The 49,822-nt window shown below is 39.7% G+C and carries 48 protein-coding genes, 1 pseudogene and 1 riboswitch; of the genes and pseudogenes, 36 read left to right on the top strand and 13 right to left on the bottom strand.

Going from position 1 to position 49,822, the window contains the following annotated elements; genetic code table 11:
• Positions 1–150: 150 nt before the first annotated feature.
• The 5 genes from LDK52_RS15690 to LDK52_RS15710 all read right to left on the bottom strand — a co-directional run bounded on the left by LDK52_RS15690 (position 151) and on the right by LDK52_RS15710 (position 4,142).
• Positions 151–1,491 (bottom strand): YjiH family protein, encoded by a 1,341-nt coding sequence (locus tag LDK52_RS15690; protein WP_277586886.1) that lies wholly within the window; start codon positions 1,489–1,491, stop codon positions 151–153.
• 107 nt (positions 1,492–1,598) lie between these two features.
• Positions 1,599–2,285, bottom strand: coding sequence for a bacillithiol biosynthesis deacetylase BshB2 (bshB2, locus tag LDK52_RS15695; RefSeq protein WP_277586887.1), 687 nt, complete (start codon positions 2,283–2,285; stop codon positions 1,599–1,601).
• Positions 2,286–2,298: 13 nt separating this feature from the next.
• Positions 2,299–2,649: a YojF family protein gene (locus LDK52_RS15700; RefSeq protein WP_277586888.1), complete on the bottom strand. Its 351-nt coding sequence runs from the start codon at positions 2,647–2,649 to the stop codon at positions 2,299–2,301.
• 332 nt (positions 2,650–2,981) lie between these two features.
• On the bottom strand, positions 2,982–3,815 hold the full coding sequence (thiD, locus tag LDK52_RS15705; protein ID WP_277586889.1) for a bifunctional hydroxymethylpyrimidine kinase/phosphomethylpyrimidine kinase: 834 nt from the start codon (positions 3,813–3,815) through the stop codon (positions 2,982–2,984).
• Positions 3,816–3,884: 69 nt separating this feature from the next.
• Positions 3,885–4,142: a hypothetical protein gene (locus LDK52_RS15710; RefSeq protein WP_277586890.1), complete on the bottom strand. Its 258-nt coding sequence runs from the start codon at positions 4,140–4,142 to the stop codon at positions 3,885–3,887.
• Positions 4,143–4,246: 104 nt separating this feature from the next.
• Between LDK52_RS15710 and LDK52_RS15715 the strand changes: the two genes are divergently transcribed.
• The 4 genes from LDK52_RS15715 to LDK52_RS15735 all read left to right on the top strand — a co-directional run bounded on the left by LDK52_RS15715 (position 4,247) and on the right by LDK52_RS15735 (position 6,522).
• Positions 4,247–4,996 carry a DUF4230 domain-containing protein gene (locus LDK52_RS15715; RefSeq protein ID WP_277586891.1) on the top strand — a complete coding sequence of 250 codons (750 nt, stop codon included), beginning with the start codon at positions 4,247–4,249 and terminating at the stop codon, positions 4,994–4,996.
• Positions 4,997–5,003: 7 nt separating this feature from the next.
• A complete protein-coding gene (locus LDK52_RS15720) occupies positions 5,004–5,657 on the top strand; it encodes a uracil-DNA glycosylase (protein WP_277586892.1) in 654 nt (217 codons plus the stop codon).
• Between the two features lie 213 nt (positions 5,658–5,870).
• On the top strand, positions 5,871–6,122 hold the full coding sequence (locus tag LDK52_RS15730) for a YwdI family protein (protein ID WP_277586894.1): 252 nt from the start codon (positions 5,871–5,873) through the stop codon (positions 6,120–6,122).
• Positions 6,123–6,141: 19 nt separating this feature from the next.
• Entirely contained in the window at positions 6,142–6,522 is a 381-nt protein-coding gene (locus tag LDK52_RS15735; RefSeq protein WP_277586895.1) for a DUF423 domain-containing protein, read from the top strand.
• A gap of 186 nt (positions 6,523–6,708) precedes the next feature.
• Here LDK52_RS15735 and gerQ read toward each other — a convergent pair whose 3' ends face one another.
• The 3 genes and pseudogenes from gerQ to hemQ all read right to left on the bottom strand — a co-directional run bounded on the left by gerQ (position 6,709) and on the right by hemQ (position 8,502).
• On the bottom strand, positions 6,709–6,990 hold the full coding sequence (gerQ, locus tag LDK52_RS15740; protein ID WP_277586932.1) for a spore coat protein GerQ: 282 nt from the start codon (positions 6,988–6,990) through the stop codon (positions 6,709–6,711).
• A 78-nt stretch (positions 6,991–7,068) separates the two neighbouring features.
• Positions 7,069–7,474 (bottom strand): annotated as a pseudogene (locus tag LDK52_RS15745) (cell wall hydrolase).
• A gap of 278 nt (positions 7,475–7,752) precedes the next feature.
• The gene (gene hemQ, locus LDK52_RS15750; protein WP_277586896.1) at positions 7,753–8,502 is read right to left on the bottom strand and encodes a hydrogen peroxide-dependent heme synthase; all 750 of its coding nucleotides are present in this window, start codon (positions 8,500–8,502) and stop codon (positions 7,753–7,755) included.
• 152 nt (positions 8,503–8,654) lie between these two features.
• Here hemQ and pta point away from each other — a divergent pair, with 152 nt between their 5' ends.
• Together pta and lipL are read left to right on the top strand one after the other, a co-directional pair.
• Complete coding sequence (gene pta / locus LDK52_RS15755; RefSeq protein WP_277586897.1) at positions 8,655–9,599, top strand: phosphate acetyltransferase; 945 nt, start codon at positions 8,655–8,657, stop codon at positions 9,597–9,599.
• Positions 9,600–9,610: 11 nt separating this feature from the next.
• Complete coding sequence (gene lipL, locus LDK52_RS15760) at positions 9,611–10,447, top strand: octanoyl-[GcvH]:protein N-octanoyltransferase (RefSeq protein ID WP_277586898.1); 837 nt, start codon at positions 9,611–9,613, stop codon at positions 10,445–10,447.
• Positions 10,448–10,572: 125 nt separating this feature from the next.
• Here lipL and LDK52_RS15765 read toward each other — a convergent pair whose 3' ends face one another.
• On the bottom strand, positions 10,573–11,196 hold the full coding sequence (locus tag LDK52_RS15765) for an RsfA family transcriptional regulator (protein ID WP_277586899.1): 624 nt from the start codon (positions 11,194–11,196) through the stop codon (positions 10,573–10,575).
• Between the two features lie 219 nt (positions 11,197–11,415).
• Here LDK52_RS15765 and LDK52_RS15770 point away from each other — a divergent pair, with 219 nt between their 5' ends.
• From LDK52_RS15770 to LDK52_RS15780, 3 genes are all read left to right on the top strand, one after another.
• Positions 11,416–11,643 carry a YuzB family protein gene (locus LDK52_RS15770; RefSeq protein WP_277586900.1) on the top strand — a complete coding sequence of 76 codons (228 nt, stop codon included), beginning with the start codon at positions 11,416–11,418 and terminating at the stop codon, positions 11,641–11,643.
• 105 nt (positions 11,644–11,748) lie between these two features.
• Positions 11,749–13,044, top strand: coding sequence for an HD domain-containing protein (locus LDK52_RS15775; protein ID WP_277586901.1), 1,296 nt, complete (start codon positions 11,749–11,751; stop codon positions 13,042–13,044).
• 13 nt (positions 13,045–13,057) lie between these two features.
• Complete coding sequence (locus tag LDK52_RS15780; protein ID WP_277586902.1) at positions 13,058–13,573, top strand: YwgA family protein; 516 nt, start codon at positions 13,058–13,060, stop codon at positions 13,571–13,573.
• 197 nt (positions 13,574–13,770) lie between these two features.
• Here the strand turns inward: LDK52_RS15780 and LDK52_RS15785 are convergent, their stop codons facing one another.
• The gene (locus LDK52_RS15785; protein WP_277586903.1) at positions 13,771–13,956 is read right to left on the bottom strand and encodes a 2-hydroxymuconate tautomerase; all 186 of its coding nucleotides are present in this window, start codon (positions 13,954–13,956) and stop codon (positions 13,771–13,773) included.
• Between the two features lie 66 nt (positions 13,957–14,022).
• Between LDK52_RS15785 and LDK52_RS15790 the strand changes: the two genes are divergently transcribed.
• Complete coding sequence (locus tag LDK52_RS15790; protein ID WP_277586904.1) at positions 14,023–14,538, top strand: YwhD family protein; 516 nt, start codon at positions 14,023–14,025, stop codon at positions 14,536–14,538.
• Between the two features lie 1,119 nt (positions 14,539–15,657).
• On the opposite strand, the gene LDK52_RS15795 is transcribed toward LDK52_RS15790, so the two are convergent.
• Positions 15,658–17,724 (bottom strand): transglycosylase domain-containing protein, encoded by a 2,067-nt coding sequence (locus LDK52_RS15795; RefSeq protein ID WP_277586905.1) that lies wholly within the window; start codon positions 17,722–17,724, stop codon positions 15,658–15,660.
• Positions 17,725–17,891: 167 nt separating this feature from the next.
• Between LDK52_RS15795 and speE the strand changes: the two genes are divergently transcribed.
• Both speE and speB read left to right on the top strand, forming a co-directional pair.
• On the top strand, positions 17,892–18,725 hold the full coding sequence (gene speE, locus LDK52_RS15800) for a spermidine synthase (protein ID WP_277586906.1): 834 nt from the start codon (positions 17,892–17,894) through the stop codon (positions 18,723–18,725).
• A 4-nt stretch (positions 18,726–18,729) separates the two neighbouring features.
• Positions 18,730–19,602 (top strand): agmatinase, encoded by an 873-nt coding sequence (gene speB / locus LDK52_RS15805; RefSeq protein ID WP_277586907.1) that lies wholly within the window; start codon positions 18,730–18,732, stop codon positions 19,600–19,602.
• A 27-nt stretch (positions 19,603–19,629) separates the two neighbouring features.
• Here the strand turns inward: speB and LDK52_RS15810 are convergent, their stop codons facing one another.
• Complete coding sequence (locus LDK52_RS15810; protein ID WP_277586908.1) at positions 19,630–20,718, bottom strand: diguanylate cyclase; 1,089 nt, start codon at positions 20,716–20,718, stop codon at positions 19,630–19,632.
• 208 nt (positions 20,719–20,926) lie between these two features.
• Between LDK52_RS15810 and LDK52_RS15815 the strand changes: the two genes are divergently transcribed.
• The 24 genes from LDK52_RS15815 (at position 20,927) to LDK52_RS15930 (ending at position 49,437) form a co-directional block, all read left to right on the top strand.
• Positions 20,927–21,346: a YwiB family protein gene (locus LDK52_RS15815; RefSeq protein ID WP_277586909.1), complete on the top strand. Its 420-nt coding sequence runs from the start codon at positions 20,927–20,929 to the stop codon at positions 21,344–21,346.
• The gene (gene argS / locus LDK52_RS15820; RefSeq protein ID WP_277586910.1) at positions 21,347–23,014 is read left to right on the top strand and encodes an arginine--tRNA ligase; all 1,668 of its coding nucleotides are present in this window, start codon (positions 21,347–21,349) and stop codon (positions 23,012–23,014) included.
• 662 nt (positions 23,015–23,676) lie between these two features.
• Positions 23,677–23,817: riboswitch (cobalamin riboswitch) on the top strand.
• 124 nt (positions 23,818–23,941) lie between these two features.
• On the top strand, positions 23,942–24,925 hold the full coding sequence (locus LDK52_RS15825; protein ID WP_277586911.1) for an ABC transporter substrate-binding protein: 984 nt from the start codon (positions 23,942–23,944) through the stop codon (positions 24,923–24,925).
• On the top strand, positions 24,918–25,913 hold the full coding sequence (locus LDK52_RS15830; RefSeq protein WP_277586912.1) for a FecCD family ABC transporter permease: 996 nt from the start codon (positions 24,918–24,920) through the stop codon (positions 25,911–25,913). Before LDK52_RS15825 ends, LDK52_RS15830 begins: the two co-directional genes overlap by 8 nt.
• Positions 25,914–25,916: 3 nt before the next feature.
• On the top strand, positions 25,917–27,389 hold the full coding sequence (locus LDK52_RS15835) for an adenosylcobinamide amidohydrolase (protein WP_277586913.1): 1,473 nt from the start codon (positions 25,917–25,919) through the stop codon (positions 27,387–27,389).
• On the top strand, positions 27,389–28,348 hold the full coding sequence (gene cbiB / locus LDK52_RS15840; RefSeq protein ID WP_277586914.1) for an adenosylcobinamide-phosphate synthase CbiB: 960 nt from the start codon (positions 27,389–27,391) through the stop codon (positions 28,346–28,348). Before LDK52_RS15835 ends, cbiB begins: the two co-directional genes overlap by 1 nt.
• On the top strand, positions 28,335–29,411 hold the full coding sequence (locus LDK52_RS15845; RefSeq protein ID WP_277586915.1) for a pyridoxal phosphate-dependent aminotransferase: 1,077 nt from the start codon (positions 28,335–28,337) through the stop codon (positions 29,409–29,411). The genes cbiB and LDK52_RS15845 overlap by 14 nt, the downstream gene beginning before the upstream one ends.
• Positions 29,384–29,914: a bifunctional adenosylcobinamide kinase/adenosylcobinamide-phosphate guanylyltransferase gene (locus tag LDK52_RS15850; RefSeq protein WP_277586916.1), complete on the top strand. Its 531-nt coding sequence runs from the start codon at positions 29,384–29,386 to the stop codon at positions 29,912–29,914. Before LDK52_RS15845 ends, LDK52_RS15850 begins: the two co-directional genes overlap by 28 nt.
• A gap of 9 nt (positions 29,915–29,923) precedes the next feature.
• On the top strand, positions 29,924–30,754 hold the full coding sequence (locus LDK52_RS15855) for a cobyric acid synthase (protein ID WP_277586917.1): 831 nt from the start codon (positions 29,924–29,926) through the stop codon (positions 30,752–30,754).
• Entirely contained in the window at positions 30,751–31,500 is a 750-nt protein-coding gene (gene cobS, locus LDK52_RS15860) for an adenosylcobinamide-GDP ribazoletransferase (RefSeq protein WP_277586918.1), read from the top strand. The genes LDK52_RS15855 and cobS overlap by 4 nt, the downstream gene beginning before the upstream one ends.
• A complete protein-coding gene (locus LDK52_RS15865; protein WP_277586919.1) occupies positions 31,470–32,069 on the top strand; it encodes a histidine phosphatase family protein in 600 nt (199 codons plus the stop codon). The genes cobS and LDK52_RS15865 overlap by 31 nt, the downstream gene beginning before the upstream one ends.
• Positions 32,021–32,422, top strand: coding sequence for a bifunctional adenosylcobinamide kinase/adenosylcobinamide-phosphate guanylyltransferase (locus tag LDK52_RS15870; RefSeq protein ID WP_277586920.1), 402 nt, complete (start codon positions 32,021–32,023; stop codon positions 32,420–32,422). The genes LDK52_RS15865 and LDK52_RS15870 overlap by 49 nt, the downstream gene beginning before the upstream one ends.
• Entirely contained in the window at positions 32,406–32,996 is a 591-nt protein-coding gene (locus LDK52_RS15875; protein ID WP_277586921.1) for a cob(I)yrinic acid a,c-diamide adenosyltransferase, read from the top strand. The genes LDK52_RS15870 and LDK52_RS15875 overlap by 17 nt, the downstream gene beginning before the upstream one ends.
• Positions 32,997–33,000: 4 nt before the next feature.
• Positions 33,001–33,483, top strand: coding sequence for an ECF transporter S component (locus LDK52_RS15880; protein WP_277586922.1), 483 nt, complete (start codon positions 33,001–33,003; stop codon positions 33,481–33,483).
• The gene (locus LDK52_RS15885; protein WP_277586923.1) at positions 33,476–34,138 is read left to right on the top strand and encodes a hypothetical protein; all 663 of its coding nucleotides are present in this window, start codon (positions 33,476–33,478) and stop codon (positions 34,136–34,138) included. Before LDK52_RS15880 ends, LDK52_RS15885 begins: the two co-directional genes overlap by 8 nt.
• 1,852 nt (positions 34,139–35,990) lie before the next feature.
• The gene (locus tag LDK52_RS15890) at positions 35,991–38,147 is read left to right on the top strand and encodes a (Fe-S)-binding protein (protein ID WP_277586924.1); all 2,157 of its coding nucleotides are present in this window, start codon (positions 35,991–35,993) and stop codon (positions 38,145–38,147) included.
• A gap of 157 nt (positions 38,148–38,304) precedes the next feature.
• On the top strand, positions 38,305–39,513 hold the full coding sequence (locus LDK52_RS15895; protein ID WP_277586925.1) for an acetyl-CoA C-acetyltransferase: 1,209 nt from the start codon (positions 38,305–38,307) through the stop codon (positions 39,511–39,513).
• Positions 39,510–40,361 carry a 3-hydroxybutyryl-CoA dehydrogenase gene (locus LDK52_RS15900; RefSeq protein ID WP_277586926.1) on the top strand — a complete coding sequence of 284 codons (852 nt, stop codon included), beginning with the start codon at positions 39,510–39,512 and terminating at the stop codon, positions 40,359–40,361. Before LDK52_RS15895 ends, LDK52_RS15900 begins: the two co-directional genes overlap by 4 nt.
• Before the next feature lie 14 nt (positions 40,362–40,375).
• Positions 40,376–41,512, top strand: a complete 1,137-nt coding sequence (locus LDK52_RS15905; RefSeq protein ID WP_277586927.1) for an acyl-CoA dehydrogenase — start codon at positions 40,376–40,378, stop codon at positions 41,510–41,512.
• A 167-nt stretch (positions 41,513–41,679) separates the two neighbouring features.
• A complete protein-coding gene (locus LDK52_RS15910; RefSeq protein ID WP_277586928.1) occupies positions 41,680–42,819 on the top strand; it encodes an acyl-CoA dehydrogenase in 1,140 nt (379 codons plus the stop codon).
• A gap of 9 nt (positions 42,820–42,828) precedes the next feature.
• Positions 42,829–43,446, top strand: coding sequence for a TetR/AcrR family transcriptional regulator (locus tag LDK52_RS15915; protein WP_277586933.1), 618 nt, complete (start codon positions 42,829–42,831; stop codon positions 43,444–43,446).
• 41 nt (positions 43,447–43,487) lie between these two features.
• Entirely contained in the window at positions 43,488–46,745 is a 3,258-nt protein-coding gene (gene icmF / locus LDK52_RS15920) for a fused isobutyryl-CoA mutase/GTPase IcmF (protein WP_277586929.1), read from the top strand.
• Positions 46,746–47,087: 342 nt separating this feature from the next.
• Positions 47,088–47,621, top strand: a complete 534-nt coding sequence (gene rpoE / locus LDK52_RS15925; RefSeq protein WP_277586930.1) for a DNA-directed RNA polymerase subunit delta — start codon at positions 47,088–47,090, stop codon at positions 47,619–47,621.
• Between the two features lie 220 nt (positions 47,622–47,841).
• Entirely contained in the window at positions 47,842–49,437 is a 1,596-nt protein-coding gene (locus LDK52_RS15930; RefSeq protein ID WP_277586931.1) for a CTP synthase, read from the top strand.
• Between the two features lie 288 nt (positions 49,438–49,725).
• On the opposite strand, the gene LDK52_RS15935 is transcribed toward LDK52_RS15930, so the two are convergent.
• Complete coding sequence (locus LDK52_RS15935) at positions 49,726–49,812, bottom strand: IS3 family transposase (protein ID WP_407081798.1); 87 nt, start codon at positions 49,810–49,812, stop codon at positions 49,726–49,728.
• Positions 49,813–49,822 lie beyond the last annotated feature (10 nt).

The following is a 49,822-nucleotide window of genomic DNA, read 5'->3' on the forward strand; positions in this document are numbered from 1 at the left end:
AAGTGATTAAAAGAAACGCATTTGGTTATCGAAATTTCTTGAGATTTCGAGCTAAAATATTACTAACGCACAAGTATAAAAAGATTGGAACTCATGTTGGTTAAGGTGAAGGAAATTTTACTTCACCCCAACATTTGACGTAGAACCAATTTAAAACAATATATGTGCTACCACAGCAATAATTGGGAATGAAATAAGTGTACGTAATAAGAAAATAACGATTAAATCTTTTATATTAAGCGGAATTTTCGAACCTAATAACAATCCACCAACCTCAGACATATAGATTAGCTGCGTTACAGACATAGTAGCGATAAAGAAACGTGTCATCTCTGATTCAATAGATGCTCCTAAAATAGATGGTAGGAACATATCTGCGAAGCCGACAACCATTGTTTGTGCTGCTGCCGCTGCTTCTGGAATTCCAAATAACATTAATAGCGGTTCAAATGGCTTGCCCAAAATAGTGAAAACAGATGTGTATTCTGCAAGCATTAATGCAATCGTACCGAAAGCAAGCACTACAGGAGCAACCCCAATATACATATCCACTACATTTTTTAAACCATCAGAGAAAAACTTGCCAATGGAACGGTTTTTATTAGCCATATTTAATGCATTTTCTAAACCATGTGTAACTGCATTGTAATCTTCAGGGAATTTTTCTGCGTCTAAGTCAAGCGGACGCCCATCAATATGTGTATCCTCTTTTCTAGATAGAGGATAAATTCTTGGCATTATAAATGCAAGAACTACACCACAAAGTAGAACAGTTAAATAATAAGGAATAAAGTAATTACCTAAACCAACTTTCTCTATTACAACGATACAAAACGTAATCGATACAACAGAGAAGGTAGATCCAATAATTGCCGCTTCTTTTTTCGTGTAATAGCCTTCTTCATACTGTCTGCTCGTAAGCAAAACACCAATTGTTCCATCTCCAACCCAAGAAGTTAGAGCGTCAACTGCGGAACGACCAGGTAATTTAAATAGAGGACGCATGATTTTCACCATCATCGTACCAAAGAACTCCAATAGTCCAAAGTTTAATAGAAGTGGTAATAACAATCCTGCGAATAAGAAAATGGTAAACAAGAAAGAAACTAATCCAGTCGGACTTAATAACAATCCACCTGTGTTTTCACTCCAAATTGCTTCCGGACCGAGCTTCCATATGATTAAAATAGCAAATACTGCTCCGATAATACGAGTAACGGTCCAAAAAGGAGTTACTTTGAACAGATTATTGATAAACGTATCCTCTTTCGGTATGAACAGAAAGATGATAGAACCAATTGCAGCGATTAATAAAGTAATTAATGCAACCCATTGAACAACCGGTTCCAGCACAATGGATAGGAGACTTGCTAGCCATGCAATAGGTATTTGAAATCCTCCGTCAACCGGTAGAGGGATCATGAATAATATAACACCTGCTATAGAAGGGAGCAGGAATAATAGCCAAGTGGATAAGGAAAACTTCTTCATGCAAAAGACCAACTTTCTATATATGTGAATATTTATACATCAAAAGACGATGTTTATACATAATAATTCAATTGCATGAAGAAGTCTATAGCTATTATAAAGTTCTTTTATTCGAAATATTTAGAGAAATCATATGTGTAAAAACGTTCAAAGTTAACCCAGTTTTCTGCTTCAGTTTCCCCATCTGCTAAACGTTTATCCATTTCCTCTAACATCCACGCAGTTTGCGAAATATGAGCGCGCATAGATCCCATTTTTTGTTCTGCTACTTCTTTAATATTATGGATAACATCTGGTTCTCCTAGAACTTCCTTGGAATCATTAGAGAACGCTAATGCATAAATTGTTGGGCGTTGTTCTTCAGGCATACGTCTTACCGCGCGGATCATTGCACGTCCAGTCGCATCATGATCAGGATGTACAGCATAGTTCGGATAAAACGTAATGATAAGAGAAGGGTTCGTATCAGAGATCAGGTTTTGCATCAGCTCAACCATTTTTTCATCGTCCTCAAATTCTATCGTCTTATCACGCAATCCCATCATACGAAGATCCGTTAATCCCATTGCTTTAGCGGATGCAAATAATTCTTCTTTGCGGATCTGCGGCAATGTTTCGCGTGTCGCAAAAGGAGGGTTTCCTAAGTTTCTTCCCATTTCACCTAGCGTTAAGCAAGCGTATGTAACCGGAATTCCTTGTTTAATATAAGTAGCAATCGTACCTGATACGCCAAATGCTTCATCGTCAGGATGAGGGAATACAACTAGTACATGTCGTTCCATTGGTAGTGTCATTTATTTGTCCTCCTTAATAAGAAAATGGTGTTTTACTAATTTGTAATGCAACAGCTAGCTTGCCAGTTTGGTCATGGCCTGCCATAAGTAATCTACCATGTTCATCTAGCTCGAAATGAGTAATACCTTGTGCATAAACCCAACCATGAGGAAGCTTCAATCCTATGCGGTGTGGAGCTTCTCCGGCTATTTTCCCAAGTTCATAACGAATCATTACGTTCCGAATAAAAGCTCCTGCATTAAAAACGTTCTCGTTAAAGTGGGCTGCATACGCACCATTAGTCGTTTCTAAATGTATATATATATCTTCGTTTGCAAAATTATTCAAAAGCTCCTGCAAGCGTTCTACTTGAACAAGTTCCATTCGTATTGCCTCCTAACATACTGTCTGCTATTAGTATAAAGAAAAAAAGGGGATGAAGCGAATGATTGATTTAAAGGGAAGGTGCAAAGAGATTGCACTAGAACGATGAACGTTAAATTCAGATAGATTGGTTTACTTGCTGCAAGTTACTAAATACTTGCCCAACAAGACCGTTTATTAGCGTTCGATGGGGTGATACTGGCGTTCATTTTTAAATACTAGCGCTTCACAATTATTTACTTGAAAACGGAAATTTCACCCAAAAATAATTGGATGAATGAACATAAAAAAACTCGTTAGTCTGAGATGACTAAACGAGTTTTATATATGTCTTAAACGGTTGTAGTAGTAACTTTTGGTGCACCAAATTTACCTTTAGCGCCATGAAGAACTGGTCCAACGTATTGATTTAATTTCCAACCATGTGCGATGGCAGCTGAAACGAATTCTTTCGCTTCGAAAATGGAATCGGCAACAGATAAGCCATTTGCTAAGTTTGCAGTTATAGCTGCAGCAAATGTACAGCCAGCACCGTGATTATACGTAGTTTCTGTTTTTTCTGTTTCTAAAAGTGTATGTGTTTGCCCATCGTAGAATAGATCGACAGCTTTTTCATGTTTTAACTGCTTTCCACCTTTGATGACTACATTTTTAGCACCAAGTGCATGAATTTTTTCTGCAGCTGCTTTCATGTCCTCGATTGTTTTCAATGTTCCAAGACCGGAAAGTTGACCTGCTTCAAATAGGTTTGGAGTAACTACTAATGCGCGTGGAAGTAAAAACTCAATCATCGCATCCACAGTCCCAGGGTTTAGTACTTCATCTTCACCTTTACATACCATAACAGGGTCAATAACTACACTTTGCACTCCTGCTTCTTCTATAATATTCCCTGCAGTTTCAATAATTTCTTCTGTACTTAACATACCAGTTTTAATAGCATCTACATTTGTAGATAATGCCGTTTTTGCTTGACGTTTAATCTCTTCGACTGGCAATGAGAATACACCATGGCTCCAGTCGTTATCTGGATCCATAGTAGCAACAACTGTTAAAACGTTCATACCATATGTACCGTGTTCTTGGAAAGTTTTTAAATCTGCTTGAATTCCAGCTCCACCAGAAGTATCGGATCCAGCTATTGTAAGTGTTTTTTTAATAGACATTAGACTTTTCTCCTTTTTCTATGCTGCGTATAATTCTTTTATTGTATCAGATTTTTTGGGAAATTTACATTATGGAATCTTGGGAGCTGTCCAAAACTTATACAAAACAATTATACAAACGATAGCAATAGTACCTGTTATAAGAGAACCAACTATAATTTCGTTAATCCATAATGAAACAGATAAAAATAGGAGAAACACGATGAGAAGTATGAATACAAAAATAAAACATCCCATTCCGATATTTTTAGCGCTTTCTGGCACCATATTTTTACTAGCTGCTTGTTCAATCTGCTTTACCTTTTCTCGATAGTGCAAATCTGCCATTTGAAAAATCTCCTTTTTTCCATCGTATCATGATAGATTAGTTGTTAATAGCGAAACTTTTAGCTAATGTAAACGTAATAGAATTAGAGGAAAAGAGGGATAATATGCTAAAAGAGGACAAGATTCGTGAAATGGAAAAGCTATTGGAAGAATTAAAGGCTCAAGATGAGTCGGCAGCAACGATTGCAGAAAGTCCTTCCCGTAAAGGTTTTAATGAATGGAATATACCCCGTGTTTTATTTAGATTAGGTTCAAAGTCCTTTCTACTCATTGGACTTCTCATTCTTTTATTAGTAGCAGTCCTTCCATTTGCAGCCTTTTGGGCTATCCAAGGAAGTACGTTCACCGAAAGTAAAGGGTCATTTGTTGAGCAAATGCAAGCTTTAAATGAGTTGTCTACAGCACAGGCTTATACGAAAGTAATTATTGAAAGACAAGATAATGCGGTATTTGGCAAAGAGATCGGACTTGATTTGCCTGGTACTAAAAGACAGCTACTAGTTGTTGTACCAGGAATTGTTAAAGCAGGTGTCGATTTTTCTCAGGTTTCCGAATCAGATATAAAAGTAGATGAAGAGAAGAAGACGGCTAAGTTAATATTGCCGAAACCAGAATTTTTAGGTGGAGCTGAAATTTTATTTGACCAAGTAGAAGTATTTTCATATGAAGGATTATTCCGTGAAAAAGCGGATATTAAAGAAGGATATGAAATTGCAGAGACTGCAAAACAGATGATGATGGAAGAAACAAAGGGACAAGGTATTTTGGTGTTAGCAGAAGAAAATGCTGCTAAATCGGTGAAAGAAATGTTCCAGTTAGTGGATTATGATGTAGAAGTAGAATTTAAGGAGTGAGATGGACATGTCTAGCTGGAAAGATGTGTTAAGAGAGGAACGGGAGAAGCCTTATTTTAAAGAGTTACAATTATTTTTGGATAAGGAATATGCTACTCAAACAATTTTTCCCGCAAGGAACGAAATTGACAGTGCGTTTCAGATGTCAGCCTATGATGATATCAAGGTAGTGATTTTGGGTCAGGATCCGTATCATGGAGAGGGTCAGGCGCATGGTATGAGTTTTTCAGTGAAGCCGGGTGTTCGCATACCGCCGAGTTTAAGAAATATGTTGAAGGAACTAGAGGATGATTTAGATTGTCCTTTACCTGCTAATGGATATTTAGAAAAGTGGGCGGAGCAAGGTGTCCTGCTGTTAAACACGGTGTTAACTGTTCGAGCTGGAGCAGCGAATTCTCATAAAGGCATGGGTTGGGAAACGTTTACGGACGCTGTGATTCAAAAGCTTTCAAATCGACATAAACCAATTATTTTTGTTTTATGGGGTAAGCCAGCGCAGTCCAAAATTCAGCTAATCGATACTGAAAAACATATGATTCTACAAGCACCTCATCCTAGCCCATTAAGTGCATATCGAGGGTTTTTTGGAAGTAAACCATATTCCAAGATCAATGTTCAATTGATGGTATGGGGGGAAGAACCAATCGATTTTTGCCTATAAATATGCTAAGATAGTCAGTGGAAAGCGGGGGAGGACATTGGCTGCAAACTGTTTCAAATGCCAACATTTTTTCACGACATGGGATGCGCGAAATCCCCGTGGATGTAAAGCATACGAATTTAAAACAAAGGAACTTCCCTCCGTAGTAGTGCATCGTTCCTCAGGAATGGAATGTTTGAAATTTGAACCAAAGCAAGTGGAGGGACAAAGACGATGATTTCTAATGAGCAACTATTAATGCAAATAGATAAACATCTAAATTACGCAAGAATTAGTGGAAACGAGCAATCTGTTAGAGAATCATTAGTTGCTATCAAAGCAATATGTGATGTTGGGTTAGAAGCCCAAATACCGTTGCAAGCTCCTACTACTAGAAGTATACAGACGGCTTCACCTATTCTACCTACACAACCAGTCGCTTTAAAAGAAGAAGATGCAAATGGGGAATCCCTATTCGATTTTTAAGAGAAAGAAGGAGAATTCTGTGAAGTTTTTTATTATAGCAGGTGCTATTAATGGCTTATTATCTGTTGCACTCGGAGCGTTTGGAGCTCATTTATTAGAAGGCAAGGTTGCCGACAAATACTTGGCTACATGGGGTACAGCGGTCCAGTATCAAATGTTCCACGCGTTAGCTTTAATAGCTATTGGCATATTGATGAGTAGTAAGATACTTGGGCCAGTCTCTAGCTTGAATACTGCAGGGTATTTATTACTTGCAGGAATTGTTATTTTCTCTGGCAGCTTATATGTGTTGAGCTTAACAGGCATTAGTATTCTAGGCGCAATAACACCAATCGGTGGAGTAGCATTTTTAGCAGGTTGGGTTATGCTCATTGTAGCCACAGTTAAATACGCAAATTAATAGGAAGGTCGAATCTATGGTGGGTTCGGCTTTTTTTATTTGGGGTTGAGGGCTGAGTTCCACCCGGACAGCGAGTTCCACCCGAGGACGTCAGAGTTTCACACGAGACAGCGAGTTCCACCCAAGACAGTTCGAGTTCCACTCAAACAAAAAAAGCTTATTCGCAAAACGAATAAGCTTGAAGCATCACTGGTAATAATTAATTTCCTCATCAAATGTTACATAATCTAAATAAATCATAAGCATTAAGTATCGTTTACCATTTGGATCACTAATAATGACGTGATCTCGACCAGCAGCTTCTATATAGCCGGTAACTACAAAATTATTCCTTTCTCGGTTGTTCTCGAACGTAAAATAGAATGTACCTAACTTGCCTTTGTTCGCTCGTAATATGTTTTCAACATAAGATTGTTCCTGTCCTCTAGTAGCTGCCGGTATTTGAGGTGGGGTCATAGGGTGTTGCATTTGCTGCTGCTGCTGTTGTTGTTGAGGAAAAACTCCAGGGTGCCAATAATATTGAACCATTCATACATCCTTTCAAATTTATATTTCTGGACAATCTGCAGTGGAAGGAGAGAGAGCAATGCGCTTTGTAGCTGTCCATATTCCATTGTGCCTGGTATTCACCAGGTGGTTCAAAAAACAGTAAAGAACGCGTTGAAGGATGAAAGCGTTCGCCATTAAAAACTCTTTGGATCAAACCTTTGTCTTGCTCACTTGCAAATTGATAGAAGTACGATTTCTTTGTTGCCACAAATCCTCCGGGGCTTTGAAAAACCATTTCCTCCAGTGTACGGATATCTCTGAAATCTAAGCAGGTAGCACGGACTCTATTTACTCCTACGTTTTCTACCATATGCATGCCAAGCTCGCCATCACCTTCCGCTTCTGCTCGCATCTGCCTTGCAAGTAGTTCCAATTGCTTCGTGGTGGATTTGACTACTGCCATTGCATCAACTCACCCCCTACCCATACACTATGCAACGAGCTTGAAAATGATGAACAAAGATTGTCTATACATTTGAGAATAAAGCTAAAACTAGTTTACTCGCTCTCCAGTACGTTTTACTCGCTTTCATAATTGAATTACTTGCTCTCAACTAGTGCATACTCGCGCCTAACAGGTATTTACTTGCTCTGACTCCTCGTTTACTCGCTGATAGGGATAATATGGAAATGAATTAAAGAAGAAATAAAAAAAGACTGCATAGCTGCAGCCTTTTCCTTTTAGATATTAAAGAATGTAGATCGTTTTTCACCAGCAAGAATAGTACCTGTGAAGAAAGAACCAAATTCTGCATAACGAGCGCTTACTTCATCAAAACGCATCTCGTATATTAACTTTTTAAATTGAAGAACATCGTCTGAGAACAATGTTACGCCCCATTCGTAATCATCGAATCCTACTGAACCAGAGATAATTTGTTTTACCTTACCAGCATAGCTGCGACCGATCATACCATGGCTACGCATTAAGTCTTTGCGTTCTTCCATTGGTAGCATATACCAGTTGTCATCTCCGTCACGACGCTTGTCCATTGGATAGAAGCAAATGTATTGAGAACGTTGAAGCTCTGGATATAAACGAGCACGTACATGTGGATTTTGATATGGATCTTCATTCGACTCACCTGATAGGTAGTTAGACAATTCAACTACGGAAACGTATGAATAAGCAGGAATTGTGAAGTCTGCAATTGTTAATTTGTTAAATCTTGCTTCAAGTTCTTGAAGCTCATCCATAGTTGGACGTAATGTCATTAACATAAAATCAGCTTTTTGCCCTACGATTGTGTAAAAAGCATGTGCTCCCGTTTTTGCATCATCGGCTAATTGCATTTCATCTAAGAATGCGACGAACTCATCTGTAGCTTGTTTGCGTATTTCTGGATCTACTTGTTTCCATGATGCCCAGTCCATTTGGCGGAAATCATGTAATACGTACCAACCATCTAATGTAATTGCTGCTTCATTCATTATTTATGACACTCCTTTTAATTAAAAATATCTCCCATTTAGTGTATCATAACGTTCCGAACATTTCTTCTAATGACACGGCTTCCACATGACAAGCTGTGACAAAATCATGTATGCTTGAGGTAATGAAAATGAACGTAGGAGGAGACAAATTGGCGGATTTTTTAGAGGAAATAAAAGAGAAGTTAAGGGATGCTAATTTATCTATTATATTACCAGAGGGAAATGATGAGCGAGTTATTTCGGCGGCATTGAGACTGCAGGAGGAAGGAATTATACGTCCTATCATGATTGGAAATAAAGAAGAAATCCCTTCCGTTTTAACCGTTATTAATCCAAAAACCTATGAAGAAATGGAAGAGCTTATCGCTGCTTTTGTAGAACGTCGAAAAGGCAAAGTGACAAAAGAGGAAGCAAGAGAGATTCTGCAAGATGTCAATTACTTTGGGACGATGCTCGTCTATATGAAGCAAGCAAATGGCTTGGTAAGTGGAGCAGCACATACGACTGCCGAAACGGTACGTCCTGCATTACAAATTATTAAAACAAAGCCAGGAATTTCGAAAACAAGTGGCGCTTTCATCATGGTGAAAGAGGATGTTCGCTATGTGTTCGCAGATTGTGCGATTACCATTGCACCAACGAGTGAGGATTTAGCAGAAATAGCAATTGAAAGTGCTAAAACAGCTGCAGCCTTTGGAATAAAACCTAAAGTCGCGATGCTATCTTTTTCTACAAAAGGTTCTGCTCACTCAGAGGAAACAGAAAAAGTAGTGAGAGCAACTGAAATTGCCAAACAGATGGATTCGAGTATTTTAATAGAGGGAGAGCTCCAATTTGATGCGAGTATTGTTCCAAAAATAGCTGCGCAAAAAGCTCCAAATGCTGTAGTGCAAGGGGATGCAACCGTATTTGTGTTTCCTTCATTAGAGGCAGGGAATATTGGTTATAAAATTGCAGAGCGTTTAGGTGGGTTTGAAGCAATTGGTCCTATTTTACAAGGGTTAAATGCACCCGTAAATGATTTATCACGAGGTTGTTCTGATGACGATGTATATAAGCTAGCTTATATTACTGCTGCACAAGCACTTATTTAAGGAGAAGTCATATGTCACAAATAGAAGATTTATTACAACAAGGAAAGTGGCGTTTTTGGGATCAATCGCTTAGCGGTAAAAGTAGATCCGCACTTGAGTCATTCGCTTCGGATGATTTACTTTGTCATTTAGTGGGACAAGAGCAGTCACCAGCGACCATTCGTACATGGGTCCATTCTCAAACCGTCGTGTTAGGTATACAAGATCACCGGCTACCTTTTGTAGAGGATGCGCAGGATTTTCTACGCACCCAGGGATATTCCCCAATCGTGCGCAATTCGGGTGGTCTAGCTGTGGTCTTAGATGAAGGTGTACTGAATGTATCCATTATTTTGTCGGAAGCGAAGCAAGCAATAGATATACCTACTGGCTATGAGGTAATGCTTGCATTTGTAGAGCTTTTATTTCCAGAAGCAGGTGGGAAAATAGAAGCTTATGAAATTATTGGATCGTATTGTCCAGGTTCATATGATTTAAGTATAGATGGTAAAAAGTTTGCTGGAATTTCGCAGCGAAGGTTACGTCAGGGAATCGCCGTGCAAGTGTATTTATGTATTGAAGGTAGTGGAAGTGAACGCGCAGAACTAATTCGTAGATTTTACGAAATCGGCATTCAAGGGGAAGACACGAAGTTTTCATATCCCGATATTAAACCGGAAGTAATGGCATCCATGAATGAACTACTTGGTACATCGTTCAGAGTAGAGGATATCGTCATTCGCATCCAACAACTGCTCCACCAATTATCGGGCAACGTTATCAACCAATCCGTCACACCGGAAGAAATGGACCTGTATCTATTTTACATGCAGCGAGTAGTAGATCGGAATAAGAAAATGCTCGAGTAATATCGGTTAGAGGGAAAAGAGTTTCGGCAATAGGAGAGAGATTCCAAGCTAAACGAGAGCGACGGCAACCTGAACGAGAGCAACAACTGCCAAACTCCAATCCCGAAAAAAAAACCACCAATCTTTTAAATGATTGGTGGTTCTTTAGATACGAGATTACCATTCTTCTCCATTTGAAAAACGGGTACTGATGGCATTTCCTCGTCGTTTAATGTTACGAGACGTCTTGCGCGGTTCATGATTTGTACAAATTGCTCGTAATCTTGTTTGATAGATGCATTTTCTTTTTCGAGTTTGGCAAGTTCACTTTCTAATTTACGAATCTTTTCATTTGATATAGTGGAAAGATGACGGTATCTAGAAATATCTGAATCATTATGCTGCAAACGGACGAGATATGCGATTATAACATCAATGGATAATGCAGATACTGGAATGGATTGTGCACGCTCACCATCTTCTTGTGATTTTGCTAGATAAATACCATTTCCTCTTCGTCTATAATCTTTACCTAAAATACGAAGCTTTTCTTTTCTTTCTTTTTTCGCTTCCTTCAACTCATTTTCATATTGATGGCGAACGACTGCATTCCAGCGAAATCCACAAGCGGCTGCAGTTCGGTTTAATTCATCACCAGCTTCTTCGAACGCGTTTAGTTGAGTGCTTCCTTCTCGCACATGACGTAATACCATCTCTGCTAACATCTCATCATTTTCTGACATCCAGGCGTCTTGTCTAATCTTAACCATGTTCTTCCTCCTACCATGTTCATAGTTTCGTTGTTCTATTAACATAATGGTCAACTTACTGCTCTTTTATTCACGTAATATACACTTGATAGCAATATATACTTTAAGATACAATGACCTGTAGACTATGACTTGTCACAGATTTTGAATTGTGCGAGCATTTTTCAAAATTTGGAAGCAATTACTTCGAGCCGTAATTGATGAAAGGGGTTGTGGACTATGGCAAATCATTTTAGAGTTTGCGATGAGTGTCAGGCCGTCAATTTAAAAACATTAATTCCAAAACTAAGAGCGATTGATCCAGAAGCAGAAATTGAAGTGAATGAATGTCAATCCTACTGCGGTCCTGGACGTAAAAAAACATTCGCATTTATTAATAACCGTCCCGTTGCAGCTTTAACGGAAGACGAATTAATGGACAAAGTACGCGCCAAGATAGCCGATTAAAACAAACTTTTGCCGCCTTTCTTTATGCGGCTTTTTTCTTTATAATGGATACTAAATCACATTTAGTATAGTAGTTACGGAGTTTTACATTACGGAGGTGGAAAAATGAGCTATGCGACACAAAAGCTAGCAGAAGAAAAAGTGTTTAAAGATCCAGTTCACCGCTATATCCACGTTCGAGATCAAGTAATCTGGGATCTAATCGGAGCAAAAGAATTTCAAAGACTTCGCCGCATTAAACAGCTAGGAACTACCTATCTAGTTTTTCATGGTGCCGAACATAGCCGTTTCAATCACTCGTTAGGTGTATATGAAATTGTACGAAGAATTGTAGATGATAGCTTTAGTGGTCGACCAGAATGGGACGATTCAGAAAGATTAGTAGTACTTTGTGCCGCTCTGCTTCATGATTTAGGGCACGGTCCGTTTTCCCATGCGTTTGAAAATGTGTTTGGATTAGACCATGAATATTTCACGCAACAAATAATAGTTGGCGATACGGATGTCAATGAAATCTTAAAAAGAGTTAGTGAAGATTTTCCTCAGCGAGTTGCGGATGTTATCGGTAAAACATATCCAAACAAGCAGGTAGTTAGTTTAATATCAAGTCAAATTGATGCCGACCGAATGGATTATTTACAACGTGATGCGTACTTCACTGGGGTAAGCTATGGGCAGTTTGATATGGAACGAATTTTACGTGTAATGCGTCCAAGAGAAGACCAAGTAGTCATTAAATCGAGTGGAATGCATGCAGTAGAAGACTATATAATGAGTAGATATCAAATGTATTGGCAAGTGTATTTTCATCCAGTTTCCCGCAGTGCGGAAGTAGTGTTGACGAAAATTTTACATCGAGCAAAAGCATTAAGTGAAATGGGATATGATTTTGAACAGCAACCGACTCATTTCAGAGGCTTCTTTGATGGAACATATACTTTGGACGAGTACCTGGCATTAGATGAAGGGGTTTTATTAACCTATTTTCAGTTATGGATAAAAGAAAAAGATCCTATTCTATCAGACTTGAGTAATCGTTTTGTCAATCGTAAATTATTTCAATATATTGAATTTGATCTGGCGAAAGATTATATGAAAATGAAAGAGTTAGAGCTGCTATTCAAAAAAGCGGGGATAGATCCAGAGTATTACTTAGTTTTCGATTCCTCTTCAGATTTACCTTATGACTTTTATCGGCCAGGGGAAGAAGGGGAACGGATCCCAATTCACTTATTGAAACCTAACGGAGAAATTCGAGAGCTATCACGCGAATCAGAAATAGTAGAGGCCATCACTGGAAAAAGAAGAACGGATCATAAATTGTATTTTCCGGAAGATTTCTTAACGAAGGATGGGAAGAAAAAAGCATTGAAAAAACAAATACTCGATTTACTAAAGTAAAGGAGGGGTCTAAATGATAGAAGAACATGCAAAAATTGTGCAATTTATCGGAGCAGCAGATGGCATTACGGGACGAAAAAAGTTGCAAAAAATGGTTTACATCGCAAAAAAACTTCAATATCCATACAAGGAAAAATACGAATTCCATTTTTATGGCCCTTATTCAGAAGAGCTTACCTTACGAGTGGAAGAATTATGTAATATGGGATTTTTACAAGAAGAACGACAAGATAAAGGCTCATACGTACAATATAAATATCAAATGACCGACGCAGGAGAACATTTCACGCAAATGGCTCAGGTACCTGAAGCAACACGAGATTTAGTAGCATGCATTGACCAAATGAAAAATAAAAGTTCTCGTTTCCTAGAACTAGTATCGACATTATTGTATTTCGATTATCTACCAAAAGAAGAGCAAATCGAAAAACTCCATGTTGTAAAAGGGAAACTCAACTTCACAAAAGAAGAAATCGACGAGGCATTTACATTTGTCATGAACCTCATGAATGAAAGAGCTATCCAATAGGGTGGCTTTTTCTTTTGGGGAAATTATCCTTTCCGCAAGTAAAGGCTACCAATGAGCAAGTAAATGGAAAAGTAGCGTAAGTAATAAACAAAGAGAGCAAGTAAATGACCTATAGCGCAAGTAAACTCATAAACTCACGGGCTTAATAAATGAAACAAAAAACGAACCCTTCAAAAATGGGTTCGTGTCGATTCTAATTATAGATCGCTGAACAACTTACCAGCAATTCCATAATGATTCTTCGGCATTTCTTCTATAAACACAACAACATTCTCAGCTGGTGCATTCACTGTTTCTACAACAGCGGCAGTTACCTTCTCTACAAGAGCTCTTTTTTGATCATCCGTACGTCCTTCAAGCATTTTTACGGTTACATATGGCATTTCATTTCCTCCTTTAGTGAAGTTTTCTGTATACTAGTATCATAACAGAACGGAGGGAATTATCGAATGGCAAATGAAGAAAAACCAAAACAAAAGATTGGCTTCACGATTATTAAAAATGATCCAACCGATGGACATAAGGGATTTGGTATAGGTTCTCTTTCTTTAGAGAATGTATCTCCAGTCATTATTGATATAGAAGAAGGCATTGCACAAGTCGAAATCGGGGCCATGCATGCGAGAAGTGACACCGAGCGAGGTATTAAATTTACAACGAATCCAGAAGACTCAGCTGGAGGGAAACAATATTGGCTTGTCTGGGTAACGATTGATTATAATCCAGAAGGACCTTACTTCGCTGGAGTGAGTGCCTGTGAAATGGTTATCAACCGTGAAAAACGTCGTGGCTATAAAAACTTAGCCGATCATGTAAATCGTATGGACAAATCAATGAAACGCCAAATTTTAGTCGATTTTATGGATGACCGCTCGAAAAATATTTTACGTGAATTTTTGCTGTCCCATAACAAAGAAATGTGGGATAGAAGCGAAGATAAGCTACACCAAGAATTATCTGTCTAAACCTGCTATTCAAATAGTCTGCTTAGGTGGTTGAATTAAAAGCAAAAAGACAGTACAATTTAGTTAAAGCTTACTTCCAAGTAATGCTAGGACACTTAGCGGAATCAAGTAAGTAAATTGTTTGTGCACAAATTGACAACCCAATCGAATAAACGCATTCTTTTTACAGAAAGCCAAGCTAAGAAAAAGCTTTCTATTACCTTAATATAGGTAGTAGAAAGCTTTTTATTTTGTTCAAGAATAATAAAGTATAAAAATGTCCTGTGAACACTGGGTTCATGGTACTTTAAAGAATAAATAATACCGCTGATTTCCGCTTCAGGTGGAGTACAAAGGCTAAGAGCGCCACGTCTTAAAAGGAAGGCAATCTAAGTTCGCCGCATCCTGCGGCAACGATTGCATAACCCACATCCTGTGGGCCTCAAAGCCTTTGTGACCAACATCCTGTTGGCCTCCGCGGGGTGAGCGATGAGCCATCACCGTCGCTTGCGCGTCGATGTGATGTCTCATCTGTCTCACTCATCCCGCCGGAGTCGCCACCTTTCACTACAATCAATTAAGTGAGTAGTACCAAACAAGAAGATGTAGTATGGCCTATAGCTTAGATGATAATAGTAGTCAAAAGTTTAAATAGTGATATTAACCGTATGTTGTATTAGGGATATTATTTTGTAATAAAGGATGAAGAAAGTAGATTTTCTTTTATGCTAGCGGAAATAAAGAGAAATAGTATGTGTTTACTAAATAAAGAAGCGAAATAGCGAACGAAATTGCATCTTCGTGAGCTTCCTCTTTGAATAAGAAAGTATCTTATCTCTAGTTGCCAAAAATGCATTTCCCTGTTTCTAAGAGTTGAAGGAGGGTGACGGATAGACAAAAGCCATATGATTACCGAAAGAAAGGGACGCTTGTTGGTTGTGACGACTGTCACAACCAACAAGCGTCCCTAAAAATCACTCGGTAATAATATAGCAAAACGTCTGTCCCAAGCCCTTCCAAAACAAATAGAAACAGGTTTTATATCTTTTGCCCGGGTTTTCTAAATTCATCAACCGATTAGTTGGAGGAATCGACCGATTATCACCGTCATTTGACCGATTCTCCATTTTCTAACCGGCTTTATTCAAATAAATTAAAAGGAAAAATGGACCAAGGGGGAGAACCTTCCTCCTCTTCCTCGAACGTTTGCTGCTTCAATTTAGGATCGGTGCAAAGTCTCGTTGGCACATCTTTTTTCTTCAAGTAGACGAGTCGCTGTTTCTCACAGGCAGATGTAGCGATTCCACCAGTTTCTATATCTACAATGACTCCCTGCACACCATCTGGAGCAATGAAAGGCTCAACTGGAAGTCCCTGATGAACAGCTTCCATAAATTCAATCCATACTTGTTTTGTTACTTGCCTTGCCTCCGCATCACTCACTTGTTTTCCTTGGTCATAACCATTCCAAACACCCGCTGTTATTTGAGGGGAGAAACCTATCAAAGATTGGTCGGTATTGGTAGTTCCAGATTTCGCAGCATAAGGTCTCGTTTGTTTTGCTCGAATACTAATTCCTGTAGCAGGAGAGTAATCATTGAAAACTGGGTCAAACATGCCTGTGAGTAAATGGGATAATATAAATGAGTCTTGTTCGGATAATACCTTTTTCCCTTTATCCTCTTTTTTCCCTATATCATAAATGACTTTCCCGTTATTATCCGTTATTTTGGTAATATACGTAGGCTTTTTCTGGATTCCTCTAGCAGATATAGTGTTATAAATCTTGGTCATTTCTAAAAGAGAAACTTCCGTCGTTCCAAGCGCTGTAGCTGGTGTATCTTTGACGTTCATATCCAAATTAAATCTCTCAGCTAATTCTTGAAAAGGCTTATAACCAATTTGTTCTAACGTTTTAACTGCATAAATATTATCGGAAATGGCGAGTGCCTGTGCCATTGAAATAGGATGATCAGCAAACTCGCCATTCACATTTTTCGGTTCATATTCTCGACGTCCATTATCATATGTGAAAATAGTACGCTCACTTTTCATATAAGTAAGAGGGGAGAATCCATTTTCTAAAGCTGCACCAAATAATAACGCTTTTATCGTAGAACCAGGCTGCCTTTTAGCCTGTGTAACACGATTGAATGGGCTATCCGTGAAGTTTCGTCCACCGATCATTGCCGTCACATAACCGGTATCTGGTTCCATACTGACAAACGCTACTTGTAATTCCCCTTCAGGTAACCACTTTTCAACCACTTCTTCTGCAACTTGCTGATGTTTTTTATTTAAAGTAGTTTCAATCGTCCATCCACCTTCTTCAATACGCCGACCATTTTCCAAGACGATTTTTGAAGCCTCTTTCCACACTTCCTCTAAAAAGTAAGGGGCGATCTTTTGTTTAACTAAGGAATCATCCGCTTTTAAAACGAAATTTTCGTTAAATGCTCGTTCTTTTTGGTCAGTAGTAATCTTTTGTTGGTTTTCCATCAAAGTTAGGATTAGCTGCTGGCGACTGACTGCCTTTTCTTCATCTACTAAAGGTGAATAGTAGGTAGGGCCCTTCGGAATCCCGACTAATAGGGCAGATTCTGCTAGAGTCAAAGATTTGGCACTCTTTCCTAAATAGAATCTACTTGCTGCCTCGATTCCATACATACCATGGCCATAGTACACCGTATTTAGGTATCCTTCTAATAGTTCATCCTTATCATAGAAAAGCTCTAATCGGTAAGCATATAGCGCTTCGTTTATTTTTCGAGTCCAGGTTTTTTCTTGCGTTAGAAATAAATTACGTGCATACTGCTGCGTAATTGTACTGGCCCCTTCTACTTTTTTTCCAGCTTTTATATCCTTTAAAATAGCACCAGCAATTCGAGAATAATCAAATCCGTGATGCTCATAAAAATCCCGATCCTCTACAGCTACAGTTGCTTGAGGTAAAAAGGGGGACATCTCCTCCAATGAAATCCAGTACCTACGTTGCTCCTCAAAGCGATCACCAATAACATTTCCTTGACCATCTAAAAAGACAGAAGAAATTGGTACTTGAATCATAGGGGCACCAACAACTTGAGCATAAATTCGGAGCGTAATGAGCGCGCTAAAAAGTGCACAACTAGCAGCAATAGTTAAAAGTAATAGCCTTTTCCAACGTTTTCTTCGAATGGCTTTTTTTCTATGCTGAATGCGACCCATGAAATCAACTCCGTTCCAAATGATGTTTTCATTAGTATGAGAACAATAGATTCAAATTAAACCGGTAAACAAAAAAGTATTGCACTTTTGTCAAAAAGCACTATACTTTCAATGTATTTATATTTTATATAAGTACTAAAACCCTTTATAGAAATGGAGATAGATAAATGGCTGGATTTTGGTTTACAGAGAAGCAAACCGAGAATTTTGGCGTCACAATGAAGGTGAAACGCACTCTTCATACCGAGCAAACAGATTTTCAATTGCTAGAAATGGCAGAAACAGAAGAATGGGGAAATATGCTCTTTTTAGATGGCATGGTAATGACCTCGCAAAGAGATGAATTTGTATACCATGAAATGGTGGCGCATGTGCCTTTATTCACACATCCGAACCCTGAAAATGTGTTAGTAGTTGGTGGTGGAGACGGTGGAGTAATTCGTGAAATTATGAAACATCCAAAAGTGAAGAAAGCTACACTTGTTGATATAGATGGAAAAGTAATTGAGTACTCAAAAATATACTTACCAGAAATTGCATGTGAATTAGAAAATCCTCGCGTAGACGTAAAAGTAGGCGACGGTTTCATGCATATCGCTGAGTCTGAAAATGAATACGATGTGATTATGGTAGATTCTACGGAACCAGTAGGCCCAGCAGTAAATCTATTTACAAAAGGCTTTTATGCTGGCATTTCTAGAGCCTTAAAAGAAGACGGTCTATTCGTTGCGCAATCAGACAACCCATGGTTTAAGGCAGATTTGATCCGCCAAGTTCAAAAAGACGTGAAGGAAATTTTCCCAATAACAAATATGTATTTGGCAAACATTCCTACATATCCAAGCGGCCTATGGTGTTTTACAATTGGATCTAAAAAGTATGATCCACTTCTAGTTCCGGACGAGCAATTCTTTGATATTGACACAAAATATTACACAAAAGAGCTTCACAAAGCGGCATTCGTACTACCAAAATTTGTGAAAGATCTTGCAGGAGAGTAAGTCTATGCGATTTAGTGAAGAATACTCAGGAAATGTTTTTATAAAAAGCAAAAAAAATTATGATGAAGCACAGGCAGTCATTTATGGAATGCCAATGGACTGGACTGTAAGCTACCGCCCGGGCTCACGCTTTGGACCTGGGCGTATTCGGGAAGCATCAATTGGCTTAGAGGAATATAGCCCGTATCTGGATCGCGAGCTAGATGACGTCAACTATTTTGATGCAGGGGATATTCCACTACCATTCGGTAATGCGGAGAAAAGTTTAGAGTTAATTGCCGGTTTTATTCGTCAATTATTGATAAACGGAAAAATCCCAATAGGCATGGGTGGCGAACATCTAGTGTCATGGCCAGTAATGAAAACAGTGGCAGACAACTATGACAATCTTGCGATTATTCATATGGACGCGCATACAGATTTACGCGAAGAGTACGAAGGAGAACCGCTTTCCCACTCGACCCCAATCCGTAAAATTGCCGAATATATCGGTCCTAAAAACGTCTACTCATTCGGAATCCGTTCTGGCATGAAAGAAGAGTTCGACTGGGCAAAAGAAAATGGCATGCAAATTCATAAATTCGAAGTGTTAGAGCCTTTGAAAAAAGTGTTACCAACACTAGAAGGACGTCCCGTCTATGTAACAATCGACATCGACGTACTCGACCCAGCTCACGCACCTGGAACCGGAACTGTAGACTGCGGAGGAATCACTAGCCGCGAGCTACTTGCTTCCATCTACGCAATCGCAAACTCCGGCGTAAATGTAGTAGGCTTCGATTTAGTCGAAGTAGCACCAATTTACGACCCATCGGAACAGACAGTTAATACTGCTAGTAAGTTACTACGGGAAATGATCTTAGGGTGGGTCAAGTAATATAAAAAACGTGATGGCATAAGCGCATCACGTTTTTTTATTTTGCTTGATATGTACTACTTTATTTCTCCCTGAAGTTTTAGCTAGGTAAAGGGCTTCATCTGCAAGTTTGTATAACTCATGAAAAGTAACTGCATTTTGTGGGAAAGTGCTAATGCCACCTGAGATGGTAATCTGTAGTTTTTCGCCTGATGAAATTTGAAAATGCTTTTTTTCTATTGCTTGTCTAATAAGATTAGCAATTTCTAAACTCTTTTCATCAGTCGTATCTGATAGGAGAACGGAAAACTCTTCTCCTCCATTTCGAGAAACAATACCTCTAAAGGGTTTACTAGTGTCTTTTATTCGGAGTGCCAATTCTTTCAATACTTCGTCCCCAACAGGGTGTCCATATGTATCATTTACTTTTTTGAAAAAGTCGATATCCAGCAAAAGAAGTGAAAATACCTCATTTTTTGATAAAAGATTTTGAGTATATTCTTGAAATTTCCGGTTATTATTCAAGCCAGTGAGGTAGTCTGTTACAGATATCTCTTCAATTTGTTTAATCTTTTCAAAAAGGTTGTTAAGTTGTTTTAAAACGACGAAGATAATGGAAAAAGACAAAATAGAATACAAGATAAAACTTATTATTGCCAACCAACCTTCCAATTTCCAATTGCCTAATATACCCAATACAATTGAGGTTTGTACAATTGAATATCCAAAATAGGAGGAGACGTTTTGAAAGGTCATCCTTTTCTTCCAACTCCAGATTCCAATGACCAGTCCCGCAATAATAGTGGTACTTCCGGCGATCAGCGCACTTGTAGAATATCCGTACATAAAGATACGGAACACCCCAATAATAGTCCCGCTTAAAATAGGTGCAAGTGGGCCTCCCAGGACACCGGATAGTGCAATAACTGCCATTCTTCCATCCAAAATAACTAAATCAGAAATATTTATAGAAGTTAACATTAATAAACAACCGGTTAAACCACTGAGTATTCCAACAATAATTGGGTTGTATCTGGTAGATGGAATATACACATTTAACCTATTTTGAAATGGAATATAGATAAGAATAGCAAAAGTAAATAGAATACAAAAATTAATAATAAAGTCAATAAGCACATTGGTCACCTTCTCAAATTATCTTAGTCTATTATACCCCTTTCGACATGAATAGTGTATAACTTACTTTTTGCGTCATTAGTTGTCACATTCATTAAATTTAAGATATAATATGAAGGTTATAGTAAAATATAAGGATAGTGTGAAACAGTTAGTTAAAATCGATTTCGAGCTAGCGTAAATAAAATTTCTCCAAAGGATGATAGGCATGTCCCAAGCATTACAAAAGACAGTAAATATACGATTAGTTTCCACGATTCGTCATCCCAATGTCCAACAAGAAACCATCAACTTAGAAACGAAAGGTACTTTAACACTAAAGGGTACTCAGCATTATTTAGTTTATGAAGAAGTGCAAGATGAAAAGGTCGTTCGAACAACTGTGAAGCTAAGCGGAAAGACTGCTTTGATCTTACGAAGTGGTGGAGTGAAAATGCGTCTGCCATTGGAACATGGAGAACTTCAAACTGGAAGTTATGATACACCATATGGCACATTAATGATTACAACAAATACAAAGCAGCTGCATTTTGATGAAGGTCATTTTCAAGTTGAATATGAGTTAATAATAAATGATGAAGTTGCTGGTACTTATACATTAGAACTAATTTATACGGAGGCGGAATAAATGAACGCAGTAGAAAAAGTACAACAATCCATTAAAGACGCATTACAACAAGCAATATTGAAAGCGGAACTTGTAACTGAAGAGCAAATTCCTGCTATCCAACTGGAAACACCAAGAGACAAAGCAAATGGTGATTATGCAACAAATATTGCCATGCAGCTAACAAAGCTAGCAAAAAAGAATCCTCGTCAAGTGGCAGAGTCAATCGTTGAAAACCTTGATATGTCTGGAACAATGATGGAGAAAATTGATATTGCAGGTCCAGGATTTATGAATATCACGGTTCGTAAAGATTACTTACAGGATGTAATAAAGGCTGCCATTACAGATAAAGAAAACTATGGCCGTTCAACTTCAGGTGAGGGAGAAAAAGTTCAAGTGGAATTTGTTTCAGCGAATCCAACTGGTGACTTGCATTTAGGGCACGCACGTGGAGCGTCTGTAGGAGATTCTTTATGTAATGTGCTGGATTTTGCTGGATTTGATGTTGCCCGCGAATATTATATTAATGACGCAGGAAACCAAATTCACAATTTAGCTATTTCGATTGAAGCTCGCTACTTCCAAGCACTAGGACTAGACAAAGAAATGCCGGAAGGTGGCTACCATGGGCAAGATATTAAAGACATCGCTACGGCTCTAGTTGCAGAACATGGCGATAAATTCGTATCCATGTCGGATGAAGAACGTTACAAAGCATTCCGTGCACATGGCTTAAAAGTAGAGCTTGCAAAACTACAAAAAGATTTAGCGGATTTCCGCGTTGATTTTGATCACTGGTTCTCGGAAACTTCCTTATATGAGAACGGCAAAATCGAAATTGCTTTAGATAAATTACGTGCAAATGGCCATATTTTTGAAGAAGAAGGAGCAACTTGGTTCCGTTCTACTACATTTGGAGATGATAAAGATCGCGTACTTATTAAAAGTGACGGATCTTTCACCTATTTATTGCCAGACATTGCGTACCATGAAGATAAACTCGTTCGTGGATTCGATCAACTGATTAATATTTGGGGTGCTGACCACCACGGTTACATCCCACGTATGAAAGCAGCTATTGAAGCGCTTGGATATGGGCGCGGAAAACTAGAAGTATCGATTATTCAAATGGTTCAATTATATAAAGACGGCGAAAAAATGAAAATGAGTAAACGTACAGGGAAAGCTGTTACAATGCGTGAGCTTGTAGAAGAAGTAGGGCTAGATGCAGTCCGTTATTTCTTCGGTATGCGTTCAGGTGACTCGCATATGGACTTCGATCTAGACTTAGCTGTTTCTCAATCCAATGAAAACCCAGTGTTCTACGCGCAATATGCACACGCGCGTATTTGCTCGATTTTAAGATCAGCAGAAACGCAAGGAATGAAAGTATCGACCGATTCACTTGAATTATTGCAAAGTGAAAAAGAATTAGATTTATTGAAAAAAATTGGGGACTTCCCACAAATAGTTGCAGATGCTGCAAAACTTCGTGCCCCTCACCGTATAGCAATTTATATCCAAGAATTAGCTACGACATTCCATAGCTTCTATAACGCAGACAAAGTACTAAATGCCGATAACGTTCCACAAACAGAAGCCCGTCTGGCACTAGTAACAGCTGCGCGCGAAACAATCGCCAATGCATTACGCCTGCTTGGTGTATCTGCTCCAGAACAAATGTAAAATCAAACTGAAAACCCTCGACCACCATGGTCGAGGGTTTTCTAATTTCCATATTAAAATTTGGAAATTATATCCTGAACGCCAGTAAACGCCGCAGAAGAGCGTGTAAACTTCGCAGGTCCGCAAGTATTTCCAACTTGAGCGCGAGTAAAAGTCGGCTGAGGGTGGGTAAACAGCAATCAAGCGCAAGTAACTGCTTATACGAGAGAGAACTTCTGCTATACGAGAGAGGCGAGCATCTATACGAGAGCGACCGGGCTATACGAGAGAGAACTCCTGCTATACGAGAGAGGCGAGCATCTATACGAGAGCGACCGGGGTATACGAGAGAGAACTTCTGCTATACGAGAGAGGCGAGCATCTATACGAGAGCGACCGGGCTATACGAGAGAGAACTCCTGCTATACGAGAGAGGCGAGCATCTATACGAGAGAGAACTTCTGCTATACGAGAGAGGCGAGCATCTATACGAGAGCGACCGGGCTATACGAGAGAGAACTCCTGCTATACGAGAGAGGCGAGCATCTTTACGAGAGCGACCGGACTATACGAGAGAGAACTTCTGCTGCCACCATCCCCAACCCAAAGGTCAGAAAGCTCAATTTCCAAAAATGAAGTCGACAGTCCAAAAATATAAGGTATAATGAATGCAAAGCAATATGAATAATTTAATGCATAGAGGTGCTCTAGTAATGGATTGCTAGAGTTAAAAGGGAAGCTGGTTAGAGTCCAGCGCGGTCCCGCCACTGTAAGTGATGCAACACATCATGAGTCAGAAAACCTGCCTGTATGCTTTACGCCCGTTACCTACGAGGATAGGTTTGGTGTAGATCTGATTCGTTGTTACTTCGTGCAGATTTATACCTATCTATCTCTCATCTAAAGGATGGGAGATTTTTTATTGGCTTAATTTAGGAGGAATGTAAAATGAAGAAATTTTGGCAATTATGGATGACATCCGCTTTAGCAGTACTGTTGCTAGTAGGATGTGGACAAGAAGAGGTAAAACCTGCAAAAAATAATGACAATACGCAACAAGAAGTGACAGTAGATGAGCAAGTTTCAGATGAAACGACTTTCCCAATAACAATGACCGATGCGGTCGGTGAAGAAATTACATTGGAAGAAGCACCAAAAACGATTGTTTCTATGCAACCAAGTAATACAGAAATTTTATTTGCACTTGATTTAAATGAAGAAATCGTTGGTGTAAATGATTATGATAATTATCCAGAGGAAGCGCTTGAAAAAGAGAAAATCGGTGGAGTGGAGTTCAGTGTAGAGAAAATCGTAGCAATGAATCCGGATATCGTATTTGCGCATGAGTCTGCCCTAGGTATGGGAGAAGCTGGAATACAACAAATTCGTGATGCTGGAGTGAAAGTATACGTTGTAAAAAATGCAATGGACTTCAATGAAACATATACAACTATTGAGGAAATTGGCCGTGCTACTGGAAAATTAGCAGAGGCACAAAAAATTGTCGAAGATATGAAAGTAAAAGTAGAAGAAGTGAAAGAGAAAGTTGCAAATGTAGAAACGAAGAAAACGGTATTCGTTGAAACTTCGGATGTTCCGCAAATTTATACACCTGGTAAAGGGACGTTTATGCAAGAAATTTTAGATATAGTGAATGCTGAAAATATTGCAGCAGATCAAGAAGGCTGGTTTATAATGGAGCCTGAAGAAATTGTTAAACGTAACCCGGATGTAATTATAGTGATGTATAACTATGTTGAAGGTATTGTAGAAAGCGTGAAAGCTCGTGATGGGTTTGATTCGATTACAGCTGTGAAAAACAATGAAGTTGTCCAAGTAGATGAAAACTTAACAAGTCGTACAGGTCCACGTCTAGCAGAAGGATTAGAAGAAGTAGCGAAAGCAATTTATCCAGAGGCTTTTAGTGAATAAAACATTGATCGGCTACATCTTGTCCATCATTGCGCTTTTCGTTGCAATTTGGCTTGGTGTATCGGTCGGATCCGTCAAGGTACCGATCAGCACATTATGGGATACGGGAGCAGATGCAATCGCGACCAATATCGTTTGGAAGATTCGCATGCCACGTGTAGTGCTTGCTGGGCTAGTTGGTGCATCACTAGCCATTGCTGGTGCTGCATTTCAAGGGTTATTAAAAAATCCGCTTGCAGATCCTTATACGTTAGGAGTGTCGTCCGGTGCCTCAGTTGGTGCCGTGGCTACGCTCTTTTTCGGTATTTCGGTGCCATTTTTAGGAATATATACATTGCCGGTTTTCAGTATGATCGGGGCTTTAGTTACGATGCTACTTGTTATTTCATTTGCCAAGCTAGTCGATCGCTCGATGAAAATGGAAACTATTATTTTAACTGGTATTATATTTAGTTCTTTTTTAGGTTCTGTCATTTCATTAATGATTGCGCTGACAGGAGAAGAATTAAGGCAAATCATTGGTTGGCTCCTCGGAAGTGTGTCGATGCGCGGATGGAGTTTTGTACAAATGGCACTACCATTTATCATTATAGGTACATTATTATTATGGTTAAACAGAAGAGAGTTAAATGCGATGTTGTTTGGGGAAGAACGTGCAATGCATTTAGGGGTCAACGTGAAAAAACGCAAAATGATGATTTTAATAGGTGGCTCCATGCTGACGGGGACGGCAGTTGCGGTATCAGGAACGATTGGATTTGTAGGACTTGTCGTTCCGCATATGACAAGACTGTTATTTGGTTCCGACAATCGTCATGTGTTACCGCTTAGCTTTATAAATGGAGCGGCGTTATTAATCGTATGTGATCTAGTGTCTCGCACGATTATTTCACCAACAGAGTTGCCGATTGGTGTAATAACGGCATTTATAGGCGCACCAGTCTTTGCATTTATTTTCTTTAGACAACGAAAAAAAGGAGGCATTTAACCTATGTTACGAGTGGAAAATGTATCGGGTGGCTATGATCGTAAAATAATCGTTAAAAACGTCTCCTTTGAAGTTGAAAAAGGTGAAATGCTTGGGATTCTTGGTCCAAATGGCAGCGGGAAATCGACGTTGCTAAAAGTAATAAGCGGAATTTTACATATGGAGACCGGGAATGTCTTTATCGAAGGAAAGCCGGTAAAATCATATTCATCTAAAGAGCTTGCAAAAAAAATGGCAGTATTACCACAATTACATAGTCATGCATTTTCCCATTCTGTCAGAGATACGATTGCACTTGGTCGCTATCCCCATCAAAGCGGATTGTTTTCTTCGTGGTCAAATGAAGATGAAGCGGCTGTTGTCGAAGCGATGAAACTAACAGCGATGGAAAGATACGAACATCAAATGCTGGATCTATTGTCTGGTGGCGAACAGCAACGCGTTTTTGTTGCCCAAGCACTTGCACAACAAGCACCTTTACTGCTACTGGATGAACCGACTAACCATCTAGATATTGCACATCAAAAACAATTGCTCGATACGATTAAAACACAGGCGATTGAAAAAGGCATCACAATTATTAGCGTATTTCATGATATAAATCTTGCATCATTATACTGCGATCGTCTGCTTTTAATGGAACAAGGAGAGGTAAAAGTCATAGGCGCACCGCATGAAGTCGTGAAGAAAGATCAAATCGAAAGGGTGTACAAAGCTCGTATCAGCACAAATCCCCACCCAGAACGCCCGAAGCCTCAAATTACAATTCTTCCGGATGTAAATGAAAAACGAAATGAAATGCTAATCACAGCAGCCAATTTTCAAGTTTCGGCTGATTTAGTTATTTTTCAAGCAGAAACCCAACTTAAAACATGGTCCTCCGCAGTAATCAACGCTGGAAGTGGATGGTACAAAAACTTCGTTAATAGAAGAGTGGATGCTAGCTATGCATGCGATAATGTACAAGAAGAAATGCTTGTATACTTGGCGCACCGCGGATTTTCCGAAACGGATACAGTTGGAATGATGACCGCAGTTAAAACAACAGATGCTGTCATTAAAGAATATGACACACCTTTTGGGAGCATCGTCATTATGGTTACCGCAGGAGTAGGGAACGCTGTCGACGTATCTAGAGCATATGAAGTAGAGATGCTTCCTGCAATTGGAACCATTAATACATGGATCATTGTCAACGGTGAACTTTCTGACGAAGCTTTTATTCAATCGGTGATCACAGCAACTGAAGCGAAAACGAAAGCACTCGCATTTGAGCAAGTGAAGGATCCACGTACGGGAACGATTGCAACCGGTACATCAACCGATAGTGTCCTAATAGCAGCAACACAAAAAGGGACACATATTCCATACGCAGGTCCAATCACGGAAATAGGGAAGAAAATCGGATTTGGTGTGTATGAATGTACAGTGGAAGCCATTCAAGTCTACAAAAAAGCTAAAGGTTGGGAATTATAATGGGTCCGCATATAATAGCTATAGCGATTGGCTTAATACTAGACCGAATAATTGGCGATCCACCAAGTTGGCCCCATCCCGTTAGATTTATCGGGACACTCATCTCAAAGCTGACATCCTGGTTGAATAAAGGAAAAGCGCGCAAGGCAAAAGGGTTTTTACTCGTTATTATTGTCGTCGGAATAACTTTCTCCGCCACAGTAGCAATTCTAATAGGTGCCTATTCTGTTCATATTTGGATTGGAATTACAGTAGAAAGTATCCTCATCGCATCGGGGCTTGCACAGAAAAGTTTAAAAGCAGCAGCGATGGATGTGTACAAACCATTAATAGCAAAAAATTTACCGTCCGCAAGACAAAAACTTTCATGGATTGTCGGCCGCGATACAGATAAATTAGATGAACAAGAAATTACACGTGGCGTCGTGGAAACAGTATCTGAAAATATTAGTGACGGAATAACGGCTCCACTTTTTTATGCATTTGTATTCGCTGGCGCTCCAGCACTTTGGGTCTATAAAGCGATCAATACGCTCGATTCCATGGTCGGTTACAAAAATGAAAAATACGAGGACTTCGGATATGCAGCAGCAAAGTTAGATGACATTGCAAACTATATTCCGAGTCGATTGACGGGCTATATCATCATGCTATGGGGCAAGAAGGAAAGCGAATTGCCTTTTAGCAAACGGATGAAAGGCTGGTGGCAGGATGCCAAAAAACATCCAAGTCCAAATAGTGGCTATTTGGAAGCTGCGACTGCTTATCAGCTAGGCATTCAACTTGGCGGCACGAATACATATAAAGGGATTGTTTCTGATCGTGCACGTATGGGCATTGGAGAAGTTCCATTATCGCCAACCCATATACTAAGCACTATTTCTCATTTGAATACAGCTGTAGTTCTGTTTTGGCTGTGGATGATGGTCATTGGAGGGATTTTATTTGGCATTACCTAATCACGGGGCGAATGCCCATCATGTATATGAACGACTTGGGATTAGAATGCCTGAAACGGTAATTGACTATAGTGAAAATGTGAATCCGTTAGGGCCACCAGCGTTTGTATTTAAACAATGGTCAACATATGCACAGCTTATTACAAAATATCCAGATCCATTGGGAGAACCGTTTTTATCAGCAACAGCTAAATATCACGATATTTCGATTGAAAATGTGATTGTTGGGAATGGCGCAGCGGAAATATTCGCAAGTCTGGCAAAACGTTATGAAAATAAACGTGCAGTACTGATTCATCCAACTTTTTCAGAATATGAAGCAACCCTTTCAGCTTACAATGTGTACATAAAAGAAATAATCGCAACTGGGAAACTCCCTTTGGACGAAGTGCTCGATGAAGTAGAGTTTGCGGAAGTAATTTACATATGCAGACCAAATAATCCGACTGGGTATTTAATTCCATTAGAAGAAATTATTCAAATTGCAAAATATGCGAAGATATATAAATGTGAAGTCATTTTAGATGAAGCATTTCTTGATTTTATTGATGAAAAAGAATCATTTATCTCATATTTAAAAGATTTTCCAAACGTTATTGTCGTACGTTCGATGACGAAAATGTACGCTATTCCTGGCATTAGACTTGGATACGCGCTGGCAAGTAAACAAATTGTTAACGATATACGTTCAAGAATGCCACATTGGAATAGCAATGCGATCGCGACGACAGTTGGAGCAGCATGTTTGCTGGAGGAAGACTACCGCATGCAAGCAATCGCTTTCGCAAAAGAAATGCGTGAACACATGACGATATTTCTAGAGAAGTGGAACTGTATTGTATTACCATCTGTGACTAATTTTATCTGTTTTCAATTACCTGTACCTGCTAGTTCGAGGGAGTTTTTCGAGTATTTATTAGCAAAAGGGTGCGTACTCCGCCATACAGAAAACTTCAAAGGATTAGACGGCAAATGGTTTCGAGTGGGAATGAAAGAAAGGTCTCAATTGGACTATTTGCAAAAGGAGATGACCGCATGGTTCGTGGAAAACTTATCTTCATAACGGGCGGTGTGCGCAGCGGAAAAAGTAGTTTCGCGGAACATTACTTAATGAGCGAGCAGGCAAAGCGAAATGTGTATATCGCTTCTGGCGTTGCAGTAGATAGCGAAATGAAAGAGCGCATACAAAGGCATCAACACGACCGTGAAAACTACCTAGTTGAGTGGGTGACAATCGAGCAACCGCGTCATTTTGAGCAAATAGTTCCAGGGATCCAACAAGATGACGGCATTCTATGGGATTGTGTCACCACCTGGCTAGCCAATGAACTGTACGAAGGTCAAATGGAGGAAGTAGAAGAGCAACTATATGTGGCAATTGATCAGTTATTAGAAAAAGCTAAATTAGTGGTCATTGTATCAAACGAAGTGCTCGATGAACCCATCTCAAATTATGAATATACAGCTCTTTATCAAGCGTGGATAGGGCGAATCCATCAAAAGCTTGTTGCTAAGGCTGATTACGTCTTTGAAATGGAATATGGTTTAAGTCATCAGTGGAAATGAGGGAGTTAGATGAAGGGCTTAATGGTGCAAGGTACTGCTTCAAATGTCGGGAAAAGTTTGGTATGTACAGCTATTTGCCGACTCCTCGCGAATGAAAGGAAGCAAGTGGCCCCTTTTAAATCGCAAAACATGTCGGGCTTAAGTATTCATACAGAAGATGGGTTGGAAATAAGCGTTTCACAATCTTTGCAAGCAAGGGCAGCAAGAACTCCTTATTTACGAGAAATGAATCCGATATTATTGAAACCTACCGGGTATATGGAGTCAGATATAATTATTTTAGGGAAAAAGTTGGATAGAATGAGTGGCATGCACTACCGAGAGCAATTTTTTGAAAAAGGGCAAGAACTTATTAAAAATAGTTTAAGTAAACTGTCTGCCTCGTATGAATATTTGATATTAGAAGGGGCGGGAAGTCCTGTAGAAGTAAATTTACGTGACCGTGAGTTAGTGAATATGCGTGTTGCTGATTTAGCAGATGCTCCAGTAATATTAGTAGCTAATATCGAGTTCGGCGGAGTGTTTGCATCCATCGTTGGTACGCTTGCACTGCTGCCTGAAGCGCAACGAGCGCGAGTAAAAGGGATTATTATCAACAAGTTTCAGGGCGATATTTCTTTATTTCAAGACGGAATCGATTTCATCGAAACGTACACAGGAATAGACGTGCTAGGGGTTATCCCTTATTTTGCAAATGAATTTGAGGAAGAAGACGGCGAAGAAAATAGCGGTAAAAGTGCTTCTGATGAACAAATTAACGAATGGGCCAACCATTTTAAAAAGCATGTAATATGGGAAAAAATCATAAGTCTATTAACGAACGATGCGGTGAAAAAATGAGTAGCATTTTGCTAGCACTTCAATTTTTTACGGTCATTCCAGTAAATAAAAACTTGCCGATGGAAAAGCGTTCAATTACAGGGATGTACAGTATTTTTCCTTTTATAGGGGCAGGCATTGGTGCAATAGCTTGTTTAGTACTCTACTTTGACTGGAGTGCCCTGATGACGGCGTTTTGTATCGTACTTGTAGGAGTTGTCCTTTCTGGCGGCCTTCATATGGATGGATTTATCGATACTTCGGATGCATTTTTTTCCTATAAAGATCGATTAAAGCGATTCGAAATACTAGACGATCCGCGAGTCGGTGCTTTTGGTGTGATGGCAGTTGTATTTTTAGTCATTGGTAAAGTAATAATTGTAGCTGAGGTTATATCAGCAGAATCGTTTCATTGGATTTTTGTCATGCTAATTCCCTTTTTCTCAAGAGCTACACTAGTTCTGTTATTTTCAATAACGAATACCGCGAAAACGAGCGGGCTTGCTTACTATTTCAAGGGAAAAATGAATGCGAATGTCGTCATAGTTGCAGCCGCCTGTCACTTTTTTATTGGATTAGGTTTAGTAGGTTGGATGACGAATTGGATGATTGCCGTCACTATGGCTGCTATGTTAGTTGCTTTTATTTGTATATTCCGCAGTTGGGTATTGAAAAATTTCGGTGGAGTTACTGGTGATTTGCTTGGTGCAAGTGTGGAATTTTTGGAGGTGGTGCTATGGCTAACCCTTTTATTGTTACTCTCATAAGACATTTGCCAACGCAAGGGAATCGAGACAAAAAGTATATTGGCTGGAGCGACGAACCGATCATACCTGGAATAAAAACGAAAAAAGTTGCGTATGAAACTAATCAAATCATCGGCAGCGATTTAATGCGCTGCAAGCAAACAGCAGCGAAAGTTTTTAATGGGATTCCTTATATAGAAAATGCGAATTTTCGAGAATGCTCCTTTGGTGATTGGGAACAAAAAACATATAATGAATTAAAAGAACAGGCACTATACAGAAAGTGGCTTGATAATCCACGGCAAATAGTCCCTCCAAATGGAGAGTCGATGCAAGCGATGGAAAGCCGGGTGCTACAAGCTTTCTTGGAAACAATCGAAAAGTTAGCGGAACCGATAATCGTTATACATGGCGGACCAATTCGATTTTTATTGACCAAGTATGCAAATATAGAAAAGAGTTTTTGGGATTGGGAAGTGGCTCATGGCTGCATGTTTACATTACAATGGCCCGATAAAAAAGCTGTATTGGAGGGAAAACGATGCACGTCATTTTCGGTGGAGCATTTAATGGAAAACGAGCGTATGTAGAGCAGAGAGTCCGAGGACGCAATGTGCAGTGGCTGGATGTAGAAGCAGACGCATATATTTTATTGCCAAATATAGAAGTGATTGTTGTTTTTGGTGTTGAACATCTGCTAGAACCAAAAAGCAAAGAGTTACTGGAAAAAATGGAAAAGTGGAATGAACAAGCAGAGGTGCTAGTCATTGCAACGGAAATTGGTCGAGGAATTGTACCGATGGAGGAAAATATGCGCAAACTACGGGATGACGTCGGTCGGTTTTATCAACAACTTTTTACGAGGGCAGACAGTGTAACACGAATTTGGTATGGTATTTCACAAACATTAAAGGGAGATGAGCAAATTGAAAATTTACACTAAAACGGGTGACAAGGGACAAACAGGTTTAATCGGGGGAAGAACGGACAAAGACGATATTCGAGTGGAAGCTTACGGAACAATTGATGAATTGAACTCATTTATTGGAAAAGCAGTAACTGAACTAGATCCCACAAAATTTGCAGATGTTTTAGAGGATTTAGAAACGATTCAACATGAGTTATTCGACTGTGGTGGAGATCTTGCAAATGTGTCAAATCGCCGTGTATATAAAATGACGGACGAACCAATTGAAGCAATGGAAAAACGAATCGATCTGCTAGTAGAAGAGGGACCTGTATTAGAACGATTCATCCTACCTGGAGGAACTCCTGCTGCGGCAACGCTTCATATTGCGCGAACGGTTACTAGACGCGCCGAGCGTTTGACTGTGACGTTAACGAAGACGCAGGAAGATGTACCAACAGTAGTACAACGCTATTTAAACCGTTTATCGGATTATTTATTCGCAGCTGCACGCGTAGCAAATGTGAGAGAAAACGTATCGGATGTTGAATACGTGCGCAGTGCAAAAGTTTTTAAAAACGTAGGAAGCGAGAAGAAAGAAGGGGAGTAACCTCATGAAACTTCGATTATTAACACTAGCAGCAATGTTTGCAGCACTGTGTGCAATCGGTGCATTCATTAAGATTCCAGTTGGGATCGGAAGTGCGGCTTTAGATACGGTACCTGCCCTAATTTCAGCATCCTTTCTGCCACCGGTTTATGCGGGAGCAGCATCACTAATTGGTCATTTATCATCCTCTTTATATGCAGGATTTCCGTTAGGACCACTGCATATAATTATTGCTGCTGAAATGTTTGTGATTTTATTCGTTTACACAAAGCTACACAAAGCGGGGCATCACGTTTGGAAATGGATTTTCTTTATCTTCGCAAATAGTGTTCTAGCAACGCTTCCATTTTACTGGATCATTTCACCGGCATTCTTTGCAGCGGCACTTCCAGGTATCACGCTAGCAACTATTTTGAACGCGGCGATTGCAATGATTGTCTCTCCAGTGGTGGAGCGAGTAATGGAACGTGTGAAAACCCATGCGTAATGGCGTTTTATTGCCGAATGGCTTCGTTTTAACGACAGATAACTCCGCAGGCATCGGCGAAAAAAATGACGACGTAGTTTCCACCCCGGACGAAATAGTATCCTATTTCGCGGCAAGAGTCGCATTGCTCGAACAATGGGCAGCTGGTGCAACTCCAGTGTCGATCGTCGTTCATAACTTTTCAGGGGATGGAAGCTGGAGTAAATATGTCGCTGGGATTGACAAGCTATTTAATGAAATTGGAGTGAAATGCCCCGAAATTACCGGCAGCAGTGAGACCAATATGCAAACACTACAGTCGGCAATCGCAGTGACGATGCTAGGTAAAAGAGTAGAAGGAAATCATAAAGAAATCTGCTGGTATGCATATGGCAAGCCAAGTGTCGGCAAAGAGGTCATCACGGATAGTAATAAAATTGCTAATTTGAAAAAAATTAGTGAAGCAATTAATGAGGGGTTAGTGCATCGGGTGTGGCCCGTTGGATCTACCGGAATTAAAGGTGAATGTGATCGACTAGGACTTTGTGGCAATTTAGTTGACTGGGATGTAGAGAAATCAGCAGGACCAGCTACTACTGTTCTACTTGGCATTGATATTTCGAAAGAAAAAGAAGCGAAACTTCATTTTGGTAATTATTTTGAGGCTATCTCTTAAAGAGATGGCTTTTTGTTTTGGAGAAATACAGGAGTGGCGGCCAATTCATAGTTTACTTGCGGTCGATTGTTGAATACTAGCGGTCACGGCTGCTTTACTCGCTCACCATTTGGAAATACTTGCGGAAGGACTATGTTTACTAGCGGCCGCAGTCGATTTACTAGCGGAGTGGATAATTATTCCAAAATGGATACTTTAGTTGAAGGTATAGCTGGAATAGAATGGGTACTCGACGAAGTGGCGACCGATTCATAGTTTACTTGCGGTCGATTGTTGAATACTAGCGGTCACGGTTGCTTTACTCGCTCACCATTTGGAAATACTTGCGGAAGGACTATATTTACTCGCGGTCGCGGTGGATTTACTTGCGGAGTGGGTAATTATTCCAAAATGGATACTTTAGTTGAAGGTATAGCTAGAATAGAATGGGTACTCGACGAGGTGGCGGCCGATTTTTAGTTTACTTGCGGTCGATTGTTGAATACTAGCGGTCACGGTGGATTTACTTGCGGAGTGGGTAATTATTCCAAAATGGATACTTCAGTTGAAGGTATAGCTAGAATAGAATGGGTACTCGACGAGGTGGCGGCCAATTCATAGTTTACTTGCGGTCGATTGTTGAATACTAGCGGTCACGGCTGCTTTACTCGCTCACCATTTAGAAATACTTGCGGAGTGGGTAATTATTCCAAAATGGATACTTTAGTTGAAGGTATAGCTAGAATAGAATGGGTACTCGACGAGGTGGCGGCCGATTTTTAGTTTACTTGCGGTCGATTGTTGAATACTAGCGGTCACGGTGGATTTACTTGCGGAGTGGGTAATTATTCCAAAATGGATACTTCAGTTGAAGGTATAGCTAGAATAGAATGGGTACTCGACGAGGTGGCGGCCGATTCATAGTTTACTTGCGGTCGATTGTTGAATACTAGCGGTCACGGTTGCTTTACTCGCTCACCATTTGGAAATACTTGCGGAAGGACTATATTTACTCGCGGTCGCGGTGGATTTACTTGCGGAGTGGGTAATTATTCCAAAATGGATACTTTAGTTGAAGGTATAGCTAGAATAGAATGGGTACTCGACGAGGTGGCGGCCGATTTTTAGTTTACTTGCGGTCGATTGTTGAATACTAGCGGTCACGGTTGCTTTACTCGCTCACCATTTAGAAATACTTGCGGAAGGACTATGTTTACTAGTGGTCGCGGTGGATTTACTTGCGGAGTGGGTAATTATTCCAAAATGGATACTTCAGTTGAAGGTATAGCTAGAATAGAATGGGTACTCGACGAGGTGGCGGCCAATTCATAGTTTACTTGCGGTCGATTGTTGAATACTAGCGGTCGTGGTTGCTTTACTCGCTCACCATTTGGAAATACTTGCGGAAGGACTATATTTACTAGCGGCCGCAGTCGATTTACTAGCGGAGTGGAAAATTATTCCAAGACTATTTTCCTGAGATGTGGAAACGACTTGGATAGATGGCACTCGCTCTCGTATAACACCGTACCTCTCTCGCATATAGTATATTCTCTCTCGTATAACCCTTGCGCTCTCGTATAGACATGGACCACTCTCGTATAGCACGAGTTCTCTCTCGGATAAGCGGACATCTCTCTCATATAACCATCCAATATCCAAAAAACAGTCCCGCTAACTAATTCAATCAAAAATAACCTCAGCAAACATCCAATTCACAAAAAAAATACAAAATTCACATCAATCCAAATAAATAACTGTTGACTGAATGCTCATTCAGTTTTAATATTGAATTACTTATATATTAGTTTATCAATCTAATGTATTATTCTATTCATAAAATCATTTTACAACTCAGAGGGGGAGAAATAAGATGAATCCATTTTTAATTGCAAACTGGTTACTGTTTATCGCAGTAGTTTTGTACGCTGTAGGATTGTTCGCATATTTGTTGAAAACAAGATATACGTATATCAAACTAGGGAAAAAAGTCGAATTTGAAGATAATGTGAAGGAAAGACTTCGCAAAATATGGGTGTATGTTTTTGGACAAAAGAAATTATTAAAAGATAAGAAGAGTGGAATTATGCATGTAATGTTCTTCTATGGTTTCTTATTAGTCCAAGCAGGTGCAATCGATTTTATTTGGAAAGGGTTAGCGCCAGGTTCTCATATTCCGCTTGGTCCATTATATCCAGCGTTTACTTTCTTCCAAGAAATTGTCACTTTACTTATTTTGGTTGCCGTTGTATGGGCGTTTTACCGTCGATACGTAGAGAAGTTAGTTCGCTTAAAACGCGGCTGGAAAAATGGTTTAGTACTTATTTTCCTAAGTGGGTTAATGCTTTCTGTTTTAATCGGTAATGGGATGGGGATGATTTGGCATGAGCATAGTGCTACTTGGTCAGAGCCAGTTGCTTCCGCTATCGCAACTATTTTTGGCTTCTTATCACCAACCGCTGCAGCAGTTGTTTTCTTTGCTATGTGGTGGGTTCATTTAATTATCCTACTAACATTCTTAGTGTATGTACCACAATCAAAGCATTTCCACTTAATCACTGGGCCGGCAAACGTATACTTCCACCGTTTAGACAAAGTTGGTAGATTACGTCCAATCAATTTTGAGGAAGAGGAAAATGAAGATCCAGAAGCTGAAGAAGAAATGCCTTCGTTCGGGGTAGGTCGTATTCAAGACTTTACGCAAGCACAAATGATCGATTTATACGCATGTGTAGAATGTGGTCGTTGTACGAATATGTGTCCAGCAACTGGAACAGGGAAAATGCTGTCACCAATGGATCTAATCGTGAAGCTTCGTGATCATTTAACATTTACTGGAGCAGTGGAAACGAAGAAAAAACCTTGGGTACCAGCATTAGCTTTCCAAGGAACAAAAGGAAACCAACTTGCGATGGCTGCTGGAGCAGAAGGTGCAATAATTGGAGATATTTATAGCCCGTCTCTAATTGGAGATGTTATTACAGAAGAAGAAATTTGGGCTTGTACAACTTGCCGTAACTGTGAAGATCAATGTCCAGTTATGAACGAGCATGTAGATAAAATTATTGACCTTCGCCGTTACCTAGTAATGACAGAAGGGAAAGTAAACCCAGATGCACAACGCGCAATGACTAACATCGAACGTCAAGGAAATCCATGGGGACTTAACCGAAAAGAAAAGGAAAACTGGAGAGATGCTCGTCCAGATATTCATATTCCTACAGTGAAAGAAGTATCGAAAGCTGGAGAAGAATTTGAATACCTATTCTGGGTTGGTTCGATGGGATCATTCGACAGCCGTTCACAAAAAATTGCTCTATCATTTGCACATTTGATGAACGAAGCAGGAGTGAAATTTGCAATCCTTGGCAATAAAGAAAAGAACTCAGGAGACACACCACGTCGTCTAGGTAATGAGTTTTTATTCCAAGAATTAGCTGGTTCGAATATTTCAGAATTTGAAAAAGCAGGGGTAACGAAGATTGTAACAATCGATCCTCATGCATATAATATCTTTAAAAATGAATATGGTGATTTTGGATGGAACGGAGAAGTGCTCCATCATACAGAAATGCTTTATGACTTAGTACAAGAGGGTCGCTTGAAACCGCAATACGCAGTGGAAGAAACGATTACTTTCCATGATTCCTGCTACTTAGGTCGTTACAATGATGTATACGATGCACCACGTGAAGTATTAAGAGCAATTCCGGGCGTGAAGCTAGTAGAGATGGATCGTAATAGAGAAAATGGTATGTGTTGTGGAGCAGGTGGCGGTCTAATGTGGATGGAAGAGCATGTTGGGAATCGTGTAAACGTAGCTCGTACAGAACAAGCGTTAGAAGTAAATCCAACGATCATATCTTCTGGATGTCCTTACTGCTTAACAATGTTATCAGATGGAACGAAAGCGAAGGAAGTAGAAGAAACAGTTGGCACATATGATATTGCGGAGCTTCTAGAAAAATCGGTATTTGGAGAATTCATTCCTCCGGTGGAAGAGGAAGAATTAGAGCCTATCGTTCAATAATATATTGCTAATAGTCTCATAGTTTCGTAAACTAGTATTAAATAGTGAGGGAGTAATTTTTTACTCCCTCTTTTCTTACTAATGAAATCGAGCGAGCGTTCAGTCGTTTTTTATTTCTGGGAAGTTGAAAGCGCATACAACATGAAGGGGTGTCTATATGACGAAAACAGTTATTTTGGATGGAGCACGTACAGCTTTTGGGAAATTTGGAGGAGCATTAAGTGCTTTAACTGCCTCCGATCTGGGCGGAGTAGCCATTAAAGAAGCACTAAATCGCGCAGGTATTGACCCTGAGCAAGTTGACGAAGTAATTATGGGGACCGTTCTACAAGCAGGGCAAGGGCAAATTCCTTCTCGACAAGCAGCTACGAAAGCAGGAATTCCATGGTCGGTTAAAACAGAAACAATCAATAAAGTATGTGCCTCTGGAATGCGAAGTGTCACACTTGCTGATCAATTAATCCGACTTGGTGACGAGGAGATTATTGTAGCAGGGGGCATGGAATCGATGTCCAACGCTCCTTATTATTTACCAAAAGGTAGATTCGGCTTGCGCATGGGGGATGCGAAGATGGTAGATGGTATGGTTTATGACGGTCTATCTTGTTCATTCCATCCGAAAAATGTTCATATGGGCACTTATGGCAACTCTACGGCAGAAACGTTTGAGTTATCACGTGAAAAACAAGATGCATGGTCGTTTAGAAGCCATGACCTTGCATGGAAGGCAATAGATAATGGGATTTTGGGAGAAGAAATTGTTACGGTTGAAATTCCACAGCGTAAAGGGGAACCAATCATCGTAAACGAAGACGAATCACCTCGTCGCAATACTTCTTTGGAATCGCTAGCTAACCTTAAGCCAGCATTCGGAAAAGAAGGAACAATCACTGCAGGAAACGCACCTGGTATTAATGATGGGGCTTGTGCCATCGTCTTAACGAGTGAGGAAAAAGCGAAATCACTTGGAAAAGAACCACTTGCATACGTTATTGGTCACGCAGAGGTAGCGATTGAACCGGAGAAATTCCCACAAACACCTGGATTAGTCATCAATAAAATACTAGAGAAAACAGGTAAAACGTTAGCGGAAATAGATTTATTCGAAATAAATGAAGCATTTGCAGCAGTTGCATTAGTGAGCAGTCAGCTAGCAGGTTTAGACGAAGAAAAAGTAAATGTAAATGGTGGAGCAGTTGCACTTGGTCATCCAATAGGAGCATCGGGTGCCCGTATTATACTAACGCTTGCGTATGAATTGAAGCGTCGCGGCGGTGGTATCGGTATCGCAGCAATTTGTTCCGGTGGCGGTCAAGGAGATGCCATTATGATCGAAGTTCCAAAAACAGGAGGCAGCAACGCATGAATATCCAAAAAGTATTAGTAATCGGAGCAGGTCAGATGGGATCGGGAATTGCTCAAGTATGTGCCCAAGCAGGATTTGACGTAAAACTAAATGATCGTGAACAACAATTTTACGATCGTGGCATTCAAACTATTACTAAAAACCTTTCACGTAATGTAGAAAAAGGTCGAATGACAGAAGATGAAAAACAATCAGTGCTAAATAAAATCACTATGTCTTTATCCATTGAAGATGCGAACGATGTCGACTTAGTGATTGAAGCAGCAGTCGAAAATATGGAAATAAAACAGTCTATTTTCAAACAATTAGACGAGATTACACCAGCTCATACAATTCTAGCAACTAATACTTCGTCTTTACCAATTACAGAAATTGCTGCTGCGACAAACCGTCCAGAGCAAGTGATCGGTATGCATTTTATGAATCCTGTACCAGTAATGAAATTAGTAGAAATCATTCGTGGACTCGCTACATCTGACGAAGTATACACAGCAATTGAAAAAATGACGACGAAACTAAGCAAAGTTCCTGTAGAAGTAAATGACTTTCCAGGATTTGTCTCTAACCGTATTTTAATGCCAATGATCAACGAAGCAATCTATACATTATACGAGGGTGTTGCAACGAAAGAAGCTATTGATGATGTTATGAAAATGGGGATGAATCACCCAATGGGCCCGCTTCAACTAGCGGACTTTATCGGTTTAGACACCTGCCTCTACATTATGGAAATCTTACATGAAGGATTTGGCGACAGTAAATATCGTCCATGTCCATTGTTACGTAAATATGTGAAAGCTGGATGGCTAGGAAAGAAAACAGGTAGAGGTTTCTACATCTACGAATAAAAGGGGCATATAAGATGGAGCTAAAGTTTACTGAAGAACAACTAATGATGCGCAACATGGTCAGGGATTTTGCAAAAACAGAAATCGAACCTTTTATTGAAAAAATGGAACAAGGGGAGTTCCCACGTGAAATTTTGAAGAAAATGGGTGAGCTCGGCCTAATGGGGATTACGGTTCCAGAACAATATGGTGGCTCAGCAATGGATTTTACAAGCTATGTCATTGCCATTAATGAACTATCAAAAGTGAGTGCTGTAGTAGGGGTCATACTATCCGTTCATACTTCGGTTGGTACGAATCCAATCTTATATTTCGGTACAGAGCAACAAAAAGATAAATACATTCCGAAGCTTGCAACTGGTGAATATTTAGGTGCCTTTTGCTTAACGGAAGCCTCAGCGGGATCTGATGCAGGTGCTTTGAAAACAAAAGCTGTTAAAAAAGATGATCACTATGTATTAAACGGCTCTAAAGTATTTATTACCAATGGTGGAGAAGCAGATGTAAATATTGTTTTTGCATCAACTGATCCGTCCCAGGGTTCAAGAGGTATTACGGCATTTATTGTCGAAAAGGATACACCAGGATTTATCGTTGGAAAAGATGAACGAAAAATGGGTCTCCATGGATCTAGAACAGTAGAGCTTACATTTGATAATATGAAAATCCCTGTGGAAAACAGACTCGGTGAAGAGGGAGAAGGCTTTAAAATTGCCATGGCTAACCTAAACACCGGACGTATCGGGATTGCTACACAAGCACTGGGAATTGCAGAAGCTGCTTTTGAAGCTGCTGTTGGATACGCAAAAGAGCGTGTGCAATTTGGTAAACCAATCGCTGCGAACCAAGGTATTGGATTCAAACTTGCTGACATGGGAACTGCAGTGGAAGCTGCTAGATTACTAGTCTATCGTGCGGCAAGTCTCCGTGAACAAGGACTTTCATGTGGAAAAGAAGCATCGATGGCCAAACTATTTGCCTCGAAAACCGCAGTAGACGTAGCGATTGAAGCAGTGCAAGTATTCGGTGGCTATGGCTACACAGAGGATTACCCAGTAGAACGCTATTTCCGAGATGCAAAAATCACCGAAATTTACGAAGGCACAAGTGAAATCCAACGCATCGTAATTGCAAAGCATTTAACGAATTAAAGCTGGAAATTGATGGATGAACGAGAGCGATTGCGTTCTATCCGAGAGAGATCAGCGGTTATGCGAGAGAGACTGCAAGCCGTACGAGAGACCTCTCTCGCTGCTCCAACAAACAACCAAACCAAGCCAAACCAAACCAAATCAAACCAAAAAAGGCGGGATGAACAATGAATTTCCAACTATCAGAAGAACATGAAATGATTCGTAAAATGGTAAGAGACTTTGCAGAAAACGAAGTAGCGCCAACAGCTGCTGAACGTGATGAAGAGGAACGCTTTGACCGTGAAATTTTCGATAAGATGGCGGAGCTTGGGTTAACAGGAATTCCTTGGCCAGAAGAGTACGGTGGAATTGGGTCCGATTATCTTGCATATTGCATAGCGGTAGAAGAGTTGTCACGTGTTTGTGCGTCAACAGGCGTAACTTTATCTGCACATACATCACTTGCAGGTTGGCCAATTTTCAACTATGGCAATGAAGAACAAAAACAAAAATATCTTCGTCCGATGGCAGAGGGTACTAAAATTGGCGGATATGGTTTGACAGAGCCAAGTGCAGGTTCTGATGCTGGTGGGATGAAAACAAGTGCTAAATTAGATGGGGACCATTATGTATTGAATGGCTCGAAAATCTTTATTACAAATGGTGGAATTGCCGACATTTATGTCGTCTTTGCAGTAACGGATCCTGAATCAAAGCACAAAGGCACGAGTGCATTCATCGTAGAAGCAGATTTCCCAGGGTTCTCTGTTGGTAAAAAAGAGAGAAAGTTAGGAATTCGTTCTTCTCCAACGACTGAAATTATTTTCGATAATTGCCGTATTCCAAAAGAAAATCTTCTTGGGGAAGAGGGCGAAGGTTTCATTATCGCTATGAAAACATTAGATGGTGGGCGTAATGGGATTGCCGCTCAAGCTGTTGGTATTGCACAAGGTGCACTGGACGCATCCGTAACTTATGCAAAAGAACGAGTGCAATTTGGTAAGCCAATCGTTGCAAATCAAGGGGTATCTTTCAAGCTTGCAGATATGGCGACTTCCATCGAAGCATCTCGTTTACTGACGTATCAAGCTGCTTGGTTAGAGTCGAACGGCCATTCATACGGAAAAGAATCTGCGATGGCTAAACTGATGGCTGGAGATACAGCGATGAAGGTAACGACAGAAGCTGTTCAAGTATTTGGTGGATATGGCTATACAAAAGATTATCCAGTAGAACGTTATATGCGTGATGCGAAAATTACGCAAATTTACGAAGGAACACAAGAGATTCAACGACTAGTAATTTCTCGTATGTTAACGAAATAATCGATGATTATGGAAAAGAAACATGAAGTAAGGACGTCGGTCAAAGACGAAAATCTTATTGAAAAAAGACGAAACCAAATGATTCGAGCGGCTGTTACTTTATTCAAAGAAAAAGGGTTTCACCGAGCAACTACCAGAGAAATTGCAAAAGAAGCAGGCTTTAGTATTGGTACCTTGTATGAATATATTCGCACAAAAGAAGACGTACTATATTTGGTTTGTGACAGTATTTACAATGAGGTGCACAACAGACTATCACATATTAATTCAGAAAACGGCACGATAGACGACTTAAAAACAGCTATTCATCACTACTATGAGGTTATTGATGATATGTCAGACGAGTTCGTCGTTATGTATCAAGAATCTAAATCGCTCCCAAAAGGTGCATTGGAATACGTATTAACGAAAGAATTGGAAATGGTCGACATTTTCCATAAAATAATTATTGGCTGCATTCAAGCAGGGGAACTTGAATTGACAGAGGCTCAAGCACATCTATACGCACATACATTAGTCGTCCAAGGACAAATGTGGGCGTTCCGAAGATGGGCGTTGCGCAAGGAATACACGATTAAACAATTCACAGACCTACACATCGATTTATTACTACATGGGATGAAATAAAATAAACACGTTCACTAACACAAACAAGGGGGAATATCAACATGTCTACGGTAGAAGTATATCGTCCAAAAAATCATGTACGATTCGTTACAGCATCGAGCCTTTTCGACGGGCATGATGCATCCATCAATATTATGCGACGCATTTTACAAGCAAGTGGAGCAGAGGTTATCCATTTGGGCCATAATCGCTCAGTAGAAGAGGTAGTAAATGCGGCAATTCAAGAGGATGTACATGGAATCGCCATATCTTCCTATCAAGGAGGACATGTTGAGTATTTTAAATATATGAAAGACTTACTCGTTGAAAGTGGTGCGCCACATATCCGTATTTATGGCGGAGGCGGCGGGGTAATAATTCCGAAAGAAATAAAAGAACTACAAGCATACGGCATTTCCGGCATTTTCTCACCAGAGGATGGTCGTAAATTAGGGTTACAAGGAATGATCAATCAAATGCTTGTGGAATGTGATGTAGCAACAGAAGCTAAAGGTGTAAACGAAGAGATTTCTAACGTGACGACAGAAAATCAAGAAGTTCTTGCTCATTTAATCACCGTAGCGGAAGAAGCGCATCAAACACATAATGACGAAGCAGTTCAAATGCTGAAGCAAGCAAAGCAATTATCCAAAGGCACTCCTGTATTAGGTATTACAGGTACTGGTGGAGCAGGGAAAAGTTCATTAACAGATGAATTAATTCGTCGTTTCCTTCAAGAACTTCCAGATAAAAGAATTGCTGTTATTTCGATTGATCCAACGAAACAAAAAACAGGCGGAGCACTACTAGGTGACCGTATTCGCATGAATGCAATATTCAACAAGCGTGTATTTATGCGAAGTCTAGCTACTCGAGGGTCACGCACAGAATTATCAGGAGCCCTTGCGGATGTACTAGACGTAGTTAGAGTTGCAGGATATGACATGATTATTGTAGAAACAAGTGGAATCGGACAGGGAGACGCGGAAATTGCAAATGTATCGGATGTCTCGATGTATGTAATGACGAGCGAGTTCGGAGCGCCTTCTCAATTAGAGAAAATTGACATGATTGACTATGCAGATTTAATCGTTATCAATAAATTCGAGCGTAAAGGCTCAGAGGACGCACTTCGCCAAGTACAAAAGCAGTATCAACGAAGCCGTGAACTTTGGCATGATGATTTAGATACGATGCCTGTTTATGGAACTATTGCCAGTCAATTTAATGATAAAGGAACCAATTCATTATTTGCCGCACTTGTTGCTACATTAAACGAAAAGGTAGGATCCACTTGGGAAACTTCCTATGACCAATTTGTAAAAACGCAAAAGCAAAACGTCATCATACCGAATGATCGCCGCTACTACTTACGTGAAATTACGGATGCTGTTCGTAGATACCATCACAAGTCAGAAGAACAGGTAGGATTTGCTAGACGACTGTTTCAGCTAGAAGGTGCCATAGAGCAAGTGAAGGAAAAAGCCTCAGATGATGTGCTTATCCAGTCACTCGAGTCATTAGCTACAGGCGTTCGTGAAGAACTGACTGCAGAATCAAAACGTATTCTTGAAAACTGGGCAGCTTTAAAAGAAGCATACGCTGGGGACGAATTTATTACAAAGATTCGAGATAAAGAGATTCGTACCATTCTTCGCACAGAAAGCTTATCGGGAATTAAAATACCGAAAATAGTACTTCCTAAATTCGTAGACTATGGAGAAATTTTACGCTGGGTGTATAAAGAAAATGTACCAGGTTCATTCCCTTATACGGCAGGTGTTTTTCCGTTTAAACGAGAAGGGGAAGACCCAAAACGTCAATTTGCTGGAGAAGGAACGCCTGAACGAACAAATCGACGCTTCCATTATTTGTCGAAAGATGACGATGCGAAACGATTATCTACTGCTTTTGACTCCGTGACGCTATATGGAGAAGATCCTGATCATCGTCCGGATATATATGGAAAAGTTGGGGAATCTGGTGTTAGCATTTGTACATTAGAGGATATGAAGAAATTATATGACGGCTTTGACTTATGTGCACCTTCCACTTCGGTTTCGATGACGATCAACGGTCCGGCACCAATTATTCTAGCAATGTTCATGAATACAGCCATTGATCAGCAGGTGCGTCTAAAGGAAGAAGAACTGGGACGTACGCTTACGGTAGAGGAATTTACAAACGTTAAGGCTACTACGTTACAGGTCGTTCGAGGAACTGTTCAAGCAGATATACTAAAAGAGGATCAAGGTCAAAATACATGTATTTTCTCTACAGAATTTGCACTTCGAATGATGGGAGATATTCAGCAATATTTTATTGAACAAAAGGTTCGTAATTATTATTCTGTGTCTATTTCGGGTTATCATATTGCAGAAGCAGGAGCAAATCCAATTTCGCAGTTAGCATTCACATTATCAAATGGTTTCACTTATGTAGAATACTATTTAAGTCGAGGCATGAATATAGATGACTTTGCACCGAATTTATCGTTCTTCTTCTCGAATGGTCTAGACCCTGAGTATACCGTGATTGGACGCGTTGCTCGTCGTATTTGGGCAGTGGTCATGCGTGATAAATATGGCGCAAATGAACGCAGTCAAAAACTAAAGTATCATGTACAAACGTCCGGTCGAAGCTTACATGCACAAGAAATAGACTTTAACGACATTCGCACTACATTACAAGCATTAATGGCGCTACAGGATAACTGTAACTCGCTTCATACGAATGCTTATGATGAAGCCATTACAACTCCTACAGAAGAATCAGTTCGTCGTGCAATGGCGATTCAAATGATTATTACGAAGGAACATGGACTGTCGAAAAATGAAAATCCTCTACAAGGTGCATTCATCGTCGAAGAAATGACAGACCTAGTAGAAGAAGCAGTTCTAACCGAATTCGATCGTATTAATGATCGTGGTGGAGTGCTCGGTGCAATGGAAACCCAATACCAACGCGGTAAAATTCAAGAAGAATCTATGCACTACGAGATGAAAAAACATACTGGAGAGTTACCTATTATCGGGGTAAATACTTATTTGAATCCTAATCCTGCTTCTGATGAGGACATCAATAATATGGAAATCGCCCGCGCAACAAAAGAAGAAAAAGAAACGCAAATAACGAATCTACGAAATTTTCAACAAAAAAATGCAGCTGGGACTGAAGAAGCCCTTGCAAGCTTAAAGCAAGTTGCTGTTACAGGTGGCAATATTTTTGAAGAGTTAATGACAACTGTTCAACATGCGAGTCTAGGTCAAATTACTCACGCTTTGTACGAAGTAGGAGGACAATACCGTCGAAATATGTAAATAATAGAACCCTGGAAATAAAATTTAGTGTTCCGATGATTTTTGGAACACTTTTTTTCTGTTTTTTTGTATAATATACCTAGTACATAGTAAAGGGGAATTTGGATGAAAAAACCTATTCACTACATTGTCATTATAATTCTCTTATTACTAACTTTTTTTCTATATAACAAACAACTAGCCTCAATTCCACTGCTTTTAATATCGTTATATTTATTTATCCTTGTCGGAACTAAAATTTCTCTTTTCAAAAAGAATAAATGAATGTAGCATATAACATACTTGTGTGTATATAATGAAAAGTATGCAAACGCAAACGAACATAGAAAGGACGTGCACGATTTGAAATTTCGTGAAATGACAATAATACAATTACAAGAAGAATCGTTAATCGATCTATCATTTGCGATTTTAGAAGATAAAAAAAATTCATTAACTTTAAAAGAATTATTTGATGAGATTCAAAATTATAATGGTCTTACAGATGAGGAAATGGCTTCCCGCAAGCCTCAATTCTATACAGATATGAATATTGATGGACGCTTTTTAGCAATTTCAGAAAACCAATGGGGCCTTAGAGAATGGTATCCAGTAGAACAAATTGAAGAAGAATCAGCTCCTACTGTCAAGGTTCGTAAAAAGAAAGATAAAGTAGTAGATGATGAATTAGATGATTTAGATGAGGACGAAATCATATTCGAAGAAGAATTTGATGAGTTTGTTGAAGATGACGACGAGGACGAAGATGAGGACGAACCAGTTATCGGATTTGTCGGTGCAGAAATTGATGAAGTGATTGAAGAAGACTTGATTGATGAAGACGAAGATGAGTTTGAAATCGATGAGGACTTGGACGAGGAAGACGACGAAGAATAATTCTTGACTTATCTTCTTAAACGCTATAAGATTTTATTGGGCTCTTTTTGAAGAGACATAACTTATGTGCATATGCGCTCCCCTGCAATGAGCAGGTGGAGCTTTTTTTTGTTATTGCTCTACTCTTATTTATTTTAATGTTTTAACGCATACTAAAACTAGATTATGTTGCCACTTGAATGTGGTGGCGGACTAGATATTACATTAGGAGGAACACATAATGACTAAATTTATATTTGTTACTGGTGGGGTTGTATCTTCACTTGGTAAAGGGATCACGGCTGCATCACTTGGCCGTTTATTAAAAAATAGAGGTCTAAACGTAACGATCCAAAAATTCGATCCTTACATCAACTTAGATCCTGGAACAATGAGTCCATATCAACACGGAGAGGTTTTCGTAACAGACGATGGCGCAGAAACAGATTTAGATTTAGGTCACTACGAGCGTTTTATCGACATCAATTTGAATAAATACTCGAATATTACAACTGGTAAAGTCTACTCATCTGTTCTAAGAAAAGAGCGCCGTGGAGATTATAATGGTGGAACAGTTCAAGTAATTCCACATATTACAAATGAAATCAAAGATCGTCTATTTTTAGCAGCAAAAGAAACACATGCAGATATTGTTATTACAGAAATCGGTGGAACAGTTGGAGATATCGAATCTCTTCCATTCTTAGAAACAATCCGTCAAATGAAACGTGATGTTGGTAGCGATAACGTAATGTACATTCACTGTACGTTAGTACCATTCATTAAAGCAGCAGGAGAAATGAAAACAAAACCAACTCAGCATAGTGTAAAAGAATTACGTAGTCTAGGTATTCAACCAAATGTAATCGTACTTCGTTCGGAAATGCCGGTTCCTCAGGATATGAAAGATAAAATCGGGCTATTCTGTGATATCAGACCAGAAGAAGTAATTGAATGTATTGATGCCGATTCTTTATATGAAATTCCATTGAATTTACAAGCACAGCATTTAGACCAAATTGTTGTGGATCATTTTAAACTTCAAACGCCTGAAGCAGATATGACAGATTGGATCAGCTTAGTTGACCAAGTAAAATCATTATCGAAAAAAGTGCGTATTGGTTTAGTTGGTAAATACGTAGAACTTCAAGATGCATATATTTCCGTAGTAGAAGCGATGAAACATGCTGGCTACAAATTTGATGCTGACGTAGAAGTGAAATGGGTAAATGCCGAGGAAGTAAATGATGCAAATGTTGCTGAAATCCTTGGTGATGTAGATGGAATCCTTGTTCCTGGTGGATTTGGAGACCGTGGTGTAGAAGGGAAAATTTCCGCTACTAAATTTGCACGTGAAAATAATGTGCCGTTCTTAGGTATTTGTTTAGGTATGCAATTGGCAACAGTTGAATTTGCTCGTTCTATTCTTGAACTTGAAGGGGCACATTCTACAGAGTTAGACCCAACAACTCCACATTCTATAATTGATTTATTGCCAGAGCAAAAAGATGTAGAAGACCTGGGCGGAACACTTCGTTTAGGATTATATCCATGCAAGTTAACACCAGGCTCAAAAGCGCATCAAGCATACGGCGAAGAACTTGTATACGAACGTCATCGCCACCGTTACGAGTTCAACAACGAGTACCGTGAGCAATTCGAAGCAGCAGGATTTGTGTTCTCTGGGACAAGCCCAGATGGTCGTCTAATCGAAATCATCGAGCTTCCAGATCACCCATTCTTCGTAGCTTCCCAGTTCCACCCGGAATTTGTGTCACGTCCACAACGTCCACAACCGTTATTCCGCGACTTCATCAAAGCTTCTGTTGGTGAATAGAAAAGCGGAAGCACCTAATAAGGAAGTCAGTCTAAATTCGCGACATCGTGTCGCAACGACTGACTAACCCACGTCGTGTGGGCCACCAAAAAGCGTTGGAAGAATGATGGTAAAGGCGTACTTTGCCTTTATCCGACATTCTGAAACGACTCGAGGTGCTAGGCGCAGCAGCTAGACAATCTAGAAAAGCGGAAGGTGCCCGTTTATAAGAATATAAAAAGAAGGATTGCTCATGAGATGAACTGAGCCCTATAAAGTAGACAACTTAATAAAAAGAGAGTTTGTAGTTTAGACTGCGATGAGATGGTTTCGGTATGCTTCCGGAGCCATCTTTTTTAAATCCCATTGCTTTCGTTCTGAGTTGTAATAATCTATATAATTTCCT

It is taken from the genome of Psychrobacillus antarcticus (assembly GCF_029533155.1).
Classification (GTDB): Bacteria; Bacillota; Bacilli; order Bacillales_A; family Planococcaceae; genus Psychrobacillus; species Psychrobacillus antarcticus.

Coding starts and splice junctions, on each gene's coding strand:
- LDK52_RS15900 (WP_277586926.1), top strand. CDS start 39,510: ATGAATATCCAAAAAGTATTAGTAATCGGAGCAGGTCAGATGGGATCG.
- LDK52_RS15835 (WP_277586913.1), top strand. CDS start 25,917: ATGTTACGAGTGGAAAATGTATCGGGTGGCTATGATCGTAAAATAATC.
- LDK52_RS15710 (WP_277586890.1), bottom strand. CDS start 4,142: ATGGCAGATTTGCACTATCGAGAAAAGGTAAAGCAGATTGAACAAGCA.
- LDK52_RS15815 (WP_277586909.1), top strand. CDS start 20,927: ATGTCCCAAGCATTACAAAAGACAGTAAATATACGATTAGTTTCCACG.
- thiD (WP_277586889.1), bottom strand. CDS start 3,815: ATGTCTATTAAAAAAACACTTACAATAGCTGGATCCGATACTTCTGGT.
- LDK52_RS15865 (WP_277586919.1), top strand. CDS start 31,470: ATGGCTAACCCTTTTATTGTTACTCTCATAAGACATTTGCCAACGCAA.
- LDK52_RS15690 (WP_277586886.1), bottom strand. CDS start 1,491: ATGAAGAAGTTTTCCTTATCCACTTGGCTATTATTCCTGCTCCCTTCT.
- LDK52_RS15870 (WP_277586920.1), top strand. CDS start 32,021: ATGCACGTCATTTTCGGTGGAGCATTTAATGGAAAACGAGCGTATGTA.
- speB (WP_277586907.1), top strand. CDS start 18,730: ATGCGATTTAGTGAAGAATACTCAGGAAATGTTTTTATAAAAAGCAAA.
- LDK52_RS15910 (WP_277586928.1), top strand. CDS start 41,680: ATGAATTTCCAACTATCAGAAGAACATGAAATGATTCGTAAAATGGTA.
- LDK52_RS15895 (WP_277586925.1), top strand. CDS start 38,305: ATGACGAAAACAGTTATTTTGGATGGAGCACGTACAGCTTTTGGGAAA.
- LDK52_RS15775 (WP_277586901.1), top strand. CDS start 11,749: ATGAGCTATGCGACACAAAAGCTAGCAGAAGAAAAAGTGTTTAAAGAT.
- speE (WP_277586906.1), top strand. CDS start 17,892: ATGGCTGGATTTTGGTTTACAGAGAAGCAAACCGAGAATTTTGGCGTC.
- LDK52_RS15715 (WP_277586891.1), top strand. CDS start 4,247: ATGCTAAAAGAGGACAAGATTCGTGAAATGGAAAAGCTATTGGAAGAA.
- LDK52_RS15780 (WP_277586902.1), top strand. CDS start 13,058: ATGATAGAAGAACATGCAAAAATTGTGCAATTTATCGGAGCAGCAGAT.
- lipL (WP_277586898.1), top strand. CDS start 9,611: ATGTCACAAATAGAAGATTTATTACAACAAGGAAAGTGGCGTTTTTGG.
- LDK52_RS15790 (WP_277586904.1), top strand. CDS start 14,023: ATGGCAAATGAAGAAAAACCAAAACAAAAGATTGGCTTCACGATTATT.
- hemQ (WP_277586896.1), bottom strand. CDS start 8,502: ATGAATGAAGCAGCAATTACATTAGATGGTTGGTACGTATTACATGAT.
- cobS (WP_277586918.1), top strand. CDS start 30,751: ATGAGTAGCATTTTGCTAGCACTTCAATTTTTTACGGTCATTCCAGTA.
- LDK52_RS15730 (WP_277586894.1), top strand. CDS start 5,871: ATGATTTCTAATGAGCAACTATTAATGCAAATAGATAAACATCTAAAT.
- LDK52_RS15720 (WP_277586892.1), top strand. CDS start 5,004: ATGTCTAGCTGGAAAGATGTGTTAAGAGAGGAACGGGAGAAGCCTTAT.
- LDK52_RS15825 (WP_277586911.1), top strand. CDS start 23,942: ATGAAGAAATTTTGGCAATTATGGATGACATCCGCTTTAGCAGTACTG.
- LDK52_RS15850 (WP_277586916.1), top strand. CDS start 29,384: ATGGTTCGTGGAAAACTTATCTTCATAACGGGCGGTGTGCGCAGCGGA.
- icmF (WP_277586929.1), top strand. CDS start 43,488: ATGTCTACGGTAGAAGTATATCGTCCAAAAAATCATGTACGATTCGTT.
- LDK52_RS15785 (WP_277586903.1), bottom strand. CDS start 13,956: ATGCCATATGTAACCGTAAAAATGCTTGAAGGACGTACGGATGATCAA.
- LDK52_RS15770 (WP_277586900.1), top strand. CDS start 11,416: ATGGCAAATCATTTTAGAGTTTGCGATGAGTGTCAGGCCGTCAATTTA.
- bshB2 (WP_277586887.1), bottom strand. CDS start 2,285: ATGACACTACCAATGGAACGACATGTACTAGTTGTATTCCCTCATCCT.
- LDK52_RS15905 (WP_277586927.1), top strand. CDS start 40,376: ATGGAGCTAAAGTTTACTGAAGAACAACTAATGATGCGCAACATGGTC.
- LDK52_RS15885 (WP_277586923.1), top strand. CDS start 33,476: ATGCGTAATGGCGTTTTATTGCCGAATGGCTTCGTTTTAACGACAGAT.
- cbiB (WP_277586914.1), top strand. CDS start 27,389: ATGGGTCCGCATATAATAGCTATAGCGATTGGCTTAATACTAGACCGA.
- gerQ (WP_277586932.1), bottom strand. CDS start 6,990: ATGCAACACCCTATGACCCCACCTCAAATACCGGCAGCTACTAGAGGA.
- LDK52_RS15855 (WP_277586917.1), top strand. CDS start 29,924: ATGAAGGGCTTAATGGTGCAAGGTACTGCTTCAAATGTCGGGAAAAGT.
- LDK52_RS15915 (WP_277586933.1), top strand. CDS start 42,829: ATGGAAAAGAAACATGAAGTAAGGACGTCGGTCAAAGACGAAAATCTT.
- LDK52_RS15890 (WP_277586924.1), top strand. CDS start 35,991: ATGAATCCATTTTTAATTGCAAACTGGTTACTGTTTATCGCAGTAGTT.
- LDK52_RS15765 (WP_277586899.1), bottom strand. CDS start 11,196: ATGGTTAAGATTAGACAAGACGCCTGGATGTCAGAAAATGATGAGATG.
- LDK52_RS15880 (WP_277586922.1), top strand. CDS start 33,001: ATGAAACTTCGATTATTAACACTAGCAGCAATGTTTGCAGCACTGTGT.
- LDK52_RS15700 (WP_277586888.1), bottom strand. CDS start 2,649: ATGGAACTTGTTCAAGTAGAACGCTTGCAGGAGCTTTTGAATAATTTT.
- LDK52_RS15930 (WP_277586931.1), top strand. CDS start 47,842: ATGACTAAATTTATATTTGTTACTGGTGGGGTTGTATCTTCACTTGGT.
- LDK52_RS15795 (WP_277586905.1), bottom strand. CDS start 17,724: ATGGGTCGCATTCAGCATAGAAAAAAAGCCATTCGAAGAAAACGTTGG.
- argS (WP_277586910.1), top strand. CDS start 21,347: ATGAACGCAGTAGAAAAAGTACAACAATCCATTAAAGACGCATTACAA.